The organism is Streptomyces sp. NBC_00223 (assembly GCF_036199905.1).
GTDB lineage: Bacteria > Actinomycetota > Actinomycetes > Streptomycetales > Streptomycetaceae > Actinacidiphila.
In genome coordinates this window covers 3,295,071-3,352,741 of record NZ_CP108109.1, presented here as the reverse complement: position 1 = coordinate 3,352,741, position 57,671 = coordinate 3,295,071, and the positions used below count along the sequence as shown (strand labels likewise).

Genomic DNA, 57,671 nt, shown 5'->3' with positions numbered 1-57,671 from the left:
GAGGGCACCTCGGCCGCTGTACTGACCGGCGGGGCCGGCCACCGCCGCGACACCCCGCTGCCCGGCCAGGCCGGCACCAGCGTGCTGATGGGCCGGGCGGCCGCCTACGGTGGGCCGTTCGGCGACCTGGACCGGCTGCGGGCCGGCGACACCTTCTCCGTCACCACCGGCCAGGGCCGCCACCGGTTCCGGGTGCTCGGTGTACGCCGGGCCGGCGACCCGGTCCCGCCGCCGCCGGCCGCGGCGGGCGGCCGGGTGGTGCTGGTCACCGCCGCCGGGACGCCGTATCTGCCCAGCGGTGTGCTGCGGGTGGACGCCGATCTGGTGTCCAGGACCGCCGACACCCCCGACGCCGTCATCCGGCCCGGTTCGCTCCCCGCCGACGAGCAGCCGATGGGCACCTCCACCGGGGAGCTGTGGAAGCTCGTGCTGTGGCTCCAGGCGCTGCTCGCGGTGGCCGTCGCGGCCGTGTGGGCCTGGCACCGCTGGGGCCGCCACCAGGCGTGGATCGTCTTCCTGCCGGTCACCGCCGTCGTCGGCTTCCAGGTGGCCGACCAGATCACCGGCCTGCTCCCCAACCTGCTCTGACCCCCGTACCGTCCCTCCGTACCGCCCGAGGTGCCCGCCGTGACCGACATCGCCACCCCCGAAGAGACCACCGCCGTCCTGCCCGTGACCGACGACCCGGTCCGCGGCCCCGGCCCCGCCACCCTGGACGCCCGCGCGGTCTCCGCCTGGTTCGGCACGCACAAGGTCCTGGACCGGGTCTCGCTGACCATGCCCGCCGGCCGGGTGACCGCCCTGATCGGCCCCTCCGGCTGCGGCAAGTCCACCTTCCTGCGCACCCTGAACCGGATGCACGAGATGATCCCCGGCGCCGCCATGGGCGGCGAGGTGCTGCTCGACGGCGACGACATCTACGCGGCCGGACGTCGGCTGACCGAGGCCCGCCGGCACATCGGCATGGTGTTCCAGAAGCCCAACCCGTTCCCGGCGATGAGCATCTACGACAACGTGCTGGCCGGTCTGAAGCTGACCGGCGCCCGCGCCTCCCGGCAGACCAAGGACCTGCTGGTGGAGGAGTGCCTGCTCCGGGCCGGTCTGTGGAAAGAGGTACGGGACCGGCTGCGGCAGCCCGGCGGCGCGCTCTCCGGCGGCCAGCAGCAGCGGCTGTGCATCGCCCGCTCGCTGGCGATCCGTCCCCGGGTGCTGCTGATGGACGAGCCCTGCTCGGCGCTGGACCCCACCTCGACCCGCCGGGTGGAGGAGACCATCAGGGAACTGGCCGACGAGGTCACCGTGGTGATCGTGACCCACAACATGCAGCAGGCCGCGCGGGTCTCCCACCGCACGGCCTTCTTCCTCGCCGAGCAGGGCACGCCCGGCGGGATCGTCGAACACGGCCCCACCGAGGCGATGTTCGGCAGCCCACAGGACTCCCGCACCGCCGACTACGTCAACGGCCGCTTCGGCTGACCGGACCGCGGGACCGGCCCGCCGGGACCGGATCGCCCCGCGCGGCCGCGACGACCGGACCGCCCCGACCGGACCACCTGGCCAAGGTGGTCCGGTCGGGGCGGTCCGGCGTGCCCCCAGCGAGGCTCTAGGCGGCGTCCTTGTCGAGCCAGATCACGATGCCCGTCAGCTTGCTGAGCACGGCCGCGGTACCCGCCCTGACGGCGTCCGCGCAGTGCTCGGCGGTGAACGAGGCGGCGTCATAGGTCGAGGACATGCCGAGCCCTTCGCCGCGGAACGACGCGCCGGACCAGTCGACGGCCGTGACGTTGTGGGTGGGCTCGGCCAACTCCGCGCCCACGACGAGGAACTGCTGCGAGAGATGGTTCGGGGTGACCATCGCGAGGGCGTCGATCAGGTCGTTGCCCGCGCTGACGATGAGGTCGGGGCCCAGCTCCATGGCCTTGGTGACGGCGGGCACGAGGTCGGACGGGCCGTCGGCGACCACGGTCCTGAGGTCGACGTGCTCCTCCGAGGCCCAGTCCTTGACCGCCGCCACCAGGGTCCTGGTCGGACGGTCGTCACCCGTGGTGAGCAGGACCACGCGGTAGCCCTTCGACGGGTGAACCCCCGCCCAGGAGCCGGGCGCCGGCGTGATCGTCGCCTCGGGGGCGGGCAGATGGGCGCGGTCGACGAATCCGGGGCCGAGCGTGCCCACGGCGCTGGGCTCGGGGTGCGGCCGTGACCAGTCGTCGCCGGAGCCGCAGCCGGTCATCAGGGCGGTGGCCGCGGCCAGCGTGGCGACGGCCCGAAGCGGGGGGCGCAAGGCGATCGTCCTCCGGGGTGGTGGCGGAAAAGCGAGTACGGACAAGCGGGTACGGCATGGCGGTGCGGGCCAGGTCGGGGCGCCGGAAGGCCGGATCGCCGACGACGCGCGGTGGCGGAAAACGTTCGGTGGCGGATGCCGTGTCCCCATCCTGCGCTCAGAATCGCCGCCGTTTCCGTTCGCGGGCCCTGTCCGCACGCATGTTCTTCCGCAGTTCGCCGACGGGCCGGTCTTCGTTCACCCGTGCCATGGACGGTGCTCTCGCAACCGAAGGAGCAACATGTCCCCACGTGTCCGCCGCGTCGTCATCGGGATCACCGCGGCGCTGATCGCTTTTCTGAGCACCGCTCAACCGGCGTCCGCCCATGGCTTCACCTCGGCCGTGTACGTCCATGTCACCGCGGGTGACGACGACCGCGTACGGACGAAGCTGGAACTCGAATACGACCTCTTCGTCGTCTCCACCGCCGACTTCGAGGGCGACGACGCCCTCTTCCGCACCGGGAACGCCGCGTTCGAGGCAGGTGACACCGCCGCGCAGGCCGCCGCGCTCAACGACCACGCGAAGTCGGCCGTCACCTACGTCACCAAGCGCTTCTCCGTGAGCTCCGACGGCGAGGACTGCACGCCCACCCGCGTGGGGGACTTCACCATGGGCCGGCGCGACGGCGTACCGTACGCCGATCTGCTGCTCGACTGGGCCTGTTCGGGGCGGGGCGACGACCACCGGGTGCGCAGCGGGCTGTTCCCCGACGCGGAGAAGTACGTCACCGGCACCAAGACGATCGTCACCTACGACCTCGACGGCCGTTCCGGCAGCGCCGCGCTCGACGCCGCGCATCCGTCCTTCTCGATGGGTCAGCCGTGGTACGCGTGGTTCTGGGAGTTCTTCCGCCTGGGCGCCGAGCATCTGCTGACCGGGATCGACCACATCCTCTTCCTGCTCGCGCTCATCGCCGGGTCACGGCGGCCGCGCGAGATCGTGCTCGCGGCCACGAGTTTCACGCTCGCGCACTCGGTGACGTTCATGCTCGCCGCCCTCGGTGTGGTCGACGTGCCGTCGAGGGTCGTGGAGCCGGTCATCGCGCTGTCGATCGCGGTGGTCGCCGGCTGGTACCTGTGGCGGATCTGGCGGCGCGGCGACCGGGCCACCGAGCTGGAGACGGTGACACAGGGCCACTTCGGCCTGGACCGCGCGGGCTGGACCCGCCTCGGGGTGGTGTTCTGCTTCGGCCTCGTGCACGGTCTGGGCTTCGCGGGCGCGCTGGGGATCGACTCGGCCTGGTCATGGACCCTGCTGGGATCCCTGCTGGTGTTCAACGTCGGCATCGAGACCGTGCAGTTGGCGCTCATCGCCCTCGTCTTCCCCGTACTGACCCTGCTGCGGCACCGCTCGCCGACGGTCGGCCTCTGGGCGACCGGCGCGATCTCCGCGGGAGTGGCGGCGATGGGGCTCGTGTGGTTCGTGCAACGGCTGTTCGGCGTCTGAGAGCCGCAAGTCCGCAGGTCTCTTGGCTGTTCAGCTGGTCCCGTGACCGTATTTACGTCCGGTTTACCCAGTGCTGTGAGTTTGATGACCGACATTCCACGCACTCCTGTGCACAAGAGGAACGAAACCCATGAAACTGAGCACATCGGTACAGGCCCCCGGGCTTGTGCGGCGTCGCGTGGCCACCGGGGCCACCGCGACGGTCCTGGGCCTGGCTCTGGCCCTCGGCAGCGGTCTGACGGCGGCCTCCGCCGGCGCCGCTGAGTCCACCTCGATCACCGGCATCATCCTCGGTGTGGGCGCCAACGAGTCCCAGCGCACCGTGACGTGGTACTCCTCGGCCGACACCGCGCAGAAGATCCAGGTCGCCCCGACCGCCTCGGTGGTCAACGGCGAGTTCCCGGCCGACGCGGCCACCTTCGACGCCGCCGGCGCGGCGAACATCGCCACCAGCGGCGGCTTCAACCGTCACGCGACGATCACCGGCCTGAAGGAGCGCACGGCGTACTCGTACCGTGTCGGCACCGAGGGCAGCTGGTCCACGGCGTACTCCTTCAAGACGCAGGACTTCGAGGGCAACTACGACTTCCTGTTCTTCGGCGACCCGCAGATCGGCTCGTCCGGCGATGTGGCGAAGGACCAGGCCGGCTGGCAGGACACCCTGGACGTGTCGCTCGCGGCCAACCCGAACGCCGAACTGCTCGTCTCGGGCGGTGACCAGGTCGAGACCGCGAACACCGAGTCCCAGTGGAACGCCTTCCTGGCGCCCGACAAGCTGCGCCAGTACCCGTGGGCGGCCACCATCGGCAACCACGACGTCGGCGGCAAGGCCTACGAGCAGCACCTCTACACCCCGAACACCGACCGCTCGGCGCCGCTGTACTCCAACGGCGACCCGAAGTCGAACACGTCCGGCGGTGACTACTGGTACATCTACAAGGATGTGCTGTTCATCGACATCAACAGCAACAGCTACGCCACCTCGCAGGGCGGCGGCGGCGACGCGGCCCACCTGTCGTACATCTCCGACGTCGTCAACCAGCACGGCAACGAGGCCAAGTGGAAGGTGCTCGTCTTCCACCACTCGATCTACTCGCCGGCCGACCACGCCAAGGACAGCGACAACAAGGTGCGCCGGGTCGACTTCCCGACCGCCGTCTCCAAGCTCGGTGTCGACCTGGTGCTCCAGGGCCACGACCACAGCTACTCCCGCAGCTACCTGATCAAGAACGGCCAGAAGCAGGACCCGACCGAGCAGCCCGGCGCGGCCGATGTCTTCCCCGGCCCCGGCGGCGTGCTGTACGTGACGGCCAACTCGGCCTCCGGTTCGAAGTACTACGACATCACGAACCCGGACAACAGCGGTACGAGCGGCGCGGGCAACGGCGCCGACCCGCTGAACCCGAAGAGCTACTGGTACAACTCGGTGGAGAACCAGGAGCACGTCCGGACCTACGTCAAGGTCCAGGTGCGCAACGACAAGCTCGTCGTCGAGAACGTCCGCAGCGGCACCTGCGCCGCTCCGAACGCGGCGGTGGAGCGCGGCCTGGTGTGCGCCAACACCCCCGCCGGCCAGCCGGTCGGCTCGCTCGTCGACAAGGTCACCGTGCACCCGTACCACGGCGCCGGCCAGGACCTCCAGGTCAACGTGCCGGACGCGCCCCCCGGTGAGTTCGGCTGGACGATCGACGGCTACAACGGCCTGGTGGACCTCGGCACCGCCGAGGACCACGACGGCGACTACTTCGAGGCGACGGGTCACATCAACCCGATCGTCGTCACCGACAGCCGCCGCTCGCTCGCCCCTTGGTCGATCTCGGCCGGTGTGAGTGACTTCAAGGACGGCGACAAGAAGTTCTCCGGCGCGTACCTCGGCTGGACCCCGCAGGTGGTCGCGGCCGGCGCCGGTGCCAAGGCCAGCGGTCCCGTGGGCTCGGCCTACGACGACCACGGCCCCGGCCTGTCCGTCTCGCGCGGTCTCGGCTGGGCCGACCAGGGCCACGCCCGCGGCACCGCCAAGCTCGGCGCCGACCTGGATCTGAAGATCCCCGGCAACGTCGACAAGGGCGCCTACCGCGCCACCCTCACGATCACCGCTCTCAGCAGCTGATCGGACCGCTCCACCCGGCGGGGCAGACATCTTCGGGTGTCCGCCCCGCCGGTTCTCCAGACTTCGCACCGACCGAGGACCACCAGATGCACACGCCAGTGACGCGCCGGACCACCGCCGCGGTTTTCGTCCGTACCGTCGTCCTGGCCCTGCTCGCCGCCTTCGCGGTCGCGGGCCTGGCGGCCGGTCCCGCCCACGCGGAGGACGGCACCGTCGCCTGGACGGTCAGAACGGCCTCCAACAGCTACGGCGCCGACCGCTCCAGCTTCAGCTACACGGTCAACCCCGGCGGCAAGGTCGAGGACACCATGGTCGTCGCCAACCACGGCAAGGACCCGCTGCGGCTCACCGTCTACGCCGCCGACGGCTTCACGACCGACGCCGGCCGGCTCGACCTGCTCCCCAAGGACAAGAAGTCCGTCGCGATCGGCGCCTGGGTCCACACGGGCAGCGACAGCGTCGAGATCAAGCCCGGTAAGTCCGCCGACGTCCCCTTCACGGCCACCGTCCCGGCCAACGCCACCCCCGGCGACTACGTCGGCGGCATCCTCACCTCCCTGACGCAGCCCGACAACGCCGAGGGCATCAACGTGGACCGGCGGCTCGGCATCAAGGTCAAGCTGCGGGTCAGCGGCGCGCTCAAGCCGAACCTCGCGGTCGAGAAACTCCATGTGGACTACGACGGTTCGGCCAATCCGTTCGCCAAGGGCGACGCCACCGTCAGCTACACGATCCACAACACGGGCAACGCCATCCTGTCGGCCGACCAGAAGGTCTCGCTCTCGGGCCCCTTCGGTTGGCTGTCGGCCCAGGCGGGCAAGGTCGCCGCGCCGCCGGAGCTGCTGCCCGGCGAGAGCCGGCAGGTGAAGGTGCCCGTGCACGGCGTGGCGCCCTCGGTCAGGCTGGCCGCGACCGTCACGCTGACGCCCCGGCTCACCGACGCGTCGGGCACCACGACCTCGCTCGACCCGGTCCGGGCCACGGCGCACACCGCGGCGGTGCCGTGGACGCTGGCGCTGCTGGTCGTCGTGCTGATCGCCGTTGCCGTCGGGGCGTTCGTACTCGCCCGCCGGGGTCGGACACGCCGCAAGCTGGGCGAGGAGGCGCGGGTGCGGGACGCCGTCGAGCAGGCGCTGCGCGACCAGGAGGCGCAGGCGCGCTGACCCCCGACGGCGGTCCCGGCGGCCGACGGCACCGTACGAAGCTGCCGGTGGAGCCCCCCGCCGGGCGGTGTGCCCGACGGCGGTCCCGGTGGCCGGTCGTACGAAGCCGGCGGGACGTCAGGCCCGGGTCCGGCGCAGGAAGTGCAGGCAGGCGAACGCGCTGAGGGCCAGCATGGCGAGATTGGCGCCCGACCAGCCGATACGGGTGAAGAGATACCCCGCGCTCAGGGAGGCGGCGGCGCTGACGCAGGCCGTGGCGCCCTCGACGGCCGACTGGATCCGGCTGCCGCGCCCTTGCGGGTAGCACTGGACGACGAAGCCGCTGCCCGCCACGTACAGCAGATTCCAGCCGACGCCCACCAGTCCGAGCGCCGCCATCAGCAGCGGCATGGCCGTACCCGCCGCGCCCACCGCCGTGCCCGCCACCAGGACGAGCGCGCCGGCCAGGGCGACCGCGCGCGGTCCGAAGCGGGTGCTGAGCCGGCCGGTGAACCACGACGGCGCGAACATCCCGACCATGTGCCACTGGATGACCATGGCGCCCTGCGCCACCGTGTGCCCGGCCTGCTGACTGCCCATCGGGCCGGTGGCCATCAGCAGGGTCATCACCGTGCCCCCGTAGCCGAGCGCCGCCAGGCCCCGGCGGAACGGCACCGTGCCCAGGGCCGGCCGCAGCGGCGCCGGCGGCGGCCGGAGCCGGGCCGGGGAGTTCGCGGGTTCGCCAGGAGTCGCGCTCAGCAGCGCGATCAGCGGCAGGACGAGAGCCGAGGCCAGGGACACCACCAGATACGACCCGATGAACTCGGTGCTGAACCACATGCTGCTCTCGGTGGCGAGGAACGGCCCGGCCAGCGCGGCGACGACCCCGCCGGCCAGCACGGTGGCCAGCGCCCGGCCGCGACGGGCCGGGACCGCCCGGTCGGCGGCGAGATAGCGGTAGTAGGCGCCGCTCGCCTTGTGCAGGCCGACCAGGGAGGTGCCGACGCAGAGCAGCGGGAAGGACCGGCTGTGCACGGCGGCGGCCGAGGCGCAGCCGCCGATGACGGCGGCGCCGCTGCCGGCCAGCATCACCGCGCGGTAGCCGAACCGGGGGATGAGCACGCCGGCCGCCGCCGCGGCCACCGCCCCGATCACCGTGATCAGGGTGAGCGGGAGCGTGGCCAGCGCCATGGTGGGCGCGAGCCGCATCCCCACGATCGCGGTGAGCGTCAGATCGACGCTCACCGCGATCTGGTAGAGGGTCTGACAGGCGGTCAGCAGCCCGAGGTCCGGCGGTCGGCGCCGGACGGCCGGACGGCGGGCGCCGGCGCCGTCCGGGACCGGCAACGGCGGGCTGAGCGGGGTGTCCTGGGTCATGCCCGCCGCTCCAGCGTGCGGTAGCCGCGCTGGAACCAGACCAGCGGCAGGTCCGGCGCCACGACGTCCATCTCCTCGACGCGCGCGGTGACCAGGACGTGGTCGCCCGCCGCCAGCACCCGGTCCAGCGCGCACTCGACGCCCAGCAGCGCGCCGGTGACGGCCGGGTTGCCGCGGGCCGACCAGGTCCAGTCCACCGCCTGGAACTTGGCGGAGCCCGAACGTGCCATGGCGGCGCTCACCGCGGCCTGCGAGGCGTTCAGCACATTGACCCGGAACCGCCCGAGGGCGGCGATCCTCGGCCAGCTCACGGACTGCGCGCGCACCCCGAAGCCGATCATCGGCGGGTCGAGGGAGAGGCTGAAGAACGATCCGACCGTCAGACCGTACGGGGTGCCGTCCTGCCCGGCGGAGACCACCGCGACGGCGGTCGGCAGCAGCCGCATCGCCTCGCGCATCGCCGCCGGGGTCACCCCCTGCTCCGGGCTCACCCCTTGCTCCGTGGCCGCGACCGCGGCCGGGTCCGCCGTCATATCAGGTGGTGGCCGGGGCGCTCGGGGCCGCGCCCTGGGTCTCGCCGAGGCCGACGCCCCGGGTGCGCACCTGCCCGCCGCCGGCCAGGCCGGCCTCCGCCTGCTTCAACGCGGCGAAGTGGGCGTTCTGGAAGCGGGACTTGTTCTCGCCGACCCAGGTGTTGGAGCCGGTGACGCTGTCGAGCGAGCCGTTGAACCGGGGCGCCACGTAGCGGGCGAACAGCTCCAGGCTGCGTTCCTCGTCATGCCGGGAGGCGCAGTCGTGCAGCGTGATCAGCAGCTTGCCGAAGCCGCCGGTGACGTCCCGCAGATGCTCGATGGCGGCCACACAGTCGTCCACCGATCCGACGATCGCGCCGAGCGACTCGACGGTGGCCTCCAGGGACTTGCGGGCGCCGACGTCCGAGGTCGCCACCGGTACGCCGAGCGTGGCCGAGTAGTACTTCCGGCGGAACATCGTCCAGCCCGGCGCGAACTGGGCGAACGCCTCCTCGCGGGTCTCGGCGACGTGCACCGGCAGCACGATGCGCCAGGTGGAGCGGTCGGCGGTGCGGCCGGCCTCGGCCGCCGCCTCCTCGGCGTGCTGCCACTGCGCGGCCAGCGAGGCGGCGCCCTGGGCGATACCGGGCCGGGCCGCGCCGAAGGGGGGAGCGGCCAGCGACATCGGGCCGACGCCGAGCCGCCCGGCCAGCCGCATGCCCAGCGGGGAGAACGCGCTGGAGGTGGCGACCTCCATCCGGGGCCTGGTCCTGGGCTGCAACTGGAGCCGTGCCTCGTGGAGTTGGAACCAGTTCTCGATACGGGTGACCGGCTCGGCCCCGTCCAGCAGGGCGAGCACCGTCTCCAGCGACTGGGCGGCGCGCGCGCGGGTCTCCTCGGGGGAGATGCCGAACATGTACATGTCCGAGACAAGGGAGCCGGCGCCGGCGCCGAGCATGAACCGCCCCCGGGTCATGTGGTCGAGCTGGACCGCGCGTTCGGCCACCATGAACGGGTGGTGGTACGGCAGCGCGGTCACGCCCGAGCCGAGCCGGATGTGCTTGGTGCGTTCCGCGGCGGCGGCGATGAAGATCTCCGGTGAGCCGATCGTCGCCCAGCCGCCGGAGTGGTGCTCGCCGACCCAGCACTCGGCGTACCCCAACTCGTCCATCAGCTGGACGAGCCGGAGGTCCCGCTCGAAGAGGAAGGTCGGGTCCTCGCCCGGTGGGTGGAGTGGGGACATGAAGCCGCCGAAGGCGAGGTGCGCGGTCATGGGGTGCCCTGCTTTCTTGACTCGGTGGTCCGGTCCGCGGCTGCGCGGGGCCGGGCTGTCGGGGCGGTCGGGCGGTCGGGCCGGCGGTCGGGCGCTCGGCGCGCGGAGGGGTCGGCCGTGGTGGTTCGGGGACAGGGACGGGGACGGGGGCGGCGGTGACGCGGGCGGGACCGGTCGGTGTCACAGCGCCTGCGAGATCGCCAGCCGCTGGATCTGGTTGGTGCCCTCGATGATCTGGAGCAGCTTGGCCTCGCGCATCCAGCGCTCGACCGGGTGGTCGGTGACATAGCCGTAGCCGCCGAGTACCTGCACCGCCTCGACGGTCACCCGCATCGCGGTGTCGGTGGCGAACAGCTTGGCCTGGGAGGCCGCCAGCGAGAAGGGCCGGCCGCGGTCGCGCAGCCGGGCGGCCGACAGCAGCAGCGCGCGGGCCGCCGACACCTGGGTGGCGAGGTCCGCGAGCAGGAAGCCGATGCCCTGGAACGAGATGATCGCGCTGCCGAACTGCTCGCGCTGCTTGGCGTAGGCGACGGCGTAGTCGAGCGCGGCCCGGGCCAGCCCGACCGCGCAGGCGGCGATGCCGAGCCGGGCGAGGTCGAAGCCCGCGCTCGCCACCACGATGCCGCGGTTGCGCCGCCCGATCAGCCGCGACGCGGGGACCCGTGCGCCGTCGAAGACCATCTGCGCGGTGGGCAGCGCGCTCACCCCCATCTTCTTCTCCGGCCGCTGCGGATGGACGCCCTCGGTGTCCGCGTCGACCAGCAGGCAGGAGATCCCGCCGATGCCGGGTCCGCCGGTACGGCAGTAGACGTTGTAGAAGCCGGCCACGCCCGCGTGGGTGGTCCAGCTCTTCGTGCCGCGCAGCAGATAGTCGTCGCCGTCCGGCTCCGCCCTGGTGGACATCGCGCCCAGGTCGGAGCCGGCCGCGGCCTCCGACAGGCACACCGCGCCGATCCGGGACCCGTCGAGCATCCCGGGCAGCAACTCCTCGCGCTGCCGCGGCGTGCCGTGCGCGGCGGTCGGGTAGCAGGCGACGACGTGCAGATGGACCGACTCGGCGACCGCGAGCCAGCGGTAGGCCAGCCGTTCGATCACCCGCAGATACACCTCGTACGGCTGACCGCCGCCGCCGTACTCCCGCGGGTACGGCAGGGAGGTCAGCCCGGCCTTGCCGAGCAGTTCGATCACCTCGCGCGGGAATTCGCCGCGGGCCTCGTACGCGGCGGCGCGCGGGGCGAGTTCGCGGTCGGCGAGGTCGGCGGTCAGGGCGAGGAGGTCGGCCGCCTCGGGCGTGGGCAACTCGTCGTCGTACTTCATACGGGCCTTCCTTTCGGCCGGGTGACGGCCTGGTTCTTGCCTTCCGGTCTGCCGGCCCGGGTTCCGGCCTCGCGGCCCGGTTCGGGGGTGCGCGGGCGGCCCCCTGTCAGGAGGCCGGCCGGACGGACAGCCAGCCGGCCGCCTCGGGCCAGTGGCGCGCCACACGGCGCACCGCGTAGTCCCAGTACGACCGCACGGACAGGTCGGCGTAGATGAAGTCCCGTTTGGCCGCGACATCGAGGGCGGTGGACGAGGTGTAGGGCGCCCCGGACGTCTCGGCGAGCAGTTGCAGCCGGCAGGCCCGCTCCAGCACCTGCGCGAAGATCGCCGCGTGCCGGACGCTCTTGCCGACCACCACCCCGCCGTGGTTGCGCAGGAAGACGGCTTCGTTGCCGGCGAGTTCCTTGGCGATGAGGTCGCCGGTGGCGATGTCCAGGACGGTGTTGCTCGTCGTGGTGAACAGCGCGGTCGAGCCGGTGAAGTACGCGCCGTCGTGCGACAGCGGACGCAGCGCGAGGTCGGTCGCTCCGAAGACCAGGGTGTACGGCGCGTGGCTGTGCACGATGCCGTTCACATCCGGCCGGGCCCGGTAGATCGCCTGGTGCAGGGGGAGTTCGGGTGGTGCGCTCTTCGGTGCGGGCGCGGTGTGGTCGACGGAGGCGGTCACCACGTCGTCGGGGGTGGCCTCGTCGAAGCCGCACAGCGCGTTCTTGATGAGGAAGACGTCGGCGCCGGGCCGGCGGGCGGAGATCTGGCCCTGGTTGAAGTCGTCGTGCCCGTCCAGGGACAGCATCCGTGCGCCGAGGGCGAGTTGGGCGGCGAGGCGGTCGGTCATGTGCGCGCTCCGGTGGTCCCGACGGAATCCGGTGAGTCCGCGGGCCAGCGCCCCGGGAGGTCCCCGGCCGCCGGGCGCGGTGCGTCCGTGGCGCACCGGCCGGTGGGAGGCCCCGGGACGTCCCCGGCCGCCGCGTGACGTTCGTCGTACAGCTCGTCGACGGAGTACCGACCGGGCGGCCGGTGCCGTATCCAGCGGGCGCCGGCCAGCGCGGCGCCGGCCGGGGCGGCCAGCGAGGTGACCGAGTGCCGGACGGTGACGGACTCGCCGTCCGGCCAGGTCCAGGTGATCTCGTGGTCGCTGACCTCGGAGCCGCCGCGTACGAAGGCGACTTCGGGCCGGGGCGCGCCGTGCGCCGACCAGCGGTCGGCCAGCCGGAGGGCGGTGGCGCTCGGGCGGGCCGCCTTGCGCGGCGGGTGCCGGTCGCCGACCGCGGTGGCGGCGCCGGCGGCCCGCGGCAGCGTCCTGGCCAGCTCGATGAAGCGGCCCTGGAGGTAGTGACCGAAGGCCAGGTTGACGGCGTACAGCACCGGCACCTGCGCGGCCAGCGCCGCCAGCGTGTCCAGCGCGGCCGGGGCGGTGTGGGAGACACAGCTCACCAGCGGGGTGCCGGTCGTCCGGCAGTACGCGGCGACCTCGTCGAGGGCGGCGGGGGCGGACGCGTCGATCAGGACGTCCGGGCGCTCGCGTACCGTCCAGCCGTCGGTCGCGGTCGCGGTGAGCAGGACCGGCACCGACTGCTCGGCGGCGGCCCGCAGGACGGCGGAGCCCAGCCGTCCTGCGCCGACCACGCCCAGGGTCAGGGGCTCGGGGTCGCGGCTCCCGTCACGCATTCGCCGCCGCCAGCTCCTCGGCGACCACTTCGGTGATGCCGCCCACCGAGGTCAGCCGCGGGTCGGTGGTCTCCAGGTCGATGTAGACGCCGAACTCGTTCTCGATGGCGTCCAGCAGCCGGATGTAGGCGAGAGAGGTGTAGTTGAGCGCGGACAGCGCCCCTTCCGAGACCTGGAAGTCCTCCTCGGTGATCTCCGACTCGCAGGACTCGACGACCAGTTGACGGATGCGCGCGGACATCTTCGGATCGATGGCGGTCATGCGTGCCTCTCCTGTGACTCGGCGGAACGGAACGGACCGGGAGGTGTACCGGGTACGGCCGCCGGCTCGGTCTTCTCCCCCAGCAGCGACCGGAGTTCGGCCATGGAGGGCTTGCCGATGGCCCCGGCCGGGATGCGCGGGACGACCCGCAGCAGGCTGGGCACCTTGTGCGCGGTGAGCCGGTCGCGCGCGGCTGCGCGGACGGCCGCCGTGTCGAGCACCGCCGAGGCGACCACCGCGCCCAGCGCCGTCTGCCCGTGCCGGTCCACCGCCTCCAGGACGACCGCGTCGTCCACACCGGGGATCTCCCGCAGCGCGCCTGCCACTTCGACCGGGTCGATCTTGCGGCCGGCGACGTTCACCATGCGGGTGCTGCGGGCGGTCAGGAACAGCCGGCCGTCGCGCAGGACGCCCTGGTCGCCGGTGTCGTAGAGGCCGTCGGCGCCGATCCGGGACTCCAGCAGACCGGGCGCGTTGAGGTAGCGGGAGGCCATCGACTCGCTGCGCACCCGGACGCCGGCCGGCGCCCCGCCGTCGCCGGCGCGCAGGACGACGCCCGGCAGTGGTGAGCCGAGGCCCGCCCCGGGGCCGGGTTCGGCGGCGAAGGTCAGCGGGCCGGTCTCGGCGATGCCGTAGTAGTCGGCGATGACCAGGCCGGTCACCTCGTGGAAGCGGGCGGCCGTCGCCGCGCTGAGCGGCGCGCCCGAGGAGATCGCCTGCCGTATCCCGGCGAAGGCGTCGTCCGGTCCGTCCCGGCGGGCGATGGCGTCGTACAGGGCGGGGAAGGCCACCAGCCGGGTGGCGCCGGCCCCGCGCAGTTCCCGGCTGACCCGGCCCGCGGTGGGCAGCCCGTGCGGCAGGTGCAGCCGGGCGCCGGTGAGGAACGCGGCGAGCAGCGAGGTGTTGAACGCCAGCCCGTTGGAGAGCCCGGCGAAGCAGATGATCCGGTCCTCGCCGCTCAGACCGGTGCCTGCGGCCCAGTTGGCGGCGGCGGCGTGCACCGCCCGGCCGCTGAACTCGATGCAGTTGGGCTTGCCGGTGGTCCCCGAGGTGAAGCGGCAGACGGCGGTGTCGTCCCGCATCGGGTACGCCCGGGCCCGCTCCGGCCGCACGGTGACGGCCAGCCCCGGGGCGCCGGGCAGCGGCAGGTCGGCCGGGCCGGGGGCGCGGTCGTGCACCAGCAGGTCCGGGGTGCAGTCCTCGTCCAGCCGGGCCAGTTCGGTGTCACCGGTGGCCGCGTCGATCAGCAGGGGCACGGCGCCGGCCAGTACGGCGCCGACGTACGCGACCAGGTAGGAGGCGGAGTTGCGGGCGGTGATCCCCACCCGGGGCCGGTCGCGTCCGGCCGTGCGCCGGCGGATCTCGTCGGCGGCCTGCCCGGCCGCCCGGAGCAGGTCGGCGTAGGACAGCGAGGTGTGCCGGTCCGTGACGGCGGTACGGTCCCGGTGCCGGCCGAGGTGTTCGGTCAGGACGTCGGCGAGCACGGCCGTCACCTCTCCCCGTGGGCGTAGGCGGGTTCGGCGCGGTCGAGTTTGCCGCCGGCCGGGTGGCCCGCCGTGCCGAGCGCGACCAGGTAGACCACCTCGTGGCCGGCCGGCAGCCCGGCCAGCTCCCGCCAGCGCGCGGAGTCGAATCCGCCGACGCCGGTCACCCCGGCGTCGGCCTCGGTCGCGCCCAGGTACACCAACTGCCCGAGGAAACCGGCCCGGAAGGCGGCCTCGCGCAAGGGCCCGGCATCCCGGTCGGTCAAGGCGGCGGAGGGCGCGTGGAAGAGGACGACGGCGCGGGCGCCGCACAGTTGGGCCTGGCCCAGGAAGGCGTCCTCGATACGGTCGCGGCCGGTGTGCGCCGACCGCCGTACGGCGACCTCCGGGGTGCCGGGGGGCGCCTGCGGGTCGGCGGTGTCGTCGAGCAGCAGGAGGGTGACGCCCAACGGCGTTCCGTCGGCGGGCAGATCGGTGGCGGGCGGGGTGCGCAGGCGGTCGAGGACGCGGCGCAGCGCGCCCGGCGGGAGCGGGGCGCCGACGAAGGAGGACGCGGAGCGGCGGGCGGCGATGGTCTGCGGGGTCACCGGGGGCAGCGGCGCCCGGGGCTCTCGTGACTCCCCGGGTGTCGGTATCGGTGCCGGGGTCGGTGCCGGTTCCGGTGTCGGTAGCGGGTTCGGCGCGGACCGGTCGGGACTCGGGAGGGCCGTCGCGTCGGCGGTGGCGGCGGGGCCGTCGTCGGGCAGGCCGAGCGCGTCCCAGTTGGCACGCTCCAGCCACTGCGGCGCCCGGGAGGCGGGGAGCGGGGCTTCGTACAGCTCCCAGTTCCACGGCGCGGGGCCGGCCGCCGGCAGGCGGAAGACGACGGTGGAGTGCACCTCGCGCGTGTCCAGCGCCTCGCCGAGCAGGCCGCGCCACAGACGGGTGTCCGGGCGCTGCCTGACCTGGTGCGGGACGCCGAGCGCGGCGGCGGCCAGCCCGAGGGCCGCGGCGGCGTGCGCGGTGTCCAACTGGGTGTAGAGATAGCCCCGGTCGCCGTACTTGCGCATCGACAGCCAGGGGCGGGCGGCCAGGACGACGAGGGCGCCGTGGGCCGGGACGGCGTGGCGCGCCGCCTCGTAGCCGGAGTCGGGACCGTCGTTGGGGTCGGGGCCGTCTTCGGGGTCGGGGCTGTCGTCGGAGTCGGAGCCGGGGCCGTCGTCCGGGCCGGGGTCGGTTCCGGTGGCTGAACCCGGGACGGTCGCGGCGGCGACCGGTATCAGCTCGATGGTCCTGGCCGCCGGGTCCACCCGGTAGAGGACGGGCGGGCCGGCCTTCTCGCGCACCAGCAGATGGAGTTCGTACGGGTAGATGCCGCCGGCCGAGGGCGCCGCCCGGGTGCCGGGAGCGGCGCCGCCGGTGGCGAGGCCGACGACCGCCATGGCCCGCCGCAGCGCCTCGGGCGCGGGCAGGGGGCGTTGGGTGCGGACCGGGGCGGCCGGGGTGACCGCCAGCCGGTGCCAGATGGGTAAGGGTCCGGGCCGGTCACCGTTGGCCGACCGGACGACATGTCTGCGGTGCGTTGCGGTGATTTCCTGCACGCGGCAGTGCCTCCCCCGTGAGTGCGACGGCCGGCAGCGACTTCCCCGAGTGAGGGACGGGCCGGCGAGGAGCCGTGCCCCCGGTCCGGGGGCTGCTCGATGCGGGACGCTAGCCGCCGTCCCATCGGCGCGCAAGAGCTTGCGCTGCCGGGGAGACGGTCATCAGCGGGGGAGTCCGAGGCCCGATCTTCGGGGGAAGATCACATCACCGCAGATCAGCGTGCATATATGCGGGAGTTGGCATTCGGGGAACTGTCATCCATTCGACATAACCGCGCGCGCTTTGACGATCTCCACCATCTTGTCATGTGGAATCCGCGTGAAAAAGTCTTGCAGTTGCGTAGATCAACTGCTTTCCTTGCGTGACTCCCAGTCCTTTCGCGCCATCTCGTCGAAAGTGGGTCACATCAGTGGAAACCGCCGTATCCCTCCGGGTGGCAGCGGACGCGGAGCGAGCCGGAAGCGCGGCCATGACATGGGGTCAGGTGGCCATCTGGGACGTCCTGCGCTGGCTGCACCCCGACACCGCGTCGCTCAACCAGGTGGCGGTCCGCCCGGTGCCCGACGGCAGATCGGTGCCGGACGCGGCGGACGCCCTGCGGTTACTGATGCTCCGTCATGAATCGCTGCGCAGCACCTACACCGACACCGACGGCGTCCTGGAGCAGCACGTCCACCGGCAGGCCCGGCTGGACGTCCCGGTCCACCAGGCCGGCTCCGCGGCCGAGGCGGACCTGACCGCCGAACGCCTCGCGGCCGAACTCGGCGGCCATGCCTTCGCGGTGGGCGAGGAACTGCCGGTGCGGGCCGCTGTCGTCGGCCACGGCGGTACGGCCCACGCCGTGGTGCTGGTGATCGCGCACATGGCGGTGGACGGCGGCAGCTTCCGTATCGTGCTGCGGGACTTCGACGCCCTGCTGCGCGACGGCGCCGCCGCCGAGCTTCCGCCGCGCGCCCAACAGCCCCTGGAGCGAAGGGACTTCGAGGAGTCCAAGGCCGGACTGGCCCGCTCGGGGCGGACCCTGTCGCACTGGCGGCGCGCCGTCGAGACCGGATCACGCGCCACCCTGGAACACCTCCCGACGCCGCGGGACGCCGATCTGGCCTGGGCGTCGATCGACTCGCGGGCGCTCGGTACGGCGGTCCAGCGGGTCTCGGCGCGGTCCGGCGTCGGACCCTCCGCCGTCGTCCTCGGCTCGATCGGCCTGCTGCTCGCCCGGCTCACCGGCGAGGACCACCCGTTGCTGCGCAGCCTGACGGCCACCCGCTTCAAACCGCACGACCAGGAGCTCGTCGGCGCCTTCAACCAGAACGCGCTGATCCGTACCGACACCTCGCCCGGGCGCTTCGACGACTACCTCGCCCGGGTCTCCACCGCCACGCTCAGCGCTCTGCGCACCTGCGAGGCCGACCCCCGGCAGGTCGAGGCGACGGTGGCCGAGGCCGCCCGCGCCCGCGGCTTCACCCCCGGCAGCTACTGCTTCTTCAACGACATCATCACCGGCCGCGGTGTCACCACCGCGCCGCCCGGCGAGCTTCCGCCGGACGCCGACGAGATCCGGGCCGCGCGTGCGGACACCGAGCTGCGCCAACTGCCGTACGCCGGGCGCCAGATGGACTCGAAGTTCTTTGTCTTCCTCCACGACGTGCGGCCGCGCTGTGTGCTGCGGCTGTGCAAGGACCGCCGCTTCCTGCCCGGCGTGGACGCGGCCGGTTTCCTGGCACGGCTGGAGGATCTGCTGGTGCTGGCCGCCACGTCCGCCGACCCCACCCTGGAGGAGCTGAGCCATGAGCGGTGACCGGATCGAGCTGGCCGGCCGGGTCGTCGGGGCGTCCGACGCGCCGCCCCTGCTGCTGCTGCACGGGCTGACGGGCAGCGGTGAGGACTGGGACGGCGTCGCGCCCGCGCTGGCGGAGTCCTGGCGGTTGCACATCCCCGACCTGCGCGGCCACGGCGCCAGCCCCCGGTCCCGGGAGTACTCGTTCGAGCTGATGCGCGACGACGTGCTCGGCTACCTCGACGACGCCGGCCTCGCCGAGGTCACCGTGATCGGCCACTCGCTGGGCGGGGTGATCGCCTACCTGCTGGCCGCGCTCGCGCCCTCCCGGGTCCGCGCGATGGTGCTGGAGGAGCCCCCGCCGCCGATCCCGCTGGACCGCCCGGTCCCGTCCGCCTCCGACGCGCCCAGCCCGTACGACCGGCGGGCCGTCGGCCGGATCATCCGGCAGGTCAACGCGCCCGACCCGGCCTGGCGGGCCGGCCTGGCGTCGACCCCCGTACCCGCCTTGGTGATCGGCGGCGGTCCGGCCAGCCACCTGCCGCAGGACGAGATCGCCGCGATGGCCGAGCTGCTGCCGTACGGGACCTTCGTCACCGTGCCGGCCGGGCACGGGGTGCACGCGGAGGCGCCCGGCCCCTTCCTCGACCAGGTGCTCCCCTTCCTGGCCCGGCACCGGCCGGCCCCCGCGGCCCGGCCCGCAGTGGATGCGGCCGTCGATGGCGGCTGACCCCGGACCGGTCGGCGTGCTGTTCGTGAGCGGCCCCGGATTCGCCCGGCCCGACGTCGCCGGTGCGCATGAGACCCGGGCCTGCGCGGGCCCCGGCGTCCTGCCCGATGTCGCCGGTGCGCATGAGACCCGGGCTTGCGCCGGCCCCGGCGTCCTGCCCGATGTCGCCGGTGCGCATGAGACCCGGGCCTGCGCGGGCCCCGGCGTCCTGCCCGATGTCGCCGGTGTGCACGGGACCCGGGCTTGCGCGGGCCCCGGCGTCCGGCCCGATGTCGCCGGTGTGCACGGGACCCGGGCTTGCGCGGGCCCCGGCGTCCTGCCCGATGTCGCCGGTGTGCACGGGACCCGGGCTTGCGCCGCCCCCGGCGCCCCCCCGCTGCCGGATGGAGACCACCACCCCGGGGCCGGCCCGTACCGCCGTCGGCCCGGGCTCCGGCGCCGGTGCGACGGCCGGCCCGCCGAGTCGGCCCGGCCCATCCCCGGACACTCCGGTGGTCACCGGCCGCGAGGACCCCGGGGCGGCCGGGCGGCACGCCTGCCGGCCGTGGCCGCAGACCGGCGGGGGCCGGCGCGTCACGCGCCCGCGCCCTGCGGGGCCGATCGGCGGGCGGCACGCCTCCCGGCCGCGGCGGCAGACCGGCGGGCCCCGGCGCGTCACGCGCCCGCGCCCCGCGGGGCCGATCGCCGCGACCCCGTACCCCGCCGGCTTTCCGGCCGCACACCACACGAGTGAGAGAACGCGAACATGACGCAGCCCCCAGCCGACTTCCTGGTCGAGGCGCACGACCTGCGCAAGACGTACGAGACCGGCTTCACCGCGGTCGACGGCATCGACTTCCGACTGCGCCGCGGCGAGGCGTTCGGCTTCCTCGGCCCCAACGGCGCCGGCAAGTCCTCCACCATGCGCATGATCGCGTGCGTCTCGCCGCGCAGCGGCGGCTCCCTGCGGATCTTCGGCCTGGAGGCGGCCGAGGAGGGTGCCGCGATCCGCGCCCGGATCGGCGTCGTGCCGCAGGACGACACCCTGGACACCGAACTCACCGTCCGCGAGAACCTGTTGATCTACGGACGCTACTTCGGCCTGCCCCGCCCGGTGATCCGCGAACGCGCCGCGCGGTTGCTGGAGTTCGCCCGGCTGACCGACAAGTCGGACGCCCGGGTCGAGGCGCTCTCCGGAGGCATGCGCCGACGGCTGACCATCGCCCGCGCCCTGATCAACGAACCCGAGATCCTGCTGCTCGACGAACCCACCACCGGCCTCGACCCGCAGGCCAGGCATCTGCTGTGGGAGCGGCTGTACCAGCTCAAGTCGGACGGCGTCACCCTGGTCCTCACCACCCACTACATGGACGAGGCCGAGCAGTTGTGCGACCGCCTCGTCGTCATGGACGGCGGGCGGTTCGTGGCCGAGGGCTCCCCGAGCGGGCTGATCGAGGCGCACGCCACCCGCGAGGTGCTCGAACTGCGCTTCTCCCCGGCGGAGCAGCAGGTCATGACCGAGAAGATCGCGCCGCTCGGCGACCGCGTCGAAGTCCTGCCCGACCGCACCCTGCTGTACTGCGAGGACGGCGAGACGGCGCTGGCCGCCGTGCACGCGCTGGACATCTCCCCGCTCACCGCCCTGGTACGGCGGGCCGGCCTGGAGGACGTGTTCCTGACTCTCACCGGCCGCACCCTCATCGACTGACGCCCTCATCGACTGACGCCCGCACCGCGCCGCCGAAAGGCCCCCGATGTCCCTCACCTCCAGCCCCGCCGCCCCACCCCTCGGCGGCGCCCGGCCGGGCGCCGCCGCCCCTCGCGTACCGCCGCCCGCGCTAAGGGAGTTCGGCTACTGGCTGCACCGCTACCGGCGCACCTGGCGCGGCACGGTCGTGGTCAGCGTGGCCAACCCCCTGCTGTTCCTCGCCGCGATGGGCGCCGGCCTCGGCAAACTCGTCAACCAGGGCGGCAGCGACTATCTGCACGGCACCCCGTATCTGCACTTCTTCGCCCCCGGTCTGCTGGCCGCCGCCGCCATGCAGAACGCCTTCGTCGACTCGGCGGGACCGGTCTTCCAGTCCACCCGCGCGCGCGGCAACTACCGGGCGGCGGCGGCCACTCCGATGCGGCCCTCGGACATCTTCGCCGGGCATCTGCTCTTCATGGCGATGCGCGTCGCCTCCGGCGCCCTCGCCTTCCTCCTCGTCGCCACCGTCGCCGGAGCGGTGCCCTGGGAGCGGAGTCTGCTGCTGCTGCCCGTCGCCACCCTGGTCGGCTGCGCCTTCGCCGCCCCGCTGGCCGCCTGGGCGGTCACCGTCACCCAGTTCACCCGGATCAACGGTGTCTTCCGCTTCGTGCTGCTGCCGCTCTACATGTTCTCCGGCACCTTCTACTCGCCGGACCAACTGCCCGGCTGGCTGCACGCCGTCGTCATGGCGACCCCGCTCTACCACGGGATCCAACTGTGCCGGAGCATCGCTCTCTCGACCGCCTCGGCCGGTCCCACCACCGTGCACCTCCTCTATCTCGTCGCCATGGCGACCGCCGGGGTGCTGATCGGACGGCGCACCTACACCCGTCATCTCCACGGCTGACGTGCGGGCCGACCGGGCGGTGCGCCCGGCCGACCCGCACGTCGGCGAACCGACCGGACGTCGAAAGGCAGGCGCGGCGACACCGTGACCGCGACAACCAGCACCACGACCGCTAACGCCGCCGTTCCCGGGCCCGAGGGGCTGCTCGCCGGGGCCCGGCACATGGTCGAACGCAATCTGATGATCTACCGGCACACCTGGTACCTGCTGCTCGCCGAGGTCTTCGAGCCGGTTCTCTATCTGCTCTCGGTGGGCGTCGGGATCGGCGAACTCGTCGGCCACACCACCCGGTTCGGCGACGCCCAGGTGTCGTACTCCGCCTTTGTCGCCCCGGCGCTGCTCGCCACCACGGCGATGAACGGGGCCATGAACGAGACCACGTTCAACCTCTTCGCGAAGCTGAAGCTGAACCGCACCTACGACGCGATCCAGGCCACCCCCATGTCACCCCGGCAGATCGCCTTCGGCGAGGCCATGTGGGCGGTGGTCCGCGGCACTCTGATCACCGTCGGGTTCCTGATCGTGGTGAGCGTCCTCGGTCTGGCCCACTCGCCGGCCATCCTGCTGGTGATCCCGGGCGCGGCACTCATCGGCTTCGCGTTCTGCTCGGTCGGACTGGTGGTGGTCAGCTATCTGCGCACCTGGCAGGACTTCCAGTTCATCCAGTTGGCGATGCTGCCGATGTTCCTCTTCGCGACCACCTTCTACCCGCTGGGCGTCTACCCCCGGTGGCTCCAGATCGTGGTGGAGTGCCTGCCGCTGTACCAGAGCATCGAACTCGTCCGCGGCCCCTCGCTGGGCCATCTCGGCGCGGATCTCCTCGTCCCGGTGGCGTATCTGCTGCTCCTGGGCGCCTTCGCGCTGCGCTGGGCCGCCGCCCGGATCGCCATCCTCCTGGTCCACTGACCCCGCCCCCCGCAGCGGGCGCACTGCCCCGGCCGCAGGTGACACGTCGCCGGACCACCTGCCCGGACCCGACGGCCGGGCCGCCTCTCAAGGCGGGGTCGGCCTCGTGACGACCACCGCCCAACGGGTCAATATCCGGGACGGCTTGATGCCGCCGCAGTCAAGCTATGCAAGGCGTAGTAGGCACGGAGCGCAGCCTCGCTGCCGGAGCCGGTCGCGGCCATGATGCGCTGGAAGCGGGAGGAGCGGAGGTCGCCGGCGGTCAGGACACGGGGGTGTTGGCGGTCGGGCGGACAATAGCCGGTGTTGTCCGAAATGACGGCGCCTGCGGGGGGAGTGGGGGTGCTCCCCAGGTTGAGGTAGACGGCGTCGGCGGTTCGGGTGCCGGGCTGCCCTTGCCGGTCCGTCCATTCGGCGGTGAACGCTGCATCTCCGCCGACGTGTACGGCGAGGCTCGTCACAGGAAGAAGGGCGACCCGGGGGTCGTCGCGTACCTCGTGGACCTTGTAGTCGTCCTGCGGCGGGTACGCCACCAAGACCGTCGCTTCGAGGGTGGGGTGGGCGCGCAGGAGGGTGCCCAGTGGGCGGTCGGCGCCCAGTACGAGGTGGCATCCGTGGTCAGTGTCGGCCACCTTCGCTCCCCAGAGAGTGGGCAGAAGAGTGTCGTCGGGGGTGGTCAACCAAGGCACGTCGACTGCCGACAGTGGTCCTACGCCGGTCGCCACGACGGCGTAGGGCGCGGTCAATCTGCCGCCGGTGTCGAGAGTGACGCTCACGCGGTCGTCGGAGGCGTGGATCTCGGTGGCCCGTACGCCGAGTTCGACATTGCAGAGGTCGCTACGGGTGATGTCCTTCGCGATTACGGCGGCGAGTTCGGGCCCGCTGGCATAGCCGCCCACCACGTTGTTGACTGCCGAGAATTGTCGGAGCTTGGCGCAGAGAACATCGGCCTCGATCAGGACCGACCGCATTCCGACGCTTGCGGCCATCAGGGCTGCCGCACATCCGGCGGGACCCCCGCCGACGATGATCAGGTCGGTGCTGTTGCCGGGGCGTGGGTTCGCTTCCATAGCGTCTATTCCAACACCGGCTCTTGGAGCCTGGGGGCCAGTTCCCGTAGGACGTCGTCGGTCGTGACGAGCTGTCTGCGGCCGATGAGGCGGCGTGCTACGAGGAGGCCCGCGTCGTGGACGGCGGGGCCGGCGTCGCTGGCCGAGGCGTCCGTGACGATCCAGGGGGTGTGGCCGCGTTCGAAGGCGTCGGCGGCGGACTTCAGGACGCAGCTTTCGGTGGCGATGCCGCAGAAGACGAGGTCGGTCCAACCCGCTTCCCGGATCAGCTCGGTCGCCTCTTCCGTGAACAGGGAGTATCCGAACTTGTCGAGGACGGCGTTCGAGGCCGCGGCGTACTCGGCCAACTCTGGGACAATGTCGGTTTCGGGTGAGTGCTGGAGTCGGGTCCAACCGAAGAAACGCTCGAAGGGGCTGTCCGGGTAGTTGTGGTAGCGGGTGAAGACGACCGGGAGGCCTGCGGCGGACCAGCGACCGACCAAGCCCGAGATGACGGGGATCGCGTGCCGGCTGTGGTGGTTGGTGAAGCCGTTCTGTGTGTCGATGGCGATCAGGGCCGCGCGGTCGATGTCCATGTGCGGTGTCTCCTGTCGTCAGCCGACGCTGTCCCGGAGGGCGTCCTGCGCGGCTCGCAGCCGTTCTGCGAGTCCGCTTGTCTTCATGATGGCCTCTCGCATCAGGACATGCTGCGCTGTCTCCTGGGCGCGGGCCGTCGTGAGACGGGAATAGGCGGCGCGAAGGAAGCGCCAGCCGAAGTCGTCGGGGGTCGAGGGGTCCTCGCCGTCTTCGACGAGCTTCTGGATCTGGCGGGAGAAGCACCACAGGGTCTGGACTGTGAGTTCGCAGGCGATGAGTTCGTCGATGGTGAGGCTGCGCTCGCGCGAGTGAGCGGCGTAGGCCACTCCGGACCAGCCGGCGTAACCGGTGGAGACGCCGCGGACGCCGAAGGAGACGATGTCCGGGTGGTCGAAGCCCGTGGTGAGCAGCGACTCCTCAACGGACTGGTGGAGCGGCGAGGGCCCGGTCGCCGCACCGCGGTCGACCAGTACGGACGGGGTGGACAGCAACCGCAGGGCGGTATCGAACTCGGCGCCGACGGCCCAGGGACCGGACGTGACCCAATAGAGCGACAGTACGTATTCCGGATGGAGTTGCGCACCAGGGTCCCAGCCCAGAAGGTCCCGTAGCGTTGCACCTGCCCAGGGCAGGTCTGTCACGTACGAGCGGTACCGCCACACGGCCAGATCGGTGAGGGAATCCGGAACCTGGGGCTGGACGAGGTGGAAGACGGCCACCCCGCAGGCGTAGACGAGCAGGGTGCATGTCGTCCGCTTGTCCGAGTGTTCAAGGCGTGCCGATGAGGACTCCAGCCAACTGTCGGCCGATCTCTCGCCCATCTCGGCCCGTAGACGTCGTGCCTGCTCGGCGCCGATGAAGACCGGTAGGAACTTGTGCGAGTCGACGCGTATCCGGCCGGTTCCCGGGGCCGCAGCCGTCGGTCGGCCCAGCGCTTCGGCGAATCGGACGCGGGTCTCGTCGGTGGAGCGGGCCAGCGCGGTGTCCAGGACCGCCTGTGAGTCGGGGCGGGGACAGTAACCCTCGCCGCCTGCCTCCCACTTCGAGATGACGCGGTCGCTGACGCCGAGGTGTGCGGCGAAGTCGCGGATGCTCATGCGCATCGCCGCGCGCAGCAGCCGGGCCTCTTTTCCGGACCAGTTCTGCACCGTGACCATGACCGTTCCCTCCCCTCCGACACGGACGAAATACTCAGCGTAACCACTTGTGTTCGGCAGCGGTACGGCGTTTGTGCGGCATCTGTACGTCACATCCGGTCAGCGGTGTGCAGCATGCTGTTCCCCCGGGCCGACATGGACCGGCCCGAAAGCACCTGCGCAGCAAGGAGTTGCGGCATGTCCGACATCATCAAGCGCAACGCCCGCGCCATCCTGCTCGACCGCGACGAACTGGTCCTCATCAAGCGCGTCAAGGCCGGCCGCGACCCGTACTGGGTCACTGTCGGCGGCGGTGTCGAGGAGGAGGACGACAGCATCGAAGCCGCGCTGCACCGCGAGGTCTTCGAGGAGTTGGGTGGCACGCTCGACCGTGCCGAACTGGTTCACCTCATCACGGACGAGTTGGACGGCGGCATCGGCGTGCAGCACATCTTCGCCGCCCGCCTGGCGGGCATGGACGTGTCCGTGCGGACCGGCACGGAGTTCTCCAAGCCGGAGCGCGGCGGTTACGAGATCGTCCGCGTCCCCTTCACGGCCGACAGCATCCGCGACCTCAACCTCATGCCCCCGGAGCTGGCCGACTTCGTGGCCGGCAACGTCGACGCGATCGTCTCCGTCCTCGACACGGTCATCCGGAAGGGCTGACCGCTGATGGGGGACCTGCCGGACTTCATCAGCTTCAACGGGCCCGACAACGTCGGGAAGACGACGCAGTTACGGAGGCTGGCCCGGCGCTGGGAGAGATTCCAGGCGCTGGGGGCCGTTCACGAGCACGACCCCGCGGCTTGGGAACGAGTCGCGGGCGAAGGCTACGCGAGCTGGTGGTTCGAGAGGTCCACGACCGTGGAGCTGACGTCGATGCTGGCCGGCGGTCACACCAAACGTGCAACTGCTCGTGAGCCCGGGCGCATCGGCTTGCTCGACCGCGGCCTGCCGATGTTGATGGCCGTCGCCGCGGCGACCAGTGTGATCAAAGAGGGCCTGTCGGCGCGGGAGGCCCTGCGGACTGTCGGCGACATCGCGGGACCGTTCTCCGCCCCGCCGGAGATCTCGGTCCTTCTCCTTCCGTCGCTCGACCCGGGTCGCAGCTACGGAATCACCAGCGCGCGGGAAGGCCGCCCGTGGACAGGGATCTACCCCGCATACCAGAAGGTGCTCCACGCGATCCTGCTCCACCAGGCCGACCAGGGCAGATACGACCTCGTTGTGGACTGCGAGCAGCGGTCGGGTTCCGACGTCCACGACGAGATCGTCAAGGAAATCGGCCCCCGCCTTCCTGCCCGGGCTCACGCAGAAGGGGACAACCGATGACGTACACGCCGGGAAGCCCCCCACGGCTGTTCCTTCCACCGGGCTTCACCCGCATCGCCGCCAAACTTCCGGAGAAGGACCTCGGACGCCTCGACGACGCGGTGACACGCTTGCATGCGGTCAACGCGCTGCTGTGGAACGCCGAGGACCGCGTACGAGCGGCCGGCCTGTCCGCCGAGCACATCGCCGACTGCAAGCGGGAAATCGACCAGCTCAATGCCGAACGCAACGCCCTCGCCGAGCGGGCGGACGAAGTCCTCGTAAGCCTGGCCGTGTCCGCTCCGGTCGACGCTCCGCTGCACACCGAAACGCTGGCCTCCGTTCTCGACCGTCTGTCGGTACTGACCTTGCGGATCTGGCACAGTGAGCGGGCCTCGGACCGGGACGACCTGGCGATGCGGCGCGTGTCGGCACTCCACAGGCAACAGGAGGAGCTGTGCACCGCTCTCGACTCACTCACCGTCGATGTCGCCGCGGGAGTCCGCCGGCTGCCTCTTCCTGCCCGCCACAAGCTCTACGGCAGGGACGAGGCCGAGGCCACGGAGATCAAGCCGAGCTCCCGGTTGGCACGGGTCATCGCATTCGGCGGACTCAGCGAGTGCGGCAAGAGCACCAGTGCTGAGTTCGTCCAACGCGTCTGTGGCGCCCAGCGTTTCAAGATCGGGTACCTGTTGCGGCAGGCAGCCGGAAGACACGGGCTGGCCGACCCGTACATGCTTTCCGCCCGGCGTCAGGCGGAACTTCTCCTCGACGAACTCAATCGATTCGCGAACACACATGCGGACTCCCGGTTGATCACCATCGAATCGGTCCACGACGACGCTTCCATCGCCGAACTCAAGCACCTGATGACCGACCGGCTGCAGATCGTCTACCTGGACGCCCCTTTCGCCGTACGCGTCACACGATCCGGCACCACGGCCGATGCCGTGGCTGCCAAGGACCAGGTCAAAATGAGCCGAGGGGCACATCTCGTCGCCGGCATTGCAGACCACATGATCGACAACTCCGGCAGCATCATCGACCTGAGGGCGCGACTGCGCCGCATAGCGACGCCACCCATCCCAGCGGTACCGCGAACCGCCACACCGTACGGGCTCGGCCTCCCCGGGCCTGTCGCCGCCGCGACGGCCGACCTGGTCGACGAACTCAGGTCGTACCGGGGTGCCTTGAAGCTTGTCGCCCTCACCGGAAGCACCGGAGAGGGCACTTGGATACCCGGATGGTCCGACCTCGATCTGCTCATAGTCGCTGACCACACGATCGCAGCGGGCGTCGGCAAAGCGCTGGACCAGTACATGCTCGCCCTCGGCAACGCGGCCTCCGTCGGGCTCACCCTCGCCACCAGCAATGAGCTGGCAGCCCGACGGCTCACCCCACGAGTCGCCTTCGCGATCCACCAGCTTCATGCCGACCGGCCGGTGCTCTATGCGGACGCCGCACTGGAGCTGCCCGACATCACCCGCGACGACCTCGGCCTGGCAGCCGTCCACGAACTGCCTCAAGTCATCCTCACCATGAGGCGGTTGCGAGCCGAGGTCGACCCGGACCGTCTGCGTCCGCTGTACAAGCACCTCGTACTCGCCTGCCGCCTCCTTCTGCGCGAGCACGGCGTATGGGAGACAGGCCCCGACCGCATCCTCGCAGCTGCCGCGAGTCTGCCCGGCCTACCGACCCTGTCCGTGCCCACACTGGCCGAGACCGCCGCTGCCTGGCGCGATGGCGCCCGCGAGCCCCGCGAACAGGTCCTCGCGCCCGTTCTCGTCGCGGTGGACGCACTGCTGACCTGGTACGCCGCCCAGCTCGCTGCCTGAAGCGCTCCCTCCCCGTACTTGCCCCCTTCCCCCACATGGAGCTTCGCCATGCCCGAAACCGTGGCCGTACCGCCGTTCTCGGCCCGCATCGTCGAACGGCTCGGCGTCGGCCCCGGCAGCCGCCGCGAGCGGGTGATCCACACGCTCGACGGTCTGGAGGATGCCGTTCATCCCGACGCCCTCGCTTCGACCGGGACCGCCCTTTGGGAGCGAGTGGTCGCGGAGGTCCCCGGAGTGCTCGTCTCGGCGGACTTCCTGCTGGGTCTCGACGCCGGTGGAATCCTGCCCACCGTCTCCCTCGCCTCGGCGGCACAACTCCCCTACAAGATCGCGTGGAAACTGCACCTGCCGCTCGAAGGCGCGGTCCGGTTCAGCGAACCGCACGCCATGCGTACGGACGTCTTCGCGTACGGGATCGCGCCGGGGCAGCAGATGATCCTCGTCGACGACGAGGTCACGACCGGACAGACCCTCGCCGACCTGACCCGGCGACTCCGCGAAGCCGGCGCCCGGCCCCTCGCGGCGGCCTGTCTCGTGGAGGACACCACGCAGGGCGCCCGTGCTCTGCTCGGAGAGCTGGGCATCCCGCTGATCGCGCTGACAACGATGGGGGAGGGGCGATGACGTTTTCCCTGCCGGGTATCCGCTTCTGTTCGGGAGCGGAGGTGTTTTCCCCCGACACGGTGCACACCACTCCGCTCGGATACGAGCGCCGGCAACTCGCTGTCGGAGCGCCCCTTCCGATACCTCCGAGTGCTGAACTCGTCTGCCGTCTGGCCGAGTGCGACGGAGTCCTCGTGTCCTTCCGCGGCAAGCTCGGCGATTCACTCCTCGCAATCAGCGCCGTCCGCGCGGTGCACGACTGGCTCACGCTGCAATCGCCCACCGGCCCGTTGCTCGTGCAGGCTGAGGGGCCGTACGCCAAGCTCATCGCCCGTACCGGCACGCTCACCGATCCGCCGGGCGCAGCCATGGGTGGCAAGTTCGTCGTCATCGGAGATCGCGAATCCGTCGAGCGTCACACGGACGACGCCCATCTGCGCGTGGTCTGTGATCCCGCCGCTCCACCGTGCTGGACCAGCGACGGCCGGGCATTCCCCGACATGCCGGCGCGCCACTACCTCGCGCTCGAACGCCGCCTCGGATTCCGACTCCCGGCTCAGGGTTCATTCGCGCCCACGCTCACCGCCGCCCCGAATCGGCTCACCCGGCAGCTACGGGCCGCAGGATGGTTCGACGGCCTGACCGTTGTCGCCATCACCGCCACGAGTTGGCCCGAGCACAAGGACTACACCGCCGAACGTTTCACGGAGGTGGCCTGCCGCATCGCCGACGCCCGGAAGACACCAGTGCGTCTCCTGCTCGTCGGCGGCGACCAGAACGGCTGCGTCCGCGTCGCCGCAGCGGGTGCTGTCCGAGGCGTTCGCATCCTGCACCTCGACGGCCTCCCCGCCGACGCTCTGGCCGACGTACTCCCGAACTGCGACCTCGTACTCGGCAACGACACCGGACTCACCCACCTGGCGGCGATGGCCCGTCGAGCCGATGGCGGCGGGCCGCCTGTACTCGGCCTCTACGCCCGGCACTCGCACAGCAAGTGGCGCACCGGCCTGCCCCACCACCACGCGGTCGCCAGCCCCTTCTCGGAACGCATGCATCAGGGTGACCTCTGTCCCGTACGCGACGGCGTCACTCCGGACGCCGGCGCCGACCTCAGCGGGATCCTCCCCGCCGCCGTAGCCCGCGTCTGCGTGGACCTGCTGGGCGGAACACCGCAATGACCGCGGAGCCCCGATGGCGGGTCGGCCGCCTCCGCCGCGCCACCCGCAACCTCCTGCTCCCGCTGGACCTCAACGGCCGCCCACTCCTGATCAAGTACACGCGCAACGCAGGCGAGGCCCGCCAGGAGATCAGCGGCCACGCCCACCTGGTCCACCACTACCGGGTCCCGGCACTCCACGCCCAACTGCGCGTACCTGGCGGATGGCTGTTGGCCTATGAGCGACTGCCGTACGGCCCTGACCGGGGATTGCTGCTCGACCTGCTCAACCGCGAGAAGCCGAGCGCGGAGCTTCTCCGGTACATGGACGAACTCACAAAGACCTACGGCAGGGTCATCCTCGATACAGCTCAGGAAGCAGCGCCCTCTTCAATCGTCCGCAAGCTCTACTGGGACCGAGCCGTGCCGGGCGGGCGCCTCGACACGTACTACGAGGACTCCAGCTTCGCCGTGGCCGACGGCATGGTCGACCTGCCGGTCACTCGCCTCGCCGAGTACGTGCTGGTCGTCAACGGCCGACCGCTCCGGATCGGTTGGACGGCCACCCTGCGCCGGCTACGCAGCCACTACCAGCAGAGCGAACCCGTTTGGGCCGCGCTGACCCAAGGGGATCCCACCGACGTCAACCTGGCGAATCCCCTGGGCTGGCTCGACTACGACACCGCCGGACTCAACAGCATCCTCGGCGAGTTCGCCAACTTCCTCTGGTACACCACCGCGCTCGGCGGCTGGCTGGTCCCCACCTACAACCCCGCCGCCTTCGCTGACCATCCCGCCACCTTCGACTGCGTAACGGTCAATCGGCCCACCCTCCAGCAGGTGCGCGTGAACCACGTCGCCCGCACGATCCACGTCGACTACGCAGCTGCCCTCGCCGCGTCCCGACGAGCAGCCGCAGCCTCCTACTGGGACCGGCTCGTCCTACCTGTCGCGGACAAGTTCTGGCCCGACAGGAACCTCGGCGAACTCCTGCGCCCCTATGTGGCCATGCGCATACTCACCGTCTACAACCTGGCCGACCTCGCCCCCACCGACCGGCTTCTCCTCCTGGTCCGACTGGCCGAGGCCATGAGCCCGTCGTTCGACCCCGCCACGTTCTTCTTCACCCAGGAGGCACCATGCGCGGCCCCTTGAACGGACACACCGCCCTGGTCACAGGAGCCACCGGCGGCATCGGATCGGCCATTGCCCACCGCATGGCCGCCGATGGCGCTGCTGTGGTCGTGGCCCACCTCGACGACTGGGACGCCGCTTGCGCGCTCAGCGAGGACATCATCAGCAACGGCGGAACCGCACGTCCCCTGGAAGCGGATCTACGGGACCCTCTTGCGGTGCGCGCTCTCTGCCTTGAGGCCGGCGAACGCCCAGGACCCATCGACATCCTCATCAGCAACGCGGGCGCCTATCCCCGTACCGCCTGGGCGGAAATGACCCCCGAAGTCTGGGACGACATGCTCGCCACCAACCTCACGAGCCACTACCTTCTGGCCCGCGAACTCACTCCCGACATGGCCTCCGGTGGGTGGGGCCGGATCATCACCCTCGGCTCTGTCCTCGCCACCGTCGGCCGCCACGATCTCTCCGGCTACATCAGCGCCAAAGCAGGTCTCGAAGGACTCACCCGCGCCCTCGCCCGCGAACTCGGCCCGGTCAACATCACCGCCAACTGTGTGGCCCCCGGCTCCATCCGCGTCCCTGCCGAAGACGCCGTAGTTCCCGATCCCGAGGCGATGAACGCGCGCCAACTCGCGCGCCAGTGCATCCAGCGCCGGGGTCACCCGGCTGACATCGCCGCAGCCGTCGCCTTCCTCGCCACCGACGGCGCCGCCTTCATCACCGGCCACACCCTCCGGGTCGACGGAGGCTGGCTCCTTGGCTGACATCTGGCTCATGCGCCACGGCGCCTACGAGGGCCACCGCCCCGGCCACCACGCCCCACCCGACGCGGCCCTCTCCGACGAGGGGCGAGACCAGATCCGACGCTCACTGCCTCTGCCGGACGACGTCAGCGGGATCATCACCAGCCCGATCTTGCGCGGCCGGCAGACCGCGGACCTCTTGTCCCACCTCACCGGCCTGCCGGTGATCGAGACTTCCGCCCTGTTGACCGAGTGGCGTGCACCGAGCGTCATTCTGGGCCGTACGCCAGACAACTATCCGGCCGCCTACCTCGTTTGGCGAGAACAGCGCGCGGCCGACCCCTCGGTCTCCTGCCTGGACGGAGAGAGCCTCGCCGACCTTCACGACAGGGCCGGCCACTGTGCCGATTACCTGTCCGCGACCGCTGCGGAGCAGGGCGGAGGCATCATTGCCGTCTCGCACAAACTGCTCCTGGGCGTTCTGACCCGCCTCGCCTCGGGCCCTCGGGCATTCGAAGTCGCGGCCGAGGCCGAATGGGGCTTTGCCGACCGGCGCCAGTTCGACCCTACGAGATGACGGTTGGCCTTGTGCCGCAGGTCGCTCCGAGTAGAGCTGAAGCGCACGGCACCGACAGCGCCGGGCCGGACCAACGCCCTTACTGGCTGTGGGCGGAGAGGGTGTCCGTTTTTACGGCCGTGAGGAAGGAGGACCACGCGGCGGGCGGGAGGACGAGGGCCGGGCCGTGGGGGTTCTTGGAGTCGCGGACCGGGACGCCGACGGTGTGGTGGTCCAGAACCTCGACGCAACTGCCCCCCTCGTTACCGCTGTACGAGGACTTGCGCCAGCCGTTCAGCGCCGACGCGTCCGCGATGAGGTGCTCAGTCATAGTGTCCGTAATCCTTCGCCGTGGCCCGCAGCAGGGCAAGTGACTCGTGCAGCGGCAGTGCGTCGCCCAGTGCCAAATCGTAGACGCTCTGGAGTTGCTGGACCACAGCCGGAGAGTCGTGCACCCTGCCGAAGGCCGCGCCTTCGCTGTACGCGGCCGGAGGCTGGTCCTCGAACCACATCAGCGTCAGCATCCCCTGCATGAGCGGGTGGACGCCCAGACCGAACGGCAGGACGTGCGCACGAATCCGCTCGCTCTCGACCAGGTCGACGATGTGCATGAGCTGTTCGGCCATGACGTCCGGACCGCCGATCGGGCGGCGGAGGATCGTCTCGTCCAGTAGGGCCCACACTACGGGCGTCAAGGGGTCGGAAAGGATCTTCCCCCGCTCCATTCGGGTGACGACATGACCGTCACGATCCTCGCTGCTCCGAGGCGGGTGGGTGTTGCTCAGAACCACCCGCGCGTACGCCTCGGTCTGGAGAATGCCGGGCACGTAGGCCAGACCGTACTCACGGATCTCCGTGGCCTGCTGCTCCAGCTCGCGCGCCGCCTCGAAGTAGTCGGCGATCGCATCCTCGTCCTGCCTCGGCCGGAAGTTGCTCAGCACGTCACCCGTGTTGAGGGCCTTGTCCAGGCGCAGCGCGTCCGACTTCGACGGGATACGGCGACCCGCCTCGATGTGGGCGATGTGCGAGCGCGTCATGATCGCCGCCTGGGCCAGCGCCTCCTGTGTGAGACCCGCCGACCTGCGCTGCGAGCGCAACCACTCTCCGTACTTGTTGCTCATCGTCAACCCCCTCGTTCTGCGCGGTACTACCTCCCGACTGCGCACAAGACTAACGTGATTGATCTCACTCCGTAAATGGCTCGTTACGGATTGACTCGAAAGGGGGACCCGACGCGGTGCCGGAAAGGGCGAGGTCGCTGGGTTGTCACCGTGGGTGATCGCCGGTCCGTCATGACGCCACGCGGTCGGAGCGGGGCGAATCGGTTGGCCGGGGGTGGGGGCTCTGGCAGGATCTCCGCATGGCGAACGCGGGTGGTGGCCTGAGGTTATGGCTGACCGGACTGCACGACGCCGAGCTGCGCGAATTGCTGCTGCTCCCGGGACCCCTGCCGTATGCGTGCGGGGTCGGAACGTCTCGTAGCGGTGGGGCACTTCACGCCGGTCGGCGCGAGATTCTGCGTGCCCGCGCCTGGTTGGGGCGCGCCACGGCACGGGAGATCAAGAGCGTCGCGCAGTTCGGCGTGGCGTACGCGGAGTTTCAGCTGACGCAGGTGTTCGGCTTCGAGGAGCAGGACTTCAAGGAACCGGAACCGTCCACGCTCGCGCGGATATTCGGCCGACTCGAACCCGTACTCGCCCAACTGGCCATGTACGGGATGGTGTCCGGGCAGCACCCCAGCGGCCCGCTGGTCGCGGAGCACTGGGACGAACTGCTGCGAGCGGCACAACTCCCCGGCGGTACATCGGAAGACGACGATGAGGACGGTGTCGTGGCGGACGACGAGGCCGAGGGCCGATCGGACGATGTGACCGACGGCCGGGCGGGCGATGTGACCGAGCGGAATCTGGCCGATCGGACCGCTGCCCTGGAGGGGCACGCGGGTTCGCTGATCGAGGTGCTGCAAGAGGCGGTCGCCCGGATCGACGCGGGGCGGGAGTTCGACAGCACGTTGGCCGGGCAGTTGGCGGTCTGGGCACGGCAGCGGGCCGAACTCACGACCTGGCTCGCGGCGGGCGGCCACACGTGGGCGGCCGACGACGGCTTCGCGGAACTTGGCGGCATCGCCGAGGAGTTGCGGGCGCGGACCCGGGAGGCGGAGGAGCGCGCGGCCGAGTGCGCGAAGCTGACCGAGCAACGCGACCAGCTGCGTGCCGTCCTGGACGCGGCCCCGCCCGGCGCTCCCCATGTGGACCCGCTGCGGCAGTCGGTCGCCCTCCTTGAGGAACGGATCGCGGAGCTGTCCGCACCACCCGAGGCCGCCGTACGTGAGGCCGCCGTACGTGAGCCGGGCGTACGCGAGCCCGCCGCACCGGAGGCGGCCGCTCCCGAGGCACCGGCCGAGCAGGTCGTACGGCCCGAGCCGGCCGTGGCGGTCGAGACGGGCTTACGGGACGGGCCCGAGGTACGGGACGCGCCGCCGGTCGTACCGGCCCCGCGCAACGTAACGGCCACGCCGGACGTAGCGGCCACGACGTCCGAGCCGGACGCGGGCGACGACGTACCGGAGGCCCACACCGACGCGGAGGCGGGTGAACCGTCCGCCGCCCCGGAGGACTCGGCGCCCGAACAGGCCCCCGAGCCGGGCGCGGGCGATGACGTACCGGAGCCCGTCACCGACGCCGAGGCGAGCGAACCGCCGCCCGTCCACGAGGACTTGGCCCCCGAGACCCCCGAGCCGGGCGCGGGCGACGACGTACCGGAGACCCACACCGACGCGGACGCGAACGAACCGCCCGCCGTCCGCGAGGACCAGGCGCCTGAACCCGCCCCCGTCGCCGAACCCGCGCCCCCCGGCCTCCTCCCGTGGTCGGCCCTCGACCCGACCACCGCCGCCCTCGCCCACCTCGGCCCCGAGGACCCCGCCCCCGTCGCCCGTCTCGTCCTCGACGGCCGCCTCACCGAGGCCTATTGGCTGACCGCCGGTTCCGCCGAGCCCGCCCACCGCGCCCAGTGCCTCGCCTTCGCCGCCGCCGCGTTCTCCTGCCGGACCGGCGAGGAGGCCGCCGAGGTGATGACCGGGTTCGACCCCGACCTCGACGCGTTGCAGAGCGACCGGCCGGCCCTCACGCTCGCGGTCGTCGCCTCGCTGCGGGCCAGCCTGCTCGCGGGCTGGCCCAACGACCTGATCATCCAGACCGACCCGGCCGTCACGACCCTGCCCGGCCCCTGGGTGCGGCTGGTCGCGCGGGCGGCCGAGGTGCTGCGGCACTACCAGCGGCTCGACCCCGCCGTGACCTGGCTCGGCCCCGACAGCGAGCCCCTGCTGAGCCGGGAGAGCCTGGCCGAGGAGGCCGCCGTCGCGCTCGCGGACCTGCCCCGGCAGCGGATCGGCTACAACCGCGCGACCCAGGTCAAGTCCCGGCTGCTCCAGACCGAACAGCCCCTGGGCAAGGCGCTGGCGACGGTGGCGGCCTGGGCCGGCGGCCGGGGCCGGGCGACCGAACTGGACGAGATCTGGGAGCTGTTCCGCAAGCGCGGCGCGGCCGAGCGGATGATCGAGGAGGCGGACGCCGCCATCCGCACCCCGAAGCAGGCCAGGGAGCCGATCGAGGCCGCCGCCAAGCGGGCGCTGCTGCGCTGCATCGGCCAGGTGTCCGATCTGGTGTCCCGGTCCCGGGCGCTCGCGGCGCCTGCGGTCGACGAACGCACCGACACCGTGGTCGGGTTGCGGCACGCGCTGGACGCGGTCCGGGGTTCGGAGCCGCCGTCGACCGTCGAGGGCGCGGCCGCGTTCCGGCTGTTCGCCTGGCTGTTGGGCGAGGACCGGCCCGCGACGCTCGTCCCCGTCACCGAGCACGGCGAGCGCCACCCCGGTGACGGTGACGGCGGCGGCGACCGGCCCGGCAGCGAACCCCTGCTGGCAGCGGCCTCGTTGCCGCGCAGCCCCGACGGTGAGCCGCTGCCCGACGAGCCCGGTTTCGCCGAGGCCGTGCTGACCCTGCTGGGCCCGGTCGAGACGCGCGCGGTCCTGCGGACGTACGTCGAGCGCGGCGATCTGCACCTGGCCGACCTCTTCGTCGCCGCGCTGGAGCAGGACCGTGTCCCGGCCGTCCCGGCCGGTCTCGACTCGGTGCCCAGCGGCTGGCGGCAGTTGCGGGACGCCGAGTGGACACGCTGGCAGAACGCGCACCGGGAGGCGCACCGCGTCGCGTACGGGCTGCTGGCCGAGTTGCGGACGCAGCAGAACCTCAGCCCGCAGACCGAACGCGCGCTCGACGGGCGGCTGGAGCAGCTGAGCCGTACTACGCCGGAGGGCGCCTTCGGGCAGACGATCGCGGATCTGCGGAGTCTGGAGGGCGAGTTGCGCGCGCGGGTGGCGGAGTACGTCCAGCGCCTGCGCGGCAGCCTGGGCGAGCTGAATCTGCCCGCCGAGGACGAGGCCCGGCTGATCGCGCTGCTGGAGGCCGGGGACACGGTCACGGCCGAGGAGTGCCTGGCCCTGCTGCGCAAGGGCGACCCGCTGCCGGACTGGAGCGGTACGGACTGGGGTGCCGAACTGGCCCAGTTCGCCGCCGGAATGGAGGCGCCGCCGCGCACCAAGCCGGGCCCGCGCGGCTATTCGGCGCGGCCCTGGGCCGAACGCTTCCTGGACGGCAAGCCGCTCACCGAGGCGGCCCGCAGCGCGCTCGGCTCCTGGGAGGCGCTGTGCCGTCCGCAGACCCTCGGTTCGGAATGGCAGCGGCATGTCCCGTCGGTGCTGAGCCTGCTCGGTCTCGAATGCCGGCAGACCCCGGTACGTGAGCACCGGCGGCAGGTGGTCGGCGTGCTGCGGCTGACGGCCCGGGTGACCTCGGGCGGGACGGCGCCGGGCTATGTGGCGGCGCTGGGGTCGGCGGCGTCGGCCTTCACCATCCTGGTGGTCTCCAACGAGCAACGCGGGCGCAGTCCGCTGGAGTTGCTGGACAGCAGCGACACCGGCGCGTGCCTGATCATCTACCTCTACCCGCTGGGGCTCCAGGGCCGCAGGGATCTGGCCGCGCAGGCCCGTACGTCCTCCCAGCAGGCGCTGGTGGTCGACCCGGCGGTCTTCGGGTGGGTGGCCGCGCGTTCGCCGCACTCCTTCCGGGCCGCGCAGCGGGTGACGCTGCCGTGGACGGCCTTCAACCCGTACACGCCCTTCGTGGCCGGGCTGGTGCCGCCGGAGGTGTTCTACGGGCGCAGCCGCGAGATGGCGACCGTGACCGATCCGCTCGGCGCCCTCTTCCTTTACGGCGGACGGCAGTTGGGCAAGTCGGCGCTGCTGCGCAAGGTCGAGGCGACTTTCCCGAGCAATCCGCTGCGCAAGGCCGTCTACCTCGATCTGAAGGCGCGCGGGGTCGGGGAGGCCGAGCCCGCCGAGCGGATCTGGCGGGTGCTGGCGAACGAGCTCAAACGGGTGGGCGTGCTCGGCGCCAAGGTGTCCTCCGAGGTCGGGCCCGATGTGCTGCTCAGCAAGGTGCAGGAGTGGCTGGAGGAGGACCAGGGCCGGCGGGTGCTGGTCCTGGCCGACGAGGCCGACGCCTTCCTCACCGCGGACTCCAAGCCGGTGCCGGGCCGGGGCGGCGAGGCCACCTTCCCCAACGTCCTGCGGCTCAAAGGGCTGATGGACCGCACCGACCGGCGCTTCAAGGTCGTCTTCGCGGGTCTCCACCAGGTCCAGCGGTTCAGCCATCTGTCCAACGTCCCGCTGACCCACGGCGGTCCCGATGTGCTGATCGGCCCGCTCAAGCCGGCCGAGGCGCAGCGGCTGGTGGTCGAACCGATGGCCGCGTTCGGCTACCGGTTCGAACGGCCGGAGCTGGTCTGGCGGGTGCTCGCGGCGACCAACTACCAGGCGTGCCTGGTGCAGATCTTCTGCGAGCAACTGGTCGTCGCCCTCCGGCAGAAGCCGCTCGGCTCGGCGCGGTGGCCGGCGGTGGTGACCGAGGAGGACGTGCGCGCGGTCGCCAACTCCGAGTCGGTGCACCGGCACATCGCCGAGCGGCTGCGGATCACGATCAACCTGGAGGACCGCTACCGCGTACTCGCCCTGGTGATCGCCCTGCGCAGCCAGATGGACGGCTTCAACCGGGGTTACCGCGCAGACGAGTTGCTGAGCATGGCCAAGCAGCACTGGCGTGAGGGCTTCACCTCGCTGACCGCCAGCGACGTCCAGATCTACCTGGACGAGATGGAGGGCCTCGGCCTGCTCATCCGGCAGGCCGACCGGCGGCACTACGCGGTGCGCAGCCCGAACGTCGTCCACATGCTCGGCACCCGTGAGGACCTCGAACTCGAACTGCGCCAGACCGAGTTCGACCTCCCGTACGACTACAACCCGCGCTTCTCCCGGCGTTTCGTGGGCCACGACGCACAGGGCATCTCGCGCTACAGCCCGTTGACGGAACATCAGCTCCACCAGGTCACGGGCGCCGGGGTGTCGGTGGTGGGCCTGGCCGCCGTCTACGGGCCGCAACTGGTCAGCGCGGCCGTACGGTCGTACTCCGAGGCCCGGGGCCTCCAGGTGCGGCCGGCCACGGTGAAGAACCTCGCGGACGTGCTGGCCGAGGCCGCCAGGGAGCGCAGGCACAGCGTGATCCTGGCCGACCTCCACGGCTGCGACGGCCCCGCGCTCGACGACTGCGTACGGCGGCTGCACGCCCATGTCTCGCGCCCGGCCACGAACCAGCACCGGGCGGCGGTGCTGCTGGTCGACCCGGTGCTGTGGGACGGGCGCGCGGACGAGCGGGTGACCACGGTCGTCCACCCGGAGCGGTGGAGCGCGGACAGTCTGCGGGCCTGGCCGGAGTGCCCGTTCGACACGCCGGACAAGCGGCGCCGCCTGGTGGAGGTCACCGGCGGCTGGCCGAACCTGGTCGAGCGTACGGTCCACCGCACCTCGCGCGAGGGGGCCACGCTGGAGGCCGCGCTCCAGCGGACGGACGAGTTCACGGCCACGGTCGACGCCGCCCGCGGCCATCTGGCCCGGGTCAACCTCGACGACTCCCTGGTCAAGCTGCTGACCGGCTGGACGGGGTACGTGGACCCTGGCGAGGGCGCGAACGTCGCGGACATCGCCTCGGTCACCGGCCTGGCGCCGGCGGACGTGCACACCCTGATGCGGCGCCTCACCGAGCTGGGCGTGCTGGACGACGGCGACGACGGGTACGCGCTGGACCGCGTCACCTTCCGGGCGCTGACGACGCTCCGGGACGCGCCGGTCGCGGGGGTCTCGGTCGCGGGGGCCCCGGCGGCCGGCCGGCGGGGCGCGGGGCTCGGGGACGCGGGGCTCGGGGGCGCGGGGTGAGCGTCGGGTCACCGGTGGGGACGACGTCCCTGCCGGGGGTACGGCTGTGGCTGCGCCGCCTGCTCGACGATCTGCGGGCGGGCCGTAGCTGTCTGTGGCTGGTGCCCGACGCGCAGATCGGGCACCAGGGGGTGGGGGCCGAGGCCCTGATGGACGAGCTGCTGCACGAACTCGGGGACTTTCTGCTGGTCGCGCCCGGAGAGGCGGGCGCGGACCCGGGGGAGGCGCCAGCCCTCGCCGGGCCCGCGTCGGTGCCCGCGCTCGCGCCCACGGTGTGGGGCGGCGCCGACGCGCTGCTGGACTACGACGACGGGCTGGCGGGCTTCGGGTCCGCCCCGCGGGCCCCGGCGGCGGCCGAGGACCGCGTCGTGCCGCCTCCCGTACGGGCCGACGCCGATCTGCTCGGGCGGCTCGCCAAGGAGCTGCCCGCGATGCCGCGCGAGGCCGCCGGTGAGCCGGAGGACCGGATGGAGGAGATCCTGAGCCGGCTGACCGGCGGCGGCCCGGGGACGGCCGCCGAGACCCGGGTGATCGTCGTCAGGGCCTGGCACGAGGCCGTCTCCACGGTGGCCACGGATCTGCTGCGCAGGCTGTCGGCGGCGGTCAAGGAGGCGGGGCTTCCGCCGGGCGCCCGGCCGCGGCTGCTGGTGCTGGCCACGTACTCGGCGTTGCCGCCGGAGCTGCCCGATCAGATGGCCCGGGAGAACATCGGCGTCCACTGGTGGTGGGGCGCGGTCGGCCGGCTCGACACCGCGACCGTCGTCTCGACCGCCCGGCCGAGCCGGCCGGGGCCTGCCGCGCACCGGCGGCTGCTGGAGTTCGTGACGCAGGCGACGATCGTCGAGGTCTGCGGGCCCTTCCTCGACGTCGCGGCGGAGCTGGCGGCCGGGTGGGACGGGGTGCCGGAGAGTCTGCCGGAGGCGCTGCTGCGGGCGGTGGGGGCGGCGGGGCCGGGGGCGGATACGGCGTCGGGTTCGGCGTCGGCGTCGGGCGGGGTCGGGTACCCGGTGCTCGGGAGGAGCGACCGGGCGGGCAGCTCGGTCCAGCAGCCGGACATGGCGATACGGCCCGCCTGGAACGCCGGCCAGGTCGACGCGTGGGACGGGCAGCTGCGGTACGACCCGCGGCGCGAGCTCGGGCGTGAGCACGAGGACACGCTGCGCAAGCGGGTCTGGCTCGCGCAGAACCGGGCGCTGCTGCCGTTGCTGGACGACGCGCGGGAGGACTTCACGGAGGTGATACGGGTGAGGTCGCGGTTGCCGCTCGCCCAGCTGGCCGAGCGTTACCGGTCGCGTCCGGTGGGTGGGGTCGTGGTGCCTGTCGCGGAGAGTACGGCGAGGGGGCTGAGCGGTCTGGAGCTCGGTGCGATGTGGGGTGCGCACGTCAACGCGGACGTCTCGCTGAAGCGTACGGAGGCGGAACGGTTGCGCGTCTTCTGGGACGCGCGCAACCGTCTCGCCCACCGCACCCCCCTCGACGCCCCCCGCCTCGACCGCCTCGCCCGCGCCCTCTCCCACTAACGCCCCCGCAGGGGCGCGAGGAACTGCGCGCTCAGCCCGTCACGGGCCTGCGGTCGGGTCCCAGCCCCAGGGGGCAGCCCCTTGCGGGTGGTTTTCCGGCTACCGGCCGGTGGTGGTTGCTCGCGCAGTTCCTCGCGCCCCTGACGGGGCCGTGCCCCCTGGGGTGGTTTTCCGGCTACCGGCCGGTGGTGGTTGCTCGCGCAGTTCCCCGCGCCCCTAACGGGGCCGTGCCCCCTCAGGCTGGATGGCCGGCTGCGGGCCGGTGGGGGCTGGGCGCGCAGTTCCGCCCCCAGAGCTTCGCCTGGGGGTACCCCCAGCGCCCCTGGCGGGACGTTCGGCGGGCCGGGACGTGGAGCGGCCCGGGGCCGCTGCGGGGGCAGCGGACCCGGGCCGGGTGCGGGACGGATGGATCAGTACGCGGAGTTCACGTTGTCCATCGTGCCGTAACGAGCGGCAGCGTAATTGCACGCCGCTGTGATGTTCGAGACCGGGTTGTAGATGTCCCACGACGTACCGGACACGTGGTACCGGTTGAACGTCGGGTTGATCACCTGGAGCAGACCCTTCGAAGGAATGCCGTTGCGGGCATTGATGTCCCACAGGTTGATCGCCTTCGGGTTACCGCTCGACTCACGAATGATGTTGCGGTGAATTCCCTCGTACGTACCGGGAATACCCTTCGAGTGCATGATGTCGAGCGACTGGCGGATCCAGCCGTCCAGGTTGTTCGGGTAGCTCTTGGCCGCTGTCTTCGGCGCCACCGTGTGCGTCTTCTTCGGCGCGGCGACGGTCGACTTGTGGACCGTGACCTTCTTGGGGGCCTCGGCCCGCTTCGCGGAGCGGCTCGCGGTCGTCGCCTTCTTGGCGTGCTCGGCCTTCGCGGCCTCGGTCGCGTGCTTCTTCGCGGTGGTGGTGTGCGGCTTCTTCGCCGCGGGGACGACGGGCTTGGGAGCGGCCTTCTTCGGCGTGGCGGCCTTCAGAACGTGCTGCGAGGCCACACCGGCCTTCGCGTCGATGTTCTTGACGTGGTCGCCGTCGCCGGTCAGGGCCGAGAACCCGGTGGAGTCGCCCGCCGCCTTCGCGGACGTGGTCTTCGATGTCGCGGACGCGGTCCCGGCGGACGCCGACGCGGTCCCTGCGGTGGCCTCCAGGCCCGTGACCGTCAGCACCAGTGCCGCGGCGGCGGCTGCGCCGACTGCCGTGTACTTGCGCTTCTTGGACAGACGGTTGAACGAGGAGAACTTCGGGATCGTGGGGAGCTGCATTTAGGGATTACCTCTTCCGTTACTCGCGGACCAGTGAATTGTTAAAGGTTCCGAATTCAAAGGTCAACGCCCCCGCCTACGACCCGGAGGCGTAGCGGAACGGTGAGGTGCAGAGGGATCGGCATGCATTCGCCATATGACGGGAGTACGGCCCACTAAGCTGCTTAGTATGTGACGCACGTCCTATAGAGGAGGTCACACGGCGGCCTCCCGGCGGTCATTCCGCGTGACCGGAAAAACGCGGTATGTGGTCGAATTCAGGGGGTGCCGTACGGCCCGTTTCTGCGGGCCCCGGCGGGCCCCGGCGGGCTGCGGCGGGCGGGTGGCGGGCCCGCGGCGGCCGTACGACAGGCCCGCGGCCGGCGGAGCGGCGGGCGTCGGGGCGGGCCGCGCCGGGCGCCCGCGGGCCGGTAGGTTGCCGGGGCCGGAGCGACGCTCACGGTGGCGGGGCCCCGACCGGCCCCTGGAGAAGGGTGAACGGATGAGCGCGCGCTTCGAGGAGCTGGACTGGCAGCCGACGCCGAGGGGCGAGATCAGCCTGCGGCGCAGGCGGGACCCGGCGTCCGGCGAGGACGTCTACGAGGTGAAGCTCGGCGACGAGTACCTGATGTCCAGCCTCTTCACCGAGGGCGAGGTCGCCCTCACCCGGCTCGGCCTGGCGCAGGCGGAGGGCGATGCGCTGGACGTCGCCGTGGGCGGGCTGGGGCTGGGCTATACGGCGCGGGCGGCGCTGGACGATCCGCGGGTGGGGTCACTGATCGTGGTGGACGCGATCGGTGAGGTGATCGGGTGGCATCGGCGCGGGCTCGTGCCCATGGGGGCGGGGCTGGCGGCCGATCCTCGGTGCCGACTCGTCGAGGGGGACTTCTTCGCGATGGTCGGGGAGGAGGGGGACGGGCTGGACCCCGAGGCGCCGGGGAGGCGCTTCGACGCGATCTTGTTGGACGTCGATCATTCGCCGCGGCACGTTCTGCACGCGAGCCATGCGGGGTTTTATCGGGAGGACGGGCTGAGGGCGCTGGCCGCGCGGCTGAGGCCCGGGGGTGTGTTCGCGCTCTGGTCGAACGATCCGCCGGATCAGGGGTTCATGGCCGGGCTTCTGGGGGTTTTCGGGGAGGGGGTGGCTCATGTGGTGGGGTTTGAGAATCCCTTGCAGGGGCGCTCGGCTGCGAACACGGTCTATGTGGCCCGGGCCCGGGCGGGGCGGATGTGAAGGAACCGTGAGGGCCGTTTCCCACCGGCCGGTGGGGGCTGGGCGCGCAGTTCCTCGCGCCCCTGAGGGGGTGCCCCTTGCGGTCGTCGTCCGGCTGCCAGCCGGTGGGGGCTGGTCGCGCAGTTCCCCGCGCCCCTTACGGGGCGCTGCCCCTTGCGGGTGGGTCCTTGGCCACCGGCCGGTGGGGGGCTGGGCGCGCGGTTCCTCGCGCCCCTTGCGGGTGCGGGTCGGTGGGGGCTGGGCGCGCGGTTCTCGTGGCCCTATTGCTCGCGCTCGTGGGTGGTGCAACAGGGGGCGCTTGGGTCACTTGGGTTGTGGTGGGGCTCAGTGGTAGAACGGTCAATCATCACAACTTCATCACATAATTATGTTCCACGATCGATCATTATTTAGCATCAAGTCGAGCTAAAACGGGCTGTGTGCACCGTCCGGCGCCGTCTCATGTGGTGGCCCGCCGGCCCCGGGCCGTCGCCGCCGCGGCGATCGCCGCCACCCAGTCCAGCTCGCACCCGCCCGCCGGCCCCGACCCCGCCGTCGGCTCGGCCGCCGTCGCGGCCGCGGACCCGTCCGCGGCCGCCCGGTGCAGGCGCCGCCACACGCCCGCCTCGGTCCACGTCGTGAAACGGCGGTGCGCCGTGGCCGGGGACACCCCGAAGGACGGCGGCAGCCCCCGCCAGGCGCACCCGTCGGTCAGCACGTAGACCACCGCCGTGAACACGGCCCGCTCGTCCACGGGCGCGCTGCCGCCGCCCTGGCGGCGCGGGGCGAACGGCGGGAGCAGCGGCTCCACCGTCGCCCACAGCCCGTCGGGCACCAGTCGCCGCGCCAGTTCGCTCTCCACGCTGATCATGATGCCGTACGCCGTGGTGGCGCCACATGAGACACCGGGCGAATGTCTGCTTTGCATCGTTATGCAGTGCTTGGAGCAAGCTTGACCCAAGACAGTGCCTCGCAGATGCTTACGCGGCTTGGCGGCAGTTCACGTGGGGGGTCACGGCGCGAGGTTCGCGGCAACGCCTGTGTGTCGGTCGACCGGCATCACATTCGTTCGTCCGCGGAGTCTTCATGTCACTGCATCTCCTCCACCCCGACGACACGCTCGGCGAGACCGCCGACCGGAATCCCGAGGAGGATGCCGCGCAGGGGGCCGTGGCGGTGGTCGGCCTCGGTTACGTCGGACTCCCCACCGCGCTCGCCCTGCTCGCCGCGGGCAACGAGGTCATCGGCCTCGACGTGAGCGCCCGCCGCCTGGACGACATCCGCGGCGGCGACGTCGACCTTCTGCCCAGCGACCGCGAGCGCCTGGCCGCCCACGCCGGCGACCCCCGGTTCACGCTCACCGGCGACCCGGCGGCGCTGGCCCGCGCCAGGACCGTACTCGTCTGCGTGCCCACCCCGGTCGACCGTCACCTGGTCCCGGACCTCGGCGCCCTCAGCGCCGCCTGCGCCTCGGTCGTGGAGCACGCCGTGCCGGGTCAGCTGCTGATGCTGACCTCCACCACCTACGTCGGCACCACCCGTGACCTGCTGGTCGAGCCGCTGACCGCCCGCGGCTTCGTGGTCGGCGAGGACATCTTCGTGGCCTTCTCGCCCGAGCGGATCGACCCCGGGAACGCCCGGCACACCCAGGACACCACTCCGCGTGTGGTCGGCGGCACCGGCCGTGAGACCACCGACAGGGCCGCCGCGGTGCTGGCCCGTACCGCCCCCTCGGTGCACGTCCTGCCCTCGCCCGAGGCCGCCGAGATGACCAAGCTGTGGGAGAACACCTTCCGCGCGGTCAACATCGCGCTGGCCAACGAGTTCGCCGAGAACTGCCGCACGCTCGGCATCGACCCGATCCCGGTGATCGAGGCCGCGGCCACCAAGCCGTACGGCTTCATGCCCTTCTACCCGGGACCCGGCGTCGGCGGGCACTGCATACCCTGCGACCCGCACTACCTGCTCTGGCAGCTCCGCGCCGAGCGGACCGCCTCGCCGGTGATCGAGGCCGCCATGACCGCCATCGCCGGCCGTCCCGGCATGGTGGTCCGCCGGGTGCGCGAGCTGCTGGGCGAGCGGGGTCTTGCCACGGTCGGCGCGCGCGTCCTGGTCGTCGGCATCGCCTACAAGCCCGGCGTCGCGGACCTGCGCGAGTCGCCCGCGCTGGAGATCATCGAGGAGCTGGCCGCCGCCGGCGCCGAGGTGCGCTTCACCGATCCGCTGGTGCGGACCGCGCGGCTGGGCGGGGTGCTCCAGGAGAGCGTGGCCGCGCCCGAGGACCAGCCGTGGGACCTGGTGCTGGTGCACACCGTCCACCCGGGTGCCGACCTGGCGTGGCTCGACGGACGCGTGGACGTCCTGGACGCGACCTACCGGCTGGCCGGCGTCCCCGCGAAGGCGGTCCTGTGAGCGACGCCTGGTTCCGCGAGACCACGGACCCGGACAAGGACAGCGAGGGACAGGCGAACGGCGGTCGGAGCGGCGGTCAGGCGTACGGCGGGCACTCCCCGCAGGACCCGTACCCCGCGCCGCCCACGTACGACTACGCCGAGCCCGCGCCCCACGAGTACACCGAGCCGCCGTACGCGTACGCTCCGCCGGCTTCGTACGACCACGCCGAGCTGCCGGCCTACGAGCACGCCGAGCGTCCCGCGTACGACTGGGACTCGGTGGCCGCGTACGACTCCGTACCCGTGCCGGCCCTCGCCCCCGCGGCGGCCGGGCACTACGGCGGGCCCGAGACCGGGACGCACATCCCGCGGCAGGCGCCGCCGCCCGTTACGGCGAGCGTCCCGCGTCCCGCGCGGACCCCGCGGCCGCTGCCGCCGCTGCGCTCCGCCGAGGCGGCCGTCCGCCCGCCCGGCCCGGTCCGCCGCTCGCTCGACCGGATGCACCCCGCGATCCGCCACGGTGTGCGACGGGTGCTCACCCTGCTGTGTCTGCTGCCGCTGCTGCTGGTGCTGGCCCGCGAGGCCCCCCGGCTGCTGCAGAGCCCGCTCATCCTCGGCTACGGCTTCACCGTGCTGGTCGGCACGATCGCGATGCTCTTCATCGCCTACAGCCGCTACGACGACCCCTCGACCCGTACGCTCCGCAAGCGGCCGCGCAACCTCGGCTCGTTCCCGTCCCTGCCGGACGTGCCGCGGGTGAGCTTCCTGCTCGCGGTCAAGGACGAGGCCGAGTGCATCGAGGACTGTGTCCGCTCGATGGCCGACAGCGACTACCCCGATCTCCAGATCATCGTGGTCGACGACCTCTCCGAGGACGGCACCCGGGAGATCCTGCAACGGCTGTCGGTCGAGCTGGGCATCACCGTGATCAACCTGGAGAAGAACCTCGGCAAGAAGCACGCCCTGGTCCGCGCCTGCGAGCTGGCCGACGGCGATGTCATCGCCTTCACCGACTCCGACTGCATCATGGCGCCCGACGCGCTGCGCCGCTGTGTGCAGTCACTGGTCGACCACCCCGAACTCGGCGCGGTCAGCGGCCACTGCCGGGCGCTCAACGTCACGGCGTCGATCTTCACCAAGGCCCAGGACGTCTGGTACGAGGGGCAGTTCCGGGTGGCCAAGGCCGCCGAGTCCACCTTCGGCTCGGTCACCTGCGTCTCCGGACCGCTCGCGGTCTTCCGCCGCGACGCCATCTACAACTACCTCCCGGCCTGGGCCGGCGACCGCTTCATGGGCGCGCCCTTCCGCTTCGCCACCGACCGTCAGCTGACCGGCTATGTGCTCGGGCAGAAGTGGCGCGGCAAGAAGCTCAAGGAGCAGTACGCGGACTCGCCGTTCGTCACCGCGCAGAACTACCCCGAGCGCAAGTGGCGTATCGGCTATGTCCAGTCGGCCAAGGTGTGGACCAACGTCCCCGAGCACTTCCGGCCGTTCATGAAGCAGCAGATCCGCTGGAAGAAGAGCTTCATCCGGAATCTGTTCTTCACCGGCTCGTTCATGTGGCGGCGCGGCTTCGGCCCGGCCTGCCTCTACTACGGGCACGCCCTGTGGGTGGTGGCCGCGCCGCTGATGGCCTTCCGGCACATCGTCTGGGCCCCGCTGCACGGCGCCGCGTTCCTGACCCTGCTCTATCTGTGCGGAGTGGTGCTCAAGGGCTGCGTCTGGGGCCTGGCGTTCAAGATCGACAACCCGCACGACGCCCGCTGGCGCTACCGGCCGCTGATGAGCCTGCTCTCCGCGACGCTGCTGGCCTGGCTGCTGCCGTACTCCTTCGCGACCATCCGGCGCGGCGTCTGGTCCAGGACCCTGTGAGGAGGACTCCGTAATGACCGAACTCCTGCGCAGGGTCGGCCGGTTGATCGCCGCCCTGCTGTCCGTCGCCGTGGTCTGCGGCGTCTACGCCGTCGTCCTCACCCGGGGGAGCATCCTTCCGTGACCAGCCCAACCTCCCTCGGCCCCCGGCACAGCGGCCACAGCCGGGGCCCGGCGCACTGGCCGCTGCGCCTGCTGCTCATGGCGATGGCACTGGCGGTGCTCGCGCTGCCGTTCTACGCGGCCTCCGAGTACTACCACTACCAGAAGTACATGACCCCGCAGGCCGGGCTGAGCGCCGAGCACATCGACAGCGCCCAGGCCGCCGCGTGGACCAAGTCGGCCAAGGGCCTGCCGGCCACCGGCGCCCCCGTGGTGCTGACCTACCACGACATCAGCCCGCACAGCAGCAGCCCGTACGTCGTCACCCCGAAGGCGTTCGACGCCCAACTGGCCGCGCTGGAACAGGCGGGCTACCGCACGCTCACCGCGGACGAGTTCGCCACGTATCTGCGCGGCGGTGTCGCGCCGCCGCGCTCGGTGCTGATCACCTTCGACGACGGCACCAACGGCCTGTGGGTGTACGGCGACCGCATCCTGGCCCGGCACCACATGCACGCGACCTCGTTCCTGATCACCGGACGGGTGGACCACGACCGCCCGTACTATCTGACCTGGAACGAGATCAAGCGGATGGCCGGCTCCGGCCGTTGGGACTTCCAGGACCACACCCAGGACTCGCACCGCCGGGCCCCGGTGGACGCGGCCGGGCATGTCGGCTCCATGCTGGCCAACCGGCTGTGGCTGCCCGAGCAGAACCGGCTGGAGACCGTGGCGGAGTACCACGCCCGGGTCGAGAAGGACATCACCGGGTCGATCAGCGACATCACCCGGCACGGGCTGCCCAAGCCGCTGCTGTTCGCGTTCCCCTTCTCCGAGGCGACCGACCGCTCCAATGTGACCGATACCGATCTGACCGCCCAGAAGCTGCTGGAGAAGCACTTCCTCGCCACCATGACGGACGTCTCCAGCCGGCCGCTCACCGCCAGCCGGCGGGCCGGGGCCGCGCACACCGTACAGCGGCTGGAGGTCGTCAAGACCACCACGGCCGACGAGTTGCTCCGTGAGGTCGCCGCGTGGCTCCAGGTCCCGCCGAACGCCGACGACCCGCTGTCCACGCCCAAGCTGTGGGTCAAGAGCGACCGTACGCAGGTCACCACGCTCGACACCTTCACCGGCGGCGGCACGCATCCCGCCAAGGCCCGTTACGCGGCGGCCGACTACCGGCCGAAGAACAGCCTCGACTGGACCGGCTACGAGGCCACCGCGACGATCGGCAACCTCGGCAACGGCACCAACCAGGGCGCCCTGACCGTACGGACCGACAGCCTGGAACCGGTCACCGTGAGCGTCAGCCAGGGCACGATGAGCATGCAGGTCAACAACAAGCAGGTGCGCAGCGAGACCATTCCCATCCGCGAGGAGCACACCCTCAAGGTGATGGTCAGCGGCTCGATCACCACGGCCACCGTCGACGGCGACACCAAGCTCACCTGGACCTCGAAGCTGACGGGCGCGGACCTCACCGGCGGGGTGGGCATCCGGGTCGGCACCAACCGGGGCGGGGTCGAGTGGCCGGCCATCGAGTCGCTCAGGATCACGCAGATGGAGCGCGAGGGCGGCACGGCCCGGCCGCAGGACGGCGCGAACCAACTCGCGGTCAGTGACGCGACGCTGCTCGACCCCGCGGCGACCTGGCTCAGCGCGCCCGGGGTGGAGGCGCCGCTGCGGGTCTCGCACAGCGGTATCGAGCCGCGGACCGGGCGGAACCTCTCCGTCTACGGCGCCTTCCAGCCGGACACCACCGGCGCGTGGACGGACTACACGGTGTCCGGCACCGTGGACCGGCTGCTCACCAGCGGGGTCAGCGGGGCGATCTGGGTCCGGGTCGGCAGCCCGCTGGCGATCAGCGTGCAGGTGTCCAGGGACCGGTTGCAGGTATTCTCCGGGGACGCGGACGAGCAGGATCTGGTGGGCACCCGGGTGCTCACCCCCGCTTCCTCGCACAAGGTCACGGTCGCCGTCAGCGACGGGTCGACGGTGATCACGGTGGACGAGACCACGCAGATGCATCTGCTCGCGAAGGGGGAGGTCGGTGGGGTGGCGTTCTCGGCGTACCGCGATCTGACGCGGCGGACGTGGCCGGAGCTGATCGAGGCGTCCGTGGCTTCGGGGGTCTGAGGGTGACGGGGGCGGAGGAGTACGAGGGCGCGGGCCCGCGGGCTTTGGGCGTGGGCCCGGAGCCGGGTCCGTCCGGCGGGATCTCGCGGCGGCTGCTGTTCGGCGTCGGCAGCGGTGTGGTGCTCGCCGCCGCGGGCGCCGCGGCCGTGCTGGAGACGCGCGGCGGGGGCGGGGAGCCGGCGCTGCCGGCGAGCCCGCCGTTCGCGGCGCGGTTCGGGCGGTCGGGCCTGGTCACCAACGAGTACGCGTACCGCAGCCCGCACGCCCCCGACGCCGTCAACGACCCGGACTGGTCGGTCACCAGCGGCTCGCTCTTCGCCAAGGACGGTGACGGCTGGACCGGGCGGCCCGACGGCGGCGAGACCGGCGCGGACTCGGCCCGGTTCACCGACTCTGCGGTCTTCCGCATGGTGACCCGGCGGCGCGACTTCGGCGACGTCGAGGTGCGCTGCGCGGTCCGGGTCGGCCGCCCGGTCACCACCGCGCGAACCCCCCTCCAGGACTACGACGGCGGGCACGTCTGGCTGCGCTACCACAGCCCCGAGGAGCTGTACGCGCTCAGCTTCCGCCGCCGCGACGGGCAGGTCGTCATCAAGCGGAAGGTCCCCGCGCACGACGCGGCGGCGGCCAACGGCGGCGACTACGCCACGCTCGCGGAGGCCGCCCACGGCTTCGCGTACGACACGTGGCACCACATCCGGGCGAGCGTGGAGAACCGCTCCTCGGGCGCGGTGCGGCTGCGCCTGGAGATCGACGGCAGAGCCGTACTGACCGCCGACGACCACACCCCGGGCCCCCTCCGCCCCCCGGGCGGCGTCGGCCTCCGCGCCGACAACTGCGAACTCACCTTCCGCGACTTCACCACCACCTCCCTCTGACCCCGCCCCTCCCGAGCGGGGACGTCGGCGCTGGGGGTGGTCAGAGGGGGCGTTCGAAGCAGAGGGAGATGGGGGACGTGGCGTAGGCGCCGAAGTTGGGGATGCGGGTGTAGCCGGAGCGGGTGTAGAAGCGGATGGCGTCGGGCTGGGCGTTGCCCGTCTCCAGGCGGAGGCTGGTCCAGGACCGGTCGCGGGCCCACTCCTCCAGGGCGAGCAGGAGGCGCGGGGCGACGCCGGAGCCGCGGGACGCCGGGTCGACGTACATCCGCTTGATCTCGCCGACGCCGTCGCCGAGGTGGCGCAGCCCGCCGCAGCCCACCGCCGTGCCGTCGTCCGCGCGGGCCACGAAGAACACCGCGATGTCCGCCTCCGACGGGGCTACGCCGGGTTCGCTGTCCGGAGTTCCGTAGCGCACGGTCAGCTCCGCGCGCTGGGCGGTGCGCAGCGCGGTGGCGTCGGGGTCCGACCACGGGACTTGTTCGATCTTCATACCGACGATTGTGCGCAGTGTGTGTTTCGGACGGGTAAACCGGGCGAACCGCGCGACCGGCCCGGGGATCACGTACCGGAGGCCGTGGCCGGTGGGACGACCGTACGCAGGACCACGGTCGGCGCCGTACCCCACTGGCCGGGCGTCACGTCCGCGTCCCGAGCGCCGTCGGGGGCCAGCCGCCACACCCCGTCGGCGGCCGGGCCCGTCGGACCCGCGGTGGCGGGACCGCCCGGGTTCCACGGCGGCAGCTGGAACGGCAGCGTGTTCAACTCCCCCTCCGCGACGATGAGTTTGAGCCAGTCGCGCGCGTACGCCCCCGGCCGCGGCGGCCGCGACGGCGGGAGCGAGAGCCGTACGGGGTCGCCGTCCAGGGCGAATCCGGTCCGGCCGGGGCCGATGAAGCCGCCGGGGAAGAGCGCGCTGTGGCCCGCGTAACTGTCGGTGAGATCCAGCAGGGCGCACCAAAGCGTCCTGGTCCGCGAGGTGTTGCGGATACGCAGCGACACCCACGGCTCCTGCCGGCGGCCCGGCGCCCCGCCGTACCGCACGACCACGTCCTCGCCCGGCGCGGCGGTCAGCGGCGGGCCGCCGTCCCACGGCACGACCTCGATCCGTACCAGACCGCCCAGCGGGGACGCGGGGTTGGACAGCGCGCGGGCCTGGTGCCAGCGGGTGAGGTGGATCAGGCACGCCACCACCCGGCGGGCGTCGGCGCGCTCGGTGAGCGGCAGCGGCGGTACGGCCGGGGTGCCGTCACGCCGCAGCAGTACGGCCCGCCCGCCGCGCAGCACCGCCCGCAGCCGCAGCAGACCGCCGTGGCCCTCGGTGCCCACAACCTCCGTACGCAGCAGGGGAGTCGGGCCACCGTCGGGGTGCGCGCCGGCGATCGCCTCGCGCAGCCACAGACCGGCGGCCGGGTCGGCGGTGTCGTCGACCACGACGGTCGCGGGCGGCAGCGCCAGCGCGGAGACCTCGACCGGATAGACCAGGCTCTCGTCGGGCGTCCAGCCGGACGCGCCGACCAGGGTGTGGTCGACGCGCACGTCGACGGCCCGCACCCGTCCCGTGCGGGAGGCCGGGACGGCTTCGCCCGCGACCGCGAACTCCGTGCCCGCGCTCCGCCCGCCGCGCAGGCCGTGCGCGGTGCCGCAGTCCACCTCCCACCCCTCGCGGCCGTGCCGCAGCAGATGCGGGGCGGAGGTGCGGACCGCGCCGCCCAGGAACGGCTGGTCGGCGACCCCGCCGGGCTCCGACGGCAGCAGCACGGGGTGCTGCCGCGCCTCCATGGTCTGCACGCGGCCGTGGGCGGCCACCAGCAGTTCGCGGTAGGTCGCGCCGGACCAGGCCCCGGAGGTCAGCGCGTCCAGCAGCGACCACGTGAACAGTCCGTGCACCCGGCCCTCGATCCGCTTCTCGTACGAGAGTTGACGCGGCCGGCCGGCCCCGAGCACCACGTACCGGCGGGCCGGCGCCGCCCCGGCGCCGGCGCGAGCGGCCGTCGCGGCGCCGAACGGCTCTGCGGGGTCCGGGAGTTGCCACCGCGGGGAGGGGGCGAGAAAGCGGGGGGTGAGGGCGGTGTCCCGCGTCGGGCCCCCGGAGTAGCAGCAGTCCATCACCGCCACCGTGTGCGCGCCTCCCGCCGCCACGCCGTCGAGCAGCGCCCCGAGCTCCCGGTCGAGCACCGGCCCGTCCACGCAGGCCATCGCCGGGACCCGCCCGGCGCTCTCCTTGCGCGGACGGCCCCCGTCACCGGTGACGAGGTGCGTGCCGTGCCCGGAGAACCAGAACAGCGCCGTGTCCCCGGGCCCCACCTGCCCGAGGTGGTCGCGCACGGCGGCCGTGACCGCCGCCCGGGTGGCGTCGCCGTCGAGCAGTTCGTGTACGGACAGCGGCCCCGCGACGTTCTCTTCCAGCCACTCGCGGACGGCCGCGACGTCGTTGCGGCAGCCGCGCAGGGCCGCGTGGGCGGCGTCCGGTCCGTAGTCGTTGATCCCCACCAGAAGCGCGTGGACGGCGCCGCGGCGCCCGGTGGTCCCCCTGCTGATCCCCATGGGCCGAGTCTGGCAGCGGGCCCGGCCGCCCGACCCCGGCTTGGCCGGATCGCGGTCACCAACGGGGGATTCGGGGCGGGCCGTGACATCTCCGCGGTACGGCAGCGAATTGTCGCCCAATTCCCGTTCCACATCCGGGAGTTGCATTCGATGAGCGTCCGTGGTGGCCACAGTCAACGCCGTAGGGGAGCCCACCGGCGGCGCTGCCGCGGCGGCGAGTGCCGCTTCGCCGAGCCGTTCTCCGCCGACCCGCCCGTCGCGCGGGACCGGGGATCCGCCGGACACCCGGCGCCCCGCCGCCGTCGGCCGTGGCGGGCCGGGCCGCGCCCACCCCCGGGCACGGCGCCGCCCGGCGAGGAGTGAGGGATTTCCGCCGCCCGGCTTTGCCGCCCATTGACGTCCGTGTCACCGTGTCCAATGTGACTCAAGGGGTCATTGCGGCGCGTGCGGTGAATTTTCCGGGAGGAAGTGCCGCGTCGGCCGGTCGGCCCGCGTTAGGCATTTCTTAAATTCCGGTTGTACTGCCCCCGTTGGGGGGTGGAGGCCCTGTGGACCCCGGCTGCGGGCGGTGCCAACATGCGCTTGGGGAATACACCGTACGTACCGACCGCACCGCGGTACGTATCGGCCGCACCCGAGCACCGTCCGCGCGTCAGCGCGCCCGTACCGCCGTACGTCGGCAACGCCGTACGTCCGCACCACCCGTACATGCCTGCACCTGAACCTGGACAGTCGACCGAACTCAGGAGGGTCAGTGGGTGAAGGGGTCGTCGAGGAACTCTCCTTACCGAGGGCGCCCGTGCGCTTCCGGATACTGGGAGCGCTGGAGGCCCACACGGGGACGCATCCACTGCACCTCGGTCCCCTGAAGCAACGGGTCGTGCTGGGGCTGCTGCTCTGCCGGGCCAACCGGATCGTGTCCGTGGACGCCTTCTGCGAGGCGCTGTGGTCGGGCGCGCCGCCCCGGACCGCGCACAAGAACCTCCAGGTGTACGTCTCCGCGCTGCGCAAGGCGTTACGCGGGGACGAGGAACGCGGGTGTCCCGGGGACGGGCACCAGCAGGTGCTCGTCCGCAGACCACCCGGGTATGTGATCCACGTCCAGGCCGAACAGCTGGACCTGCTGCGCTTCGAGGAGCTGGCGCGCGGCGGACGGCTGGCCATGCGCAGCGGCGACAGCACCCAGGCAGCGCATCTGCTGGGTACGGCGGTCGGCATGTGGCGCGGCCCCGCGCTGTCGGACCTGGCGTCGGTCCCCGCGCTCGCCAGCGAGGCGGAGCAGCTGGAGGACCGCTATCTGACCGTCTACGAGGACTGGTGCCAGGCCGAGTTGGCGCTCGGCCACCACGCCCAGCACGTGGACGACATCGACGAGCTGGCCCGCCGCCACCCCTACCGCGAGCGGCTGCGGCACGCCCAGATGCTCGCGCTCTACCAGTCCGGCCGGCAGGCGGAGGCGCTCGCGCAGTTCGACGCGATGCGGCAGGGCCTGGTCCGCAACCTCGGAATGCAGCCGAGCCCCGTACTCGGGCGGCTGTACGAGGCGATGCTGCGCGGCGACCCCAGCCTTGAGCCGTCACCGGCGGAGCGCCCCAAGCCCGTCGTCATCCGCACCGACCGCACCCAACTGCCCCAGGATCTGGCCGACTTCACCGGCCGCGACATACACGTCCGAGAGCTGACGGCCGCCGTCGACGCGTCCGCGCCGCACCGCGCCACGGTGGTCACCGGGCTGGCCGGGGTCGGCAAGACGGCGCTCGCGGTGCACTGCGCCCACCAGTGGGGACGGCGTTTCCCGGACGGGCGGGTGCTGGTCCGGCTGCGCAACGGCCAGAACCGGCCGCGCCCCGCGGTCGACGTGCTCGCCGAACTCCTGCGCGGGGTAGGGGCGTCCGGGCCGCTGCCGCGCGCGCTGGACGAGCGCGCCGCGCTCTACCGCACGCTGCTCGCCGACCGGCGGATGCTCGTCGTGCTGGACGGCGCGCTGGACGAGGCCCAGGTCAGACCGATGCTGCCGGGCGCGGGCGAGAGCCGGGTGGTGGTGACCAGCCGGCGCCGGCTGGTCGGCCTCGAAGCGGTCGAGCATGTCGACCTCCAGCCGATGGACGAGACCGAGGGCCTGGCCCTGCTCGGCCGGCTGATCGGCCAGCGCCGGGTGGCCGAGGAACCGGTCACCGCCCGCGATCTCGTGGCCGTGTGCGGGCTGTTACCGCTGCCGATCCGGATCGTCGGCGCGAATCTCGCCGCGCTGCGCCATCTCACCCTCGCCCGCTACGCCCGACGGCTGGCCGACGAACGGCAGTTGCTCGACGAACTCGTCGCGGGCGATCTACGGGTACGGCCGCGGCTGGACAGCGCGTACCAGGACCTGCCCGCCGCCGACCGGGCCACCCTGCGCCGGGTCGCCCTGCTCACGGACGCCGAGTTCGGGCTGCACGAGGCCGCGGCGGCGCTCGGCTGCGGGCTGCCGCAGGCGGAGAAGGCCGTGGAGCGGCTGATCGCCTCCCATCTGGTGGTCTTCCACGCGTGGGGGAGCGACGAGGGAGACGCGTGCTACCGGCTGCCGTTCCCGGTCCGGGTGTACGCCCGGGAGCGGGCACGGGAGGAAGGCGAGTGGGAGCGGGAGCGGGAACCGTCGGGGGAACTCACCCCGGCGCGGGCCCGGACCGCCACCCGCTGACCCCGGCCTCCGCCGCCGGGGTCCCGCCCGCGCGGCGCGGGGCCGGAAGGGCGGGCCCGGCCCCACCGCGGCGGCCAGGGCCCGCCCGTCACGTCCCGGGCGCGGACCCGTGCCGTCGGCCCGTGCCGGGGCGCGGACCCGTACCGCCGGACCCGTACCGCCGGACCCGTACCGCCGGACCCGTACCACCGGGCCCGTGCCGTCGGCCCGTGCCGGGGCGCGGACCCGTACCGCCGGGCCCGCATCACCTGACCCGTACCGCCCGCCGGGCCCGTCCCCCGTACCCGGGCCCGCTCGCGGTCAGGGCGCGGTCAGGGCGCCGTCGGGCTCAGGACGTCGCGCAGGGAGTCGATCAGCCGGAAGCCGGACTCCCTGCGGTCGCCGTCCAGCCGCTGCAACGTCTGCACCAGGCCGACCAGTTCGCTGAAGTCCTCGCCCGCGCCGACCAGCGCGCCGCGTACCGCCCGGGTCCGCGAGACGATCCGCAGCGCCACCCCGGCCTGGTTGGCGAACAGCCCCAGCAGCTCCAACTCGGCCAGCCCGGACCGCGCCTGCGGGCTCGCGTCCAGCACTTCGAGCACGCCGAGCACCTGGTCGTCGTAGCTCAGCGGCACCGCCATCAGCGAACGCGGCACGTACCGGGTGGACTCGGCGATGTCCCGGGCGAAGGAGGCGCTGGCCGACAGGTCGTCGACCACCATCGCCTCGCCGCTGCTCGCCACCCACCCCGCGATCCCCCGGTCGCGCGGGAAGCGCTGCCCGACCAGCCACTCCTCACCCTGCCCGGCGACCGCCTCGAAGACCAGCTCGCCGCTCTCCTCGTCCAGCAGGAAGATGGAGCTGGCCTGCGCCCCGAAGATCGCGCGCGCGGCGTCGACCACGGACTGGAGCAGCCTGCGGCTCTCCGCGCCGGAATCCGCCATCGCCGCCGACACCGCCGCCAGCAGCTCGTTGCTGTGGGTCATGACTCTCCTCGGACGTTCGCTGCGGTCAGATAAAGGATGTTCTTGAGCTGGAAGGCGGTGACCCGCGGATGCTTGGCGAGGATCAGCGCGCACAGGCCGGAGATCCGCGGGGTCGCGAAGCTGTTGCCGGTGTTACGGGTCCGCGCGCCGCCCAGCCACGCGACCTCGACGTTCTGTCCCTGCGCG

Annotated in this window: 47 protein-coding genes (2 of these 47 cut by a window edge); 26 read left to right on the top strand and 21 right to left on the bottom strand. The window is 72.2% G+C overall.

Annotated elements, in window-relative coordinates; all coding sequences use genetic code 11:
* Window positions 1–588 carry the 3' portion of a sortase gene (locus OHA30_RS14015; RefSeq protein ID WP_328914172.1) on the top strand. It extends 492 nt beyond the left edge of the window, so 588 of the gene's 1,080 nt are visible here — the last part of the coding sequence; its start codon lies beyond the left edge, outside the window; the stop codon is at window positions 586–588.
* A gap of 123 nt (window positions 589–711) precedes the next feature.
* Window positions 712–1,476: a phosphate ABC transporter ATP-binding protein gene (locus tag OHA30_RS14010; RefSeq protein WP_328917859.1), complete on the top strand. Its 765-nt coding sequence runs from the start codon at window positions 712–714 to the stop codon at window positions 1,474–1,476.
* Between the two features lie 127 nt (window positions 1,477–1,603).
* Here the strand turns inward: OHA30_RS14010 and OHA30_RS14005 are convergent, their stop codons facing one another.
* Window positions 1,604–2,281 (bottom strand): hypothetical protein, encoded by a 678-nt coding sequence (locus OHA30_RS14005; protein WP_328914171.1) that lies wholly within the window; start codon window positions 2,279–2,281, stop codon window positions 1,604–1,606.
* Window positions 2,282–2,561: 280 nt separating this feature from the next.
* On the opposite strand from OHA30_RS14005, the gene OHA30_RS14000 reads away from it, so the two are divergent.
* From OHA30_RS14000 to OHA30_RS13990, 3 genes are all read left to right on the top strand, one after another.
* Complete coding sequence (locus OHA30_RS14000) at window positions 2,562–3,770, top strand: HupE/UreJ family protein (RefSeq protein ID WP_328914170.1); 1,209 nt, start codon at window positions 2,562–2,564, stop codon at window positions 3,768–3,770.
* A 130-nt stretch (window positions 3,771–3,900) separates the two neighbouring features.
* Window positions 3,901–5,880 carry a metallophosphoesterase family protein gene (locus OHA30_RS13995; protein ID WP_328914169.1) on the top strand — a complete coding sequence of 660 codons (1,980 nt, stop codon included), beginning with the start codon at window positions 3,901–3,903 and terminating at the stop codon, window positions 5,878–5,880.
* Between the two features lie 86 nt (window positions 5,881–5,966).
* Window positions 5,967–7,043 (top strand): WxL protein peptidoglycan domain-containing protein, encoded by a 1,077-nt coding sequence (locus tag OHA30_RS13990; protein ID WP_328914168.1) that lies wholly within the window; start codon window positions 5,967–5,969, stop codon window positions 7,041–7,043.
* Between the two features lie 117 nt (window positions 7,044–7,160).
* On the opposite strand, the gene OHA30_RS13985 is transcribed toward OHA30_RS13990, so the two are convergent.
* The 9 genes from OHA30_RS13985 to OHA30_RS13945 form a co-directional block, all read right to left on the bottom strand.
* Complete coding sequence (locus OHA30_RS13985; RefSeq protein WP_328914167.1) at window positions 7,161–8,399, bottom strand: MFS transporter; 1,239 nt, start codon at window positions 8,397–8,399, stop codon at window positions 7,161–7,163.
* A complete protein-coding gene (locus OHA30_RS13980) occupies window positions 8,396–8,890 on the bottom strand; it encodes a flavin reductase family protein (protein ID WP_328914166.1) in 495 nt (164 codons plus the stop codon). The genes OHA30_RS13985 and OHA30_RS13980 overlap by 4 nt, the downstream gene beginning before the upstream one ends.
* Before the next feature lie 43 nt (window positions 8,891–8,933).
* On the bottom strand, window positions 8,934–10,184 hold the full coding sequence (locus tag OHA30_RS13975; RefSeq protein ID WP_328914165.1) for an LLM class flavin-dependent oxidoreductase: 1,251 nt from the start codon (window positions 10,182–10,184) through the stop codon (window positions 8,934–8,936).
* A 180-nt stretch (window positions 10,185–10,364) separates the two neighbouring features.
* Entirely contained in the window at window positions 10,365–11,501 is a 1,137-nt protein-coding gene (locus OHA30_RS13970; protein ID WP_328914164.1) for an acyl-CoA dehydrogenase family protein, read from the bottom strand.
* Window positions 11,502–11,607: 106 nt separating this feature from the next.
* Window positions 11,608–12,336 carry a class II aldolase/adducin family protein gene (locus OHA30_RS13965; protein WP_328914163.1) on the bottom strand — a complete coding sequence of 243 codons (729 nt, stop codon included), beginning with the start codon at window positions 12,334–12,336 and terminating at the stop codon, window positions 11,608–11,610.
* Window positions 12,333–13,169 (bottom strand): dihydrodipicolinate reductase C-terminal domain-containing protein, encoded by an 837-nt coding sequence (locus OHA30_RS13960; protein WP_328914162.1) that lies wholly within the window; start codon window positions 13,167–13,169, stop codon window positions 12,333–12,335. Before OHA30_RS13960 ends, OHA30_RS13965 begins: the two co-directional genes overlap by 4 nt.
* Window positions 13,162–13,431 carry an acyl carrier protein gene (locus OHA30_RS13955; RefSeq protein ID WP_328914161.1) on the bottom strand — a complete coding sequence of 90 codons (270 nt, stop codon included), beginning with the start codon at window positions 13,429–13,431 and terminating at the stop codon, window positions 13,162–13,164. Before OHA30_RS13955 ends, OHA30_RS13960 begins: the two co-directional genes overlap by 8 nt.
* On the bottom strand, window positions 13,428–14,915 hold the full coding sequence (locus tag OHA30_RS13950; RefSeq protein WP_328914160.1) for a class I adenylate-forming enzyme family protein: 1,488 nt from the start codon (window positions 14,913–14,915) through the stop codon (window positions 13,428–13,430). The genes OHA30_RS13955 and OHA30_RS13950 overlap by 4 nt, the downstream gene beginning before the upstream one ends.
* Window positions 14,916–14,920: 5 nt before the next feature.
* Complete coding sequence (locus tag OHA30_RS13945) at window positions 14,921–16,495, bottom strand: nitroreductase family protein (RefSeq protein ID WP_328914159.1); 1,575 nt, start codon at window positions 16,493–16,495, stop codon at window positions 14,921–14,923.
* Between the two features lie 470 nt (window positions 16,496–16,965).
* Here OHA30_RS13945 and OHA30_RS13940 point away from each other — a divergent pair, with 470 nt between their 5' ends.
* From OHA30_RS13940 to OHA30_RS13920, 5 genes are all read left to right on the top strand, one after another.
* Complete coding sequence (locus tag OHA30_RS13940) at window positions 16,966–18,294, top strand: condensation domain-containing protein (RefSeq protein WP_328914158.1); 1,329 nt, start codon at window positions 16,966–16,968, stop codon at window positions 18,292–18,294.
* A complete protein-coding gene (locus OHA30_RS13935) occupies window positions 18,284–19,003 on the top strand; it encodes an alpha/beta fold hydrolase (RefSeq protein WP_328914157.1) in 720 nt (239 codons plus the stop codon). The genes OHA30_RS13940 and OHA30_RS13935 overlap by 11 nt, the downstream gene beginning before the upstream one ends.
* A gap of 745 nt (window positions 19,004–19,748) precedes the next feature.
* Complete coding sequence (locus tag OHA30_RS13930) at window positions 19,749–20,690, top strand: ABC transporter ATP-binding protein (RefSeq protein WP_328914156.1); 942 nt, start codon at window positions 19,749–19,751, stop codon at window positions 20,688–20,690.
* Between the two features lie 46 nt (window positions 20,691–20,736).
* Complete coding sequence (locus tag OHA30_RS13925; protein WP_328914155.1) at window positions 20,737–21,579, top strand: ABC transporter permease; 843 nt, start codon at window positions 20,737–20,739, stop codon at window positions 21,577–21,579.
* An 84-nt stretch (window positions 21,580–21,663) separates the two neighbouring features.
* Window positions 21,664–22,485 (top strand): ABC transporter permease, encoded by an 822-nt coding sequence (locus tag OHA30_RS13920; protein WP_328914154.1) that lies wholly within the window; start codon window positions 21,664–21,666, stop codon window positions 22,483–22,485.
* Between the two features lie 128 nt (window positions 22,486–22,613).
* On the opposite strand, the gene OHA30_RS13915 is transcribed toward OHA30_RS13920, so the two are convergent.
* Genes OHA30_RS13915 through OHA30_RS13905 form a run of 3 tightly spaced genes read right to left on the bottom strand, consistent with a single transcriptional unit; the run spans window position 22,614 to window position 25,228 of the window.
* Window positions 22,614–23,555, bottom strand: a complete 942-nt coding sequence (locus OHA30_RS13915; protein WP_328914153.1) for an FAD-dependent oxidoreductase — start codon at window positions 23,553–23,555, stop codon at window positions 22,614–22,616.
* A 5-nt stretch (window positions 23,556–23,560) separates the two neighbouring features.
* On the bottom strand, window positions 23,561–24,130 hold the full coding sequence (locus tag OHA30_RS13910) for a cysteine hydrolase family protein (RefSeq protein ID WP_328914152.1): 570 nt from the start codon (window positions 24,128–24,130) through the stop codon (window positions 23,561–23,563).
* 18 nt (window positions 24,131–24,148) lie between these two features.
* A complete protein-coding gene (locus OHA30_RS13905) occupies window positions 24,149–25,228 on the bottom strand; it encodes a helix-turn-helix domain-containing protein (protein ID WP_443045130.1) in 1,080 nt (359 codons plus the stop codon).
* Between the two features lie 237 nt (window positions 25,229–25,465).
* Between OHA30_RS13905 and OHA30_RS13900 the strand changes: the two genes are divergently transcribed.
* The 8 genes from OHA30_RS13900 to OHA30_RS13865 are packed head-to-tail and all read left to right on the top strand — an operon-like array spanning window position 25,466 to window position 32,629.
* Complete coding sequence (locus OHA30_RS13900) at window positions 25,466–25,933, top strand: NUDIX hydrolase (RefSeq protein ID WP_328914150.1); 468 nt, start codon at window positions 25,466–25,468, stop codon at window positions 25,931–25,933.
* Between the two features lie 6 nt (window positions 25,934–25,939).
* On the top strand, window positions 25,940–26,599 hold the full coding sequence (locus OHA30_RS13895) for a hypothetical protein (protein ID WP_328914149.1): 660 nt from the start codon (window positions 25,940–25,942) through the stop codon (window positions 26,597–26,599).
* Window positions 26,596–28,413: a DUF4254 domain-containing protein gene (locus OHA30_RS13890; RefSeq protein WP_328914148.1), complete on the top strand. Its 1,818-nt coding sequence runs from the start codon at window positions 26,596–26,598 to the stop codon at window positions 28,411–28,413. The genes OHA30_RS13895 and OHA30_RS13890 overlap by 4 nt, the downstream gene beginning before the upstream one ends.
* Window positions 28,414–28,461: 48 nt before the next feature.
* Window positions 28,462–29,037, top strand: a complete 576-nt coding sequence (locus tag OHA30_RS13885) for a phosphoribosyltransferase family protein (protein WP_328914147.1) — start codon at window positions 28,462–28,464, stop codon at window positions 29,035–29,037.
* Window positions 29,034–30,194: a glycosyltransferase family 9 protein gene (locus tag OHA30_RS13880; protein WP_328914146.1), complete on the top strand. Its 1,161-nt coding sequence runs from the start codon at window positions 29,034–29,036 to the stop codon at window positions 30,192–30,194. The genes OHA30_RS13885 and OHA30_RS13880 overlap by 4 nt, the downstream gene beginning before the upstream one ends.
* Window positions 30,191–31,327 (top strand): hypothetical protein, encoded by a 1,137-nt coding sequence (locus tag OHA30_RS13875; RefSeq protein WP_328914145.1) that lies wholly within the window; start codon window positions 30,191–30,193, stop codon window positions 31,325–31,327. The genes OHA30_RS13880 and OHA30_RS13875 overlap by 4 nt, the downstream gene beginning before the upstream one ends.
* The gene (locus tag OHA30_RS13870) at window positions 31,312–32,073 is read left to right on the top strand and encodes an SDR family NAD(P)-dependent oxidoreductase (RefSeq protein WP_328914144.1); all 762 of its coding nucleotides are present in this window, start codon (window positions 31,312–31,314) and stop codon (window positions 32,071–32,073) included. The genes OHA30_RS13875 and OHA30_RS13870 overlap by 16 nt, the downstream gene beginning before the upstream one ends.
* Window positions 32,066–32,629, top strand: coding sequence for a histidine phosphatase family protein (locus OHA30_RS13865; RefSeq protein ID WP_328914143.1), 564 nt, complete (start codon window positions 32,066–32,068; stop codon window positions 32,627–32,629). Before OHA30_RS13870 ends, OHA30_RS13865 begins: the two co-directional genes overlap by 8 nt.
* 79 nt (window positions 32,630–32,708) lie before the next feature.
* On the opposite strand, the gene OHA30_RS13860 is transcribed toward OHA30_RS13865, so the two are convergent.
* Both OHA30_RS13860 and OHA30_RS13855 read right to left on the bottom strand, forming a co-directional pair.
* Window positions 32,709–32,939 carry a DUF397 domain-containing protein gene (locus OHA30_RS13860; RefSeq protein ID WP_328914142.1) on the bottom strand — a complete coding sequence of 77 codons (231 nt, stop codon included), beginning with the start codon at window positions 32,937–32,939 and terminating at the stop codon, window positions 32,709–32,711.
* Complete coding sequence (locus tag OHA30_RS13855; RefSeq protein WP_328914141.1) at window positions 32,932–33,729, bottom strand: helix-turn-helix domain-containing protein; 798 nt, start codon at window positions 33,727–33,729, stop codon at window positions 32,932–32,934. Before OHA30_RS13855 ends, OHA30_RS13860 begins: the two co-directional genes overlap by 8 nt.
* A gap of 239 nt (window positions 33,730–33,968) precedes the next feature.
* On the opposite strand from OHA30_RS13855, the gene OHA30_RS13850 reads away from it, so the two are divergent.
* Window positions 33,969–39,935: a hypothetical protein gene (locus OHA30_RS13850; protein WP_328914140.1), complete on the top strand. Its 5,967-nt coding sequence runs from the start codon at window positions 33,969–33,971 to the stop codon at window positions 39,933–39,935.
* 14 nt (window positions 39,936–39,949) lie between these two features.
* Window positions 39,950–41,455, top strand: coding sequence for a hypothetical protein (locus OHA30_RS13845; RefSeq protein ID WP_328914139.1), 1,506 nt, complete (start codon window positions 39,950–39,952; stop codon window positions 41,453–41,455).
* Between the two features lie 410 nt (window positions 41,456–41,865).
* Here the strand turns inward: OHA30_RS13845 and OHA30_RS13840 are convergent, their stop codons facing one another.
* On the bottom strand, window positions 41,866–42,720 hold the full coding sequence (locus tag OHA30_RS13840) for a transglycosylase SLT domain-containing protein (RefSeq protein WP_328914138.1): 855 nt from the start codon (window positions 42,718–42,720) through the stop codon (window positions 41,866–41,868).
* Between the two features lie 481 nt (window positions 42,721–43,201).
* Here OHA30_RS13840 and OHA30_RS13835 point away from each other — a divergent pair, with 481 nt between their 5' ends.
* Window positions 43,202–43,933, top strand: a complete 732-nt coding sequence (locus OHA30_RS13835; RefSeq protein WP_328914137.1) for a spermidine synthase — start codon at window positions 43,202–43,204, stop codon at window positions 43,931–43,933.
* A gap of 439 nt (window positions 43,934–44,372) precedes the next feature.
* On the opposite strand, the gene OHA30_RS13830 is transcribed toward OHA30_RS13835, so the two are convergent.
* Window positions 44,373–44,840, bottom strand: coding sequence for a transposase (locus tag OHA30_RS13830; protein WP_328914136.1), 468 nt, complete (start codon window positions 44,838–44,840; stop codon window positions 44,373–44,375).
* A 158-nt stretch (window positions 44,841–44,998) separates the two neighbouring features.
* Here OHA30_RS13830 and OHA30_RS13825 point away from each other — a divergent pair, with 158 nt between their 5' ends.
* From OHA30_RS13825 to OHA30_RS13810, 4 genes are all read left to right on the top strand, one after another.
* Complete coding sequence (locus tag OHA30_RS13825) at window positions 44,999–46,324, top strand: nucleotide sugar dehydrogenase (RefSeq protein WP_328914135.1); 1,326 nt, start codon at window positions 44,999–45,001, stop codon at window positions 46,322–46,324.
* A complete protein-coding gene (locus OHA30_RS13820; RefSeq protein ID WP_405785588.1) occupies window positions 46,321–48,177 on the top strand; it encodes a glycosyltransferase family 2 protein in 1,857 nt (618 codons plus the stop codon). Before OHA30_RS13825 ends, OHA30_RS13820 begins: the two co-directional genes overlap by 4 nt.
* Window positions 48,178–48,297: 120 nt before the next feature.
* The gene (locus OHA30_RS13815) at window positions 48,298–50,418 is read left to right on the top strand and encodes a polysaccharide deacetylase family protein (protein WP_328914134.1); all 2,121 of its coding nucleotides are present in this window, start codon (window positions 48,298–48,300) and stop codon (window positions 50,416–50,418) included.
* Between the two features lie 2 nt (window positions 50,419–50,420).
* Complete coding sequence (locus tag OHA30_RS13810; protein WP_328914133.1) at window positions 50,421–51,296, top strand: hypothetical protein; 876 nt, start codon at window positions 50,421–50,423, stop codon at window positions 51,294–51,296.
* Window positions 51,297–51,336: 40 nt separating this feature from the next.
* On the opposite strand, the gene OHA30_RS13805 is transcribed toward OHA30_RS13810, so the two are convergent.
* Both OHA30_RS13805 and OHA30_RS13800 read right to left on the bottom strand, forming a co-directional pair.
* Window positions 51,337–51,786, bottom strand: coding sequence for a GNAT family N-acetyltransferase (locus tag OHA30_RS13805; protein ID WP_328914132.1), 450 nt, complete (start codon window positions 51,784–51,786; stop codon window positions 51,337–51,339).
* 68 nt (window positions 51,787–51,854) lie between these two features.
* Window positions 51,855–53,840, bottom strand: a complete 1,986-nt coding sequence (locus OHA30_RS13800) for a caspase family protein (RefSeq protein WP_328914131.1) — start codon at window positions 53,838–53,840, stop codon at window positions 51,855–51,857.
* Window positions 53,841–54,594: 754 nt separating this feature from the next.
* On the opposite strand from OHA30_RS13800, the gene OHA30_RS13795 reads away from it, so the two are divergent.
* On the top strand, window positions 54,595–56,520 hold the full coding sequence (locus OHA30_RS13795; RefSeq protein WP_328914130.1) for an AfsR/SARP family transcriptional regulator: 1,926 nt from the start codon (window positions 54,595–54,597) through the stop codon (window positions 56,518–56,520).
* Window positions 56,521–56,831: 311 nt separating this feature from the next.
* Here the strand turns inward: OHA30_RS13795 and OHA30_RS13790 are convergent, their stop codons facing one another.
* The gene (locus OHA30_RS13790; RefSeq protein WP_405785589.1) at window positions 56,832–57,485 is read right to left on the bottom strand and encodes a GAF domain-containing protein; all 654 of its coding nucleotides are present in this window, start codon (window positions 57,483–57,485) and stop codon (window positions 56,832–56,834) included.
* Window positions 57,482–57,671, bottom strand: the end of a protein-coding gene (locus OHA30_RS13785) for a S8 family peptidase (RefSeq protein WP_328914129.1). 665 nt of this gene lie beyond the right edge of the window; the window shows 190 of its 855 coding nt (coding positions 666–855); its start codon lies beyond the right edge, outside the window; its stop codon occupies window positions 57,482–57,484. Before OHA30_RS13785 ends, OHA30_RS13790 begins: the two co-directional genes overlap by 4 nt.

Bases quoted from the DNA above. Each gene is read 5' to 3' on its own strand.
- OHA30_RS13855 (WP_328914141.1), bottom strand. From the start codon at position 33,729: ATGAGCAACAAGTACGGAGAGTGGTTGCGCTCGCAGCGCAGGTCGGCG.
- OHA30_RS13925 (WP_328914155.1), top strand. From the start codon at position 20,737: ATGTCCCTCACCTCCAGCCCCGCCGCCCCACCCCTCGGCGGCGCCCGG.
- OHA30_RS13805 (WP_328914132.1), bottom strand. From the start codon at position 51,786: ATGAAGATCGAACAAGTCCCGTGGTCGGACCCCGACGCCACCGCGCTG.
- OHA30_RS13905 (WP_443045130.1), bottom strand. From the start codon at position 25,228: ATGAGCATCCGCGACTTCGCCGCACACCTCGGCGTCAGCGACCGCGTC.
- OHA30_RS13985 (WP_328914167.1), bottom strand. From the start codon at position 8,399: ATGACCCAGGACACCCCGCTCAGCCCGCCGTTGCCGGTCCCGGACGGC.
- OHA30_RS14000 (WP_328914170.1), top strand. From the start codon at position 2,562: ATGTCCCCACGTGTCCGCCGCGTCGTCATCGGGATCACCGCGGCGCTG.
- OHA30_RS13975 (WP_328914165.1), bottom strand. From the start codon at position 10,184: ATGACCGCGCACCTCGCCTTCGGCGGCTTCATGTCCCCACTCCACCCA.
- OHA30_RS13880 (WP_328914146.1), top strand. From the start codon at position 29,034: ATGACGTTTTCCCTGCCGGGTATCCGCTTCTGTTCGGGAGCGGAGGTG.
- OHA30_RS13835 (WP_328914137.1), top strand. From the start codon at position 43,202: ATGAGCGCGCGCTTCGAGGAGCTGGACTGGCAGCCGACGCCGAGGGGC.
- OHA30_RS13885 (WP_328914147.1), top strand. From the start codon at position 28,462: ATGCCCGAAACCGTGGCCGTACCGCCGTTCTCGGCCCGCATCGTCGAA.
- OHA30_RS13995 (WP_328914169.1), top strand. From the start codon at position 3,901: ATGAAACTGAGCACATCGGTACAGGCCCCCGGGCTTGTGCGGCGTCGC.
- OHA30_RS13890 (WP_328914148.1), top strand. From the start codon at position 26,596: ATGACGTACACGCCGGGAAGCCCCCCACGGCTGTTCCTTCCACCGGGC.
- OHA30_RS13915 (WP_328914153.1), bottom strand. From the start codon at position 23,555: ATGGAAGCGAACCCACGCCCCGGCAACAGCACCGACCTGATCATCGTC.
- OHA30_RS13800 (WP_328914131.1), bottom strand. From the start codon at position 53,840: ATGGGGATCAGCAGGGGGACCACCGGGCGCCGCGGCGCCGTCCACGCG.
- OHA30_RS13990 (WP_328914168.1), top strand. From the start codon at position 5,967: ATGCACACGCCAGTGACGCGCCGGACCACCGCCGCGGTTTTCGTCCGT.
- OHA30_RS13860 (WP_328914142.1), bottom strand. From the start codon at position 32,939: ATGACTGAGCACCTCATCGCGGACGCGTCGGCGCTGAACGGCTGGCGC.
- OHA30_RS13960 (WP_328914162.1), bottom strand. From the start codon at position 13,169: ATGCGTGACGGGAGCCGCGACCCCGAGCCCCTGACCCTGGGCGTGGTC.
- OHA30_RS13875 (WP_328914145.1), top strand. From the start codon at position 30,191: ATGACCGCGGAGCCCCGATGGCGGGTCGGCCGCCTCCGCCGCGCCACC.
- OHA30_RS13895 (WP_328914149.1), top strand. From the start codon at position 25,940: ATGGGGGACCTGCCGGACTTCATCAGCTTCAACGGGCCCGACAACGTC.
- OHA30_RS13940 (WP_328914158.1), top strand. From the start codon at position 16,966: ATGACATGGGGTCAGGTGGCCATCTGGGACGTCCTGCGCTGGCTGCAC.
- OHA30_RS13900 (WP_328914150.1), top strand. From the start codon at position 25,466: ATGTCCGACATCATCAAGCGCAACGCCCGCGCCATCCTGCTCGACCGC.
- OHA30_RS13870 (WP_328914144.1), top strand. From the start codon at position 31,312: ATGCGCGGCCCCTTGAACGGACACACCGCCCTGGTCACAGGAGCCACC.
- OHA30_RS13830 (WP_328914136.1), bottom strand. From the start codon at position 44,840: ATGCAAAGCAGACATTCGCCCGGTGTCTCATGTGGCGCCACCACGGCG.
- OHA30_RS13790 (WP_405785589.1), bottom strand. From the start codon at position 57,485: ATGACCCACAGCAACGAGCTGCTGGCGGCGGTGTCGGCGGCGATGGCG.
- OHA30_RS13825 (WP_328914135.1), top strand. From the start codon at position 44,999: ATGTCACTGCATCTCCTCCACCCCGACGACACGCTCGGCGAGACCGCC.
- OHA30_RS13850 (WP_328914140.1), top strand. From the start codon at position 33,969: ATGGCGAACGCGGGTGGTGGCCTGAGGTTATGGCTGACCGGACTGCAC.
- OHA30_RS13965 (WP_328914163.1), bottom strand. From the start codon at position 12,336: ATGACCGACCGCCTCGCCGCCCAACTCGCCCTCGGCGCACGGATGCTG.
- OHA30_RS13970 (WP_328914164.1), bottom strand. From the start codon at position 11,501: ATGAAGTACGACGACGAGTTGCCCACGCCCGAGGCGGCCGACCTCCTC.
- OHA30_RS13840 (WP_328914138.1), bottom strand. From the start codon at position 42,720: ATGCAGCTCCCCACGATCCCGAAGTTCTCCTCGTTCAACCGTCTGTCC.
- OHA30_RS13935 (WP_328914157.1), top strand. From the start codon at position 18,284: ATGAGCGGTGACCGGATCGAGCTGGCCGGCCGGGTCGTCGGGGCGTCC.
- OHA30_RS13910 (WP_328914152.1), bottom strand. From the start codon at position 24,130: ATGGACATCGACCGCGCGGCCCTGATCGCCATCGACACACAGAACGGC.
- OHA30_RS13930 (WP_328914156.1), top strand. From the start codon at position 19,749: ATGACGCAGCCCCCAGCCGACTTCCTGGTCGAGGCGCACGACCTGCGC.
- OHA30_RS13955 (WP_328914161.1), bottom strand. From the start codon at position 13,431: ATGACCGCCATCGATCCGAAGATGTCCGCGCGCATCCGTCAACTGGTC.